General features: G+C 38.3%; 45 protein-coding genes and 2 pseudogenes. 14 read left to right on the top strand and 33 right to left on the bottom strand.

Annotated elements, in window-relative coordinates; translation table 11 throughout:
- Positions 1 to 52 precede the first annotated feature (52 nt).
- The gene (locus LI126_RS13845) at positions 53 to 1,093 is read right to left on the bottom strand and encodes a DUF5692 family protein (RefSeq protein ID WP_020436067.1); all 1,041 of its coding nucleotides are present in this window, start codon (positions 1,091 to 1,093) and stop codon (positions 53 to 55) included.
- 429 nt (positions 1,094 to 1,522) lie between these two features.
- On the opposite strand from LI126_RS13845, the gene LI126_RS13840 reads away from it, so the two are divergent.
- Both LI126_RS13840 and fliB read left to right on the top strand, forming a co-directional pair.
- Positions 1,523 to 2,902: a citrate/2-methylcitrate synthase gene (locus LI126_RS13840; RefSeq protein WP_195937362.1), complete on the top strand. Its 1,380-nt coding sequence runs from the start codon at positions 1,523 to 1,525 to the stop codon at positions 2,900 to 2,902.
- Complete coding sequence (fliB, locus tag LI126_RS13835) at positions 2,880 to 4,103, top strand: flagellin lysine-N-methylase (RefSeq protein ID WP_226901346.1); 1,224 nt, start codon at positions 2,880 to 2,882, stop codon at positions 4,101 to 4,103. The genes LI126_RS13840 and fliB overlap by 23 nt, the downstream gene beginning before the upstream one ends.
- Before the next feature lie 70 nt (positions 4,104 to 4,173).
- On the opposite strand, the gene LI126_RS13830 is transcribed toward fliB, so the two are convergent.
- The 7 genes from LI126_RS13830 to LI126_RS13800 form a co-directional block, all read right to left on the bottom strand.
- On the bottom strand, positions 4,174 to 5,163 hold the full coding sequence (locus tag LI126_RS13830) for a calcium/sodium antiporter (RefSeq protein WP_055173262.1): 990 nt from the start codon (positions 5,161 to 5,163) through the stop codon (positions 4,174 to 4,176).
- A 38-nt stretch (positions 5,164 to 5,201) separates the two neighbouring features.
- A complete protein-coding gene (locus LI126_RS13825) occupies positions 5,202 to 5,783 on the bottom strand; it encodes a manganese efflux pump MntP (RefSeq protein WP_055146723.1) in 582 nt (193 codons plus the stop codon).
- Between the two features lie 462 nt (positions 5,784 to 6,245).
- Positions 6,246 to 8,585: a ferrous iron transport protein B gene (gene feoB, locus LI126_RS13820; RefSeq protein ID WP_227165592.1), complete on the bottom strand. Its 2,340-nt coding sequence runs from the start codon at positions 8,583 to 8,585 to the stop codon at positions 6,246 to 6,248.
- Between the two features lie 172 nt (positions 8,586 to 8,757).
- The gene (locus LI126_RS13815; protein ID WP_020436061.1) at positions 8,758 to 10,140 is read right to left on the bottom strand and encodes an MATE family efflux transporter; all 1,383 of its coding nucleotides are present in this window, start codon (positions 10,138 to 10,140) and stop codon (positions 8,758 to 8,760) included.
- 21 nt (positions 10,141 to 10,161) lie between these two features.
- Positions 10,162 to 10,671, bottom strand: a complete 510-nt coding sequence (locus LI126_RS13810) for an NUDIX hydrolase (protein WP_227165591.1) — start codon at positions 10,669 to 10,671, stop codon at positions 10,162 to 10,164.
- Between the two features lie 139 nt (positions 10,672 to 10,810).
- Complete coding sequence (locus tag LI126_RS13805) at positions 10,811 to 11,344, bottom strand: GNAT family N-acetyltransferase (RefSeq protein ID WP_181989198.1); 534 nt, start codon at positions 11,342 to 11,344, stop codon at positions 10,811 to 10,813.
- 48 nt (positions 11,345 to 11,392) lie between these two features.
- Entirely contained in the window at positions 11,393 to 12,550 is a 1,158-nt protein-coding gene (locus tag LI126_RS13800; protein ID WP_227165590.1) for an aromatic amino acid transport family protein, read from the bottom strand.
- Between the two features lie 243 nt (positions 12,551 to 12,793).
- Here LI126_RS13800 and LI126_RS13795 point away from each other — a divergent pair, with 243 nt between their 5' ends.
- Both LI126_RS13795 and LI126_RS13790 read left to right on the top strand, forming a co-directional pair.
- On the top strand, positions 12,794 to 13,030 hold the full coding sequence (locus LI126_RS13795; protein ID WP_227165589.1) for a purine biosynthesis protein PurH: 237 nt from the start codon (positions 12,794 to 12,796) through the stop codon (positions 13,028 to 13,030).
- 61 nt (positions 13,031 to 13,091) lie between these two features.
- Positions 13,092 to 14,045, top strand: a complete 954-nt coding sequence (locus tag LI126_RS13790) for a DUF4349 domain-containing protein (RefSeq protein WP_227165588.1) — start codon at positions 13,092 to 13,094, stop codon at positions 14,043 to 14,045.
- Positions 14,046 to 14,134: 89 nt separating this feature from the next.
- Here LI126_RS13790 and LI126_RS13785 read toward each other — a convergent pair whose 3' ends face one another.
- On the bottom strand, positions 14,135 to 15,358 hold the full coding sequence (locus LI126_RS13785) for an AI-2E family transporter (protein WP_227165587.1): 1,224 nt from the start codon (positions 15,356 to 15,358) through the stop codon (positions 14,135 to 14,137).
- Positions 15,359 to 15,596: 238 nt separating this feature from the next.
- Here LI126_RS13785 and LI126_RS13780 point away from each other — a divergent pair, with 238 nt between their 5' ends.
- Positions 15,597 to 16,526: a DMT family transporter gene (locus LI126_RS13780; RefSeq protein ID WP_195937353.1), complete on the top strand. Its 930-nt coding sequence runs from the start codon at positions 15,597 to 15,599 to the stop codon at positions 16,524 to 16,526.
- On the opposite strand, the gene LI126_RS13775 is transcribed toward LI126_RS13780, so the two are convergent.
- A complete protein-coding gene (locus LI126_RS13775; RefSeq protein ID WP_020436053.1) occupies positions 16,523 to 17,104 on the bottom strand; it encodes a TetR/AcrR family transcriptional regulator in 582 nt (193 codons plus the stop codon). The genes LI126_RS13780 and LI126_RS13775 overlap by 4 nt on opposite strands.
- A gap of 206 nt (positions 17,105 to 17,310) precedes the next feature.
- On the opposite strand from LI126_RS13775, the gene LI126_RS13770 reads away from it, so the two are divergent.
- Both LI126_RS13770 and LI126_RS13765 read left to right on the top strand, forming a co-directional pair.
- A complete protein-coding gene (locus LI126_RS13770; RefSeq protein ID WP_196020571.1) occupies positions 17,311 to 18,531 on the top strand; it encodes an AsnC family transcriptional regulator in 1,221 nt (406 codons plus the stop codon).
- A gap of 1 nt (position 18,532) precedes the next feature.
- On the top strand, positions 18,533 to 19,942 hold the full coding sequence (locus LI126_RS13765; RefSeq protein WP_227165586.1) for an acetate--CoA ligase family protein: 1,410 nt from the start codon (positions 18,533 to 18,535) through the stop codon (positions 19,940 to 19,942).
- Between the two features lie 167 nt (positions 19,943 to 20,109).
- Here the strand turns inward: LI126_RS13765 and LI126_RS13760 are convergent, their stop codons facing one another.
- From LI126_RS13760 to LI126_RS13750, 3 genes are all read right to left on the bottom strand, one after another.
- Positions 20,110 to 20,955, bottom strand: a complete 846-nt coding sequence (locus tag LI126_RS13760; RefSeq protein WP_227165585.1) for an aldo/keto reductase — start codon at positions 20,953 to 20,955, stop codon at positions 20,110 to 20,112.
- Between the two features lie 39 nt (positions 20,956 to 20,994).
- Positions 20,995 to 21,243: a GMP synthase (glutamine-hydrolyzing) gene (locus LI126_RS13755; RefSeq protein ID WP_227165593.1), complete on the bottom strand. Its 249-nt coding sequence runs from the start codon at positions 21,241 to 21,243 to the stop codon at positions 20,995 to 20,997.
- Positions 21,244 to 21,383: 140 nt separating this feature from the next.
- Positions 21,384 to 22,304: a DUF7916 family protein gene (locus tag LI126_RS13750; RefSeq protein WP_227165584.1), complete on the bottom strand. Its 921-nt coding sequence runs from the start codon at positions 22,302 to 22,304 to the stop codon at positions 21,384 to 21,386.
- A gap of 221 nt (positions 22,305 to 22,525) precedes the next feature.
- Between LI126_RS13750 and LI126_RS13745 the strand changes: the two genes are divergently transcribed.
- Positions 22,526 to 23,311 carry a shikimate kinase gene (locus tag LI126_RS13745; RefSeq protein ID WP_227165583.1) on the top strand — a complete coding sequence of 262 codons (786 nt, stop codon included), beginning with the start codon at positions 22,526 to 22,528 and terminating at the stop codon, positions 23,309 to 23,311.
- 52 nt (positions 23,312 to 23,363) lie between these two features.
- Positions 23,364 to 24,245, top strand: a complete 882-nt coding sequence (aroE, locus tag LI126_RS13740; RefSeq protein WP_015530150.1) for a shikimate dehydrogenase — start codon at positions 23,364 to 23,366, stop codon at positions 24,243 to 24,245.
- A 156-nt stretch (positions 24,246 to 24,401) separates the two neighbouring features.
- Here aroE and LI126_RS13735 read toward each other — a convergent pair whose 3' ends face one another.
- Positions 24,402 to 26,264, bottom strand: coding sequence for a bifunctional metallophosphatase/5'-nucleotidase (locus LI126_RS13735; protein WP_227165582.1), 1,863 nt, complete (start codon positions 26,262 to 26,264; stop codon positions 24,402 to 24,404).
- 286 nt (positions 26,265 to 26,550) lie between these two features.
- Positions 26,551 to 27,324 carry a NifB/NifX family molybdenum-iron cluster-binding protein gene (locus tag LI126_RS13730; protein ID WP_227165581.1) on the bottom strand — a complete coding sequence of 258 codons (774 nt, stop codon included), beginning with the start codon at positions 27,322 to 27,324 and terminating at the stop codon, positions 26,551 to 26,553.
- 139 nt (positions 27,325 to 27,463) lie between these two features.
- On the opposite strand from LI126_RS13730, the gene LI126_RS13725 reads away from it, so the two are divergent.
- Positions 27,464 to 28,123, top strand: coding sequence for a Crp/Fnr family transcriptional regulator (locus LI126_RS13725; protein WP_227165580.1), 660 nt, complete (start codon positions 27,464 to 27,466; stop codon positions 28,121 to 28,123).
- 12 nt (positions 28,124 to 28,135) lie between these two features.
- Here LI126_RS13725 and LI126_RS13720 read toward each other — a convergent pair.
- Positions 28,136 to 29,828 (bottom strand): annotated as a pseudogene (locus LI126_RS13720) (FAD-dependent oxidoreductase).
- A 536-nt stretch (positions 29,829 to 30,364) separates the two neighbouring features.
- Here LI126_RS13720 and LI126_RS13715 point away from each other — a divergent pair.
- The gene (locus tag LI126_RS13715; RefSeq protein WP_227165594.1) at positions 30,365 to 30,817 is read left to right on the top strand and encodes a hypothetical protein; all 453 of its coding nucleotides are present in this window, start codon (positions 30,365 to 30,367) and stop codon (positions 30,815 to 30,817) included.
- On the opposite strand, the pseudogene LI126_RS15945 reads toward LI126_RS13715, so the two are convergent.
- Together LI126_RS15945 and LI126_RS13705 are read right to left on the bottom strand one after the other, a co-directional pair.
- A pseudogene (locus LI126_RS15945) lies at positions 30,750 to 30,911 on the bottom strand (WYL domain-containing protein); the annotation flags it as partial. The gene LI126_RS13715 and the pseudogene LI126_RS15945 sit on opposite strands and share 68 nt — an antisense overlap.
- 203 nt (positions 30,912 to 31,114) lie before the next feature.
- Positions 31,115 to 31,447 (bottom strand): winged helix-turn-helix transcriptional regulator, encoded by a 333-nt coding sequence (locus LI126_RS13705; protein WP_117891109.1) that lies wholly within the window; start codon positions 31,445 to 31,447, stop codon positions 31,115 to 31,117.
- 143 nt (positions 31,448 to 31,590) lie between these two features.
- Between LI126_RS13705 and LI126_RS13700 the strand changes: the two genes are divergently transcribed.
- A complete protein-coding gene (locus tag LI126_RS13700) occupies positions 31,591 to 31,944 on the top strand; it encodes a cupin domain-containing protein (RefSeq protein WP_004614173.1) in 354 nt (117 codons plus the stop codon).
- 107 nt (positions 31,945 to 32,051) lie between these two features.
- Here the strand turns inward: LI126_RS13700 and LI126_RS13695 are convergent, their stop codons facing one another.
- The 13 genes from LI126_RS13695 to LI126_RS13630 form a co-directional block, all read right to left on the bottom strand.
- The gene (locus tag LI126_RS13695; protein WP_004614171.1) at positions 32,052 to 32,669 is read right to left on the bottom strand and encodes a sugar O-acetyltransferase; all 618 of its coding nucleotides are present in this window, start codon (positions 32,667 to 32,669) and stop codon (positions 32,052 to 32,054) included.
- Between the two features lie 171 nt (positions 32,670 to 32,840).
- Entirely contained in the window at positions 32,841 to 33,074 is a 234-nt protein-coding gene (locus tag LI126_RS15940; protein WP_117498791.1) for a transporter substrate-binding domain-containing protein, read from the bottom strand.
- A gap of 22 nt (positions 33,075 to 33,096) precedes the next feature.
- Positions 33,097 to 33,435 carry a DUF6054 family protein gene (locus tag LI126_RS13685; protein ID WP_004614169.1) on the bottom strand — a complete coding sequence of 113 codons (339 nt, stop codon included), beginning with the start codon at positions 33,433 to 33,435 and terminating at the stop codon, positions 33,097 to 33,099.
- Positions 33,436 to 33,670: 235 nt separating this feature from the next.
- Complete coding sequence (locus LI126_RS13680) at positions 33,671 to 35,005, bottom strand: glycoside hydrolase family 32 protein (protein WP_227165579.1); 1,335 nt, start codon at positions 35,003 to 35,005, stop codon at positions 33,671 to 33,673.
- A gap of 45 nt (positions 35,006 to 35,050) precedes the next feature.
- Entirely contained in the window at positions 35,051 to 35,233 is a 183-nt protein-coding gene (locus LI126_RS13675; protein ID WP_227165578.1) for a hypothetical protein, read from the bottom strand.
- Between the two features lie 467 nt (positions 35,234 to 35,700).
- On the bottom strand, positions 35,701 to 35,886 hold the full coding sequence (locus LI126_RS13665) for a hypothetical protein (RefSeq protein ID WP_155205109.1): 186 nt from the start codon (positions 35,884 to 35,886) through the stop codon (positions 35,701 to 35,703).
- A gap of 23 nt (positions 35,887 to 35,909) precedes the next feature.
- Positions 35,910 to 36,815: a YitT family protein gene (locus tag LI126_RS13660; protein WP_227165577.1), complete on the bottom strand. Its 906-nt coding sequence runs from the start codon at positions 36,813 to 36,815 to the stop codon at positions 35,910 to 35,912.
- Complete coding sequence (locus LI126_RS13655) at positions 36,791 to 38,824, bottom strand: beta-galactosidase (RefSeq protein ID WP_004614161.1); 2,034 nt, start codon at positions 38,822 to 38,824, stop codon at positions 36,791 to 36,793. Before LI126_RS13655 ends, LI126_RS13660 begins: the two co-directional genes overlap by 25 nt.
- A 31-nt stretch (positions 38,825 to 38,855) precedes the next feature.
- On the bottom strand, positions 38,856 to 39,665 hold the full coding sequence (locus LI126_RS13650) for a carbohydrate ABC transporter permease (RefSeq protein ID WP_055146622.1): 810 nt from the start codon (positions 39,663 to 39,665) through the stop codon (positions 38,856 to 38,858).
- The gene (locus LI126_RS13645; protein ID WP_044987901.1) at positions 39,658 to 40,551 is read right to left on the bottom strand and encodes a carbohydrate ABC transporter permease; all 894 of its coding nucleotides are present in this window, start codon (positions 40,549 to 40,551) and stop codon (positions 39,658 to 39,660) included. The genes LI126_RS13650 and LI126_RS13645 overlap by 8 nt, the downstream gene beginning before the upstream one ends.
- A gap of 71 nt (positions 40,552 to 40,622) precedes the next feature.
- Entirely contained in the window at positions 40,623 to 41,906 is a 1,284-nt protein-coding gene (locus tag LI126_RS13640) for an ABC transporter substrate-binding protein (protein ID WP_195942953.1), read from the bottom strand.
- A gap of 16 nt (positions 41,907 to 41,922) precedes the next feature.
- Positions 41,923 to 42,774, bottom strand: a complete 852-nt coding sequence (locus LI126_RS13635; protein ID WP_055158196.1) for a PfkB family carbohydrate kinase — start codon at positions 42,772 to 42,774, stop codon at positions 41,923 to 41,925.
- 9 nt (positions 42,775 to 42,783) lie between these two features.
- Positions 42,784 to 43,779 carry an SIS domain-containing protein gene (locus LI126_RS13630; protein WP_195942957.1) on the bottom strand — a complete coding sequence of 332 codons (996 nt, stop codon included), beginning with the start codon at positions 43,777 to 43,779 and terminating at the stop codon, positions 42,784 to 42,786.
- Between the two features lie 315 nt (positions 43,780 to 44,094).
- On the opposite strand from LI126_RS13630, the gene LI126_RS13625 reads away from it, so the two are divergent.
- Both LI126_RS13625 and LI126_RS13620 read left to right on the top strand, forming a co-directional pair.
- Positions 44,095 to 44,805, top strand: coding sequence for a GntR family transcriptional regulator (locus LI126_RS13625; protein ID WP_004614154.1), 711 nt, complete (start codon positions 44,095 to 44,097; stop codon positions 44,803 to 44,805).
- Positions 44,802 to 45,539: a GntR family transcriptional regulator gene (locus LI126_RS13620; RefSeq protein WP_004614153.1), complete on the top strand. Its 738-nt coding sequence runs from the start codon at positions 44,802 to 44,804 to the stop codon at positions 45,537 to 45,539. Before LI126_RS13625 ends, LI126_RS13620 begins: the two co-directional genes overlap by 4 nt.
- 416 nt (positions 45,540 to 45,955) lie before the next feature.
- Here the strand turns inward: LI126_RS13620 and tnpB are convergent, their stop codons facing one another.
- Both tnpB and tnpA read right to left on the bottom strand, forming a co-directional pair.
- Positions 45,956 to 46,318 carry an IS66 family insertion sequence element accessory protein TnpB gene (gene tnpB / locus LI126_RS13615; RefSeq protein WP_227165576.1) on the bottom strand — a complete coding sequence of 121 codons (363 nt, stop codon included), beginning with the start codon at positions 46,316 to 46,318 and terminating at the stop codon, positions 45,956 to 45,958.
- A gap of 126 nt (positions 46,319 to 46,444) precedes the next feature.
- On the bottom strand, positions 46,445 to 46,615 hold the full coding sequence (gene tnpA, locus LI126_RS15935; protein WP_233447195.1) for an IS66 family insertion sequence element accessory protein TnpA: 171 nt from the start codon (positions 46,613 to 46,615) through the stop codon (positions 46,445 to 46,447).
- Between the last annotated feature and the right edge of the window lie 215 nt (positions 46,616 to 46,830).

The raw sequence follows: 46,830 nt of genomic DNA, 5'->3' as shown, positions 1-46,830 counted from the left end.
CCAACAAAAGTTTTTGCTTCATCACTCAGAATTCAAACATCTAAATACAAATTTAAACTTCTGCTCTCGCCATTGCTTCCTTATAATCCTTCTGATCTGTAAAGATCTCATTCTTATAAGGATTCTTCTTCTGCTGTTTTGCTCTCTTAATAATTGCAGCCAGACAAATCACATTCGCTGCAAGTGCAATTACCGCGATCACACCCTGCATGGTTGGATTAGCACTTGTCGGTCTTACTGCTGCATCCATGAATCCGTCAGAATACAGAGCCGGAATTACTGAGAAACGGCTTGCATCCTGGAATAATGGAAATACCTGAGCAAACATACACCACAGTGCCAGTGTATTCGCGCGGTTCTGGATCCAGCCACCCTTGTTCCAGAACATATTTGCAAATGTCGGAGCAAGAAGTAATGCAACACCACAGTAGAATGCATGTGTTGTCAGGTTGTTATATGTGTACTCGAAGTTCCACAGATCATATGCAATGATAAAGCACCATGTCATATCCGGCCAAAGCATATCGTCATGCTTCTTGGATGTGTAGATTCCCCACCATCCTGTCATACAGAAGATGTTCAGGATTCCGGCAATTCCGTTCACCCAGTTCCACCATCCACCATAGAGCCATACATTTTCTGAAGACAGCCACCAGCGGTCACCGAATTCTTTCATTGCCATGAATCCACGGATACCTGATTCAAAATCACTTACTACTGCAATCAGAATATTGATTGCAACGATTGCAAACGGGAATACTTTGAACCATTCTGTCTTACCAATTCCCCATTTGTATTTCAGCATCATAAAACCAATACACCCTGCTGTTGCAGCATACAATTTTGCATAATGGAACCAACTTGTCATATGTACATAAGTATCGTTATTCAGTGCCCATTCTGCACCATTTGCTGCACAGATATAGATTGCGATGAAATACACTGTAAGTATAGCCGGAATAGCTCCAAAACAGATCAGTCCACCGATTTTTGTACGTCTTGCGAATTCATTTGCAAGAACAAGTCCGGCAAACACCAGTACCCACCCTAACAGCTGCCAGCCGGCACCATCGCCATAAATTTGGAATAACATAATTATCCCCCTCCTTCTTTTAATTGGTTATACCAACCTATTGTTATCTTTTTAACATTATACTCTTCTTATTATTATGCGTCAATAAATGCACCTGTTTCTCCTATTTTTCAGCACTTTATAATAAAATATCGCTCCATATTTTTGTATTTTTACAATAGATTTGCGCTTTGGCATCTGGTATGACCACAGCCACATCATTTTCTTTCTGACGATTCAGAAAATTCATTTAAGCATTCTTATTTTTGAGTTATCTAACAATTCAATATTCATTTTATTCTGTTTTATGCGTACTTTTCTTGATTTTTTTCATGTTTTTGCAAGAATACATATATATTTCTTGCAAATTTCATTTCAACTGTTTATAATTACATTAAAATGCATTATCAAGACACTAGAAAACATATATGTATTGTGAGGATGAAAGCTATGAATTCAAATGATATATTAATTGCAAACACTGACGATCTGCGCAGTGATATGGACTATTTAGAGAAAACACTTTTGAAAGGACACCGCATTGATCCGAATCTTTATGAAGAATATGATGTAAAGCGCGGACTTCGTGATTCAACCGGCCGAGGAGTTCTTACCGGACTGACTGAAGTATCCGATGTCTGTGGATTTGATGTTATAAACGGACGTAAAATTCCTGCTGAAGGTGGACTTTACTATCAGGGAATCAATGTCAATGACCTTATCAACGGTCTGAAAGGCAAACGTTTTGGATTTGAGGAGACAACTTTCCTGCTCCTTTTCGGACGTCTTCCAAAAAAAGATGAATTAGAGCATTTTCTGAAAGTTTTATCTGAATTAGAAGATCTAAGCGGACGTTTTGTTCGTGACGTTGTCATGAAGGCCTCAAGCTCTAACATCATGAACGCACTCCAGCGCTGTGTTCTTACTTTATATACATATGATGAGAACCCGGAAGATATTTCTGTTGAAAATGCACTGCGTCAGGCTCTTGAACTTATTGCAAAGCTTCCACTGATCGCAGTATATTCTTATCATGCATACAGACATTTCCGTAAAGATGAGACACTTCTGATCCGTAATCCGGAGAAAGGCCGCTCTCTTGCCGAAAATATTTTGTACATGCTTCGTCCGGATGGACAGTATACAGAACTAGAAGCCAAAGTTCTTGATGTTGCACTGATTCTTCATGCAGAACACGGCGGTGGTAACAACTCCACTTTCACTACACATGTTGTTACTTCTTCAGGAACAGATACATATTCAGCAATTGCTGCTTCCATCGGTTCTCTGAAAGGACCTCGTCATGGTGGTGCAAACCTGAAAGCGCAGGGGATGTTTGATGATATTAAGAAGTCTGTCAAAGACTGGACTAACGAAGATGAGATTCGTGAGTATCTCCGCCTGATTCTTGATAAAAAAGCCTTTGATAAGACGGGACTGATCTATGGAATGGGACACGCAGTCTACACAATCTCCGACCCAAGAGAAAAGATTTTGAAGAGCTATGCACAGAAGCTTGCTTCTGAAAAGGGACTTGACGATGAATTCGCACTTTATGACCGCGTAGAAAGAATCGCCGGTGAAGAGATCATGACACACAGAAAGATGCTGAAACCTGTCTGTGCTAACGTTGACTTCTACAGCGGATTTGTTTATACAATGCTGAATATTCCGGAAGAGCTTTTCACACCACTCTTCGCGATTGCGCGTATCACCGGGTGGAGTGCACATCGTCTGGAAGAACTGTTAAATGCCGGTAAGATCATCCGTCCGGCATACAAATATGTTGGGCAGCATACAGAATTCCATGAACGTGATGACAGAAATTAATTATTTGATACCTGATTATTATTCTAAGTTCACCTGCATCGCCGACCGCTGTCCGATCACCTGCTGCCAGGAATGGAAGATTGGTGTCGATGCAGATACGAACCGTAAATGGAAGAAACTCCAGGCTCCGGAAACCGTACCTGAACAAAAGAAAAACTTAAGCGCTTATACGATTAAAAAAGATGGACAGCGTGTGATAGGCCTGGACAGTGATCATCGCTGTCCATTCCTTAACTCTGAGAAGCTCTGCCGCCTTGTTGTTGCTTATGGCGACAAAGTCCTATCAGAAACGTGCACTACATTTCCACGAGAGGAGCATCGCTTTCCGACACATAACGAGAAAATGCTGATGCCTTGCTGCCCTGCAGTGATTGACCTGTGGAACAAACAGAAGTCCCTGCATTTCCCAAATGTATCAGACACTTTGTCCGATACTGGCGATACAGATACTTCTGTCCTTTTCCTCTTGCGTGAAAAACTACTCAATCTTTTAGATGATTCTTCCAGAACAATCGAAGAAGAACTTTTGGAAAGCTTCTATATTCTTCAGGAATTGTACCAGCATCAGCCATTAACAAAAGAACTGTTAGAAGATTATTTTTCTGATAGCACAGTGAGAGAACTTGGAAATGCGATCTCAGATATAGACCTTCCACCTTTGGATCTGATCAGTGAATGCAACGAACTGCTACAAGATCTTTCCGTAAACTATCAAAAAGAAGGGCTCTATCAGGATACTCTGAATCCAATTCTTGCTTTGGCTGAAGAAATATCGGAATCACTTTCGGACAGTACTGAAAATCCTGATGATACTAAAGCTTACGAATCCACTTTACTGGAACAATGGGAACAATTCACACAATACTTGAGCCCTTACGAACCACTGCTTCGCAATTTCCTGCGCAACGAGATTTTCTCCGATCTCCTGCTTCCTGACAGTGACCTGGAAAATGTACTGGTACAGATGCAATGGATTGCCCTTGAATATGCATCAATCCGCCACAGCATTTTCTTAAGATGGATGCTGGATGGCACAGACGCAAACGTTTCTGAAATTTCTTACGAAACGTTGAGACAATATCTTGTGATCATTACACGAATGACCGGATATGAAACAGCGGATATTTATGAATATCTGGAAAACAGTTTCGAATCCCTCTTATGGGACTGGGGCTACTTTGCATTAATTATAGGAAACTAAAAAAGGATTATGTGATTGGCACAAGTACTTTTTGCCTTTTACATAATCCTTTTTTCAGAGTTATCACAAACTATCTCATGCAAATATACACAACATACACTGCATAAAGAAGTAACATGATAATACCTTCTTTTCTATTAAGTTCTCTTTTCGTCCATGCCATGATCCATCCAATAACACTGAACACGATCAGCACTGCAATATCAATGATATTTTCTGTCAAAAATGCGACCGGTGAAATTGCTGCCGCAATACCAAGCACCATGAGAATATTAAAGATATTGGAACCGATTACATTTCCAAGTGCCATATCCACCTCACCTTTTTTTGCTGCTACAATCGATGTAACCAGCTCCGGAAGGCTTGTTCCAAACGCAACTACAGTAAGACCAATCAGAGTCTGACTGATTCCAATTGCCGCCGCAACTGTACAAGCACCGTCTACTACCCAGTCACTTCCGACCGCAATCGCTACTGCGCCGAGAAGAATGTAAATCACACTCTTTCCCATAGACATTTCCTGAATCTCCTCCGCTTCCAGAAGATACTCTTCCTCTTCCACTCCCGGCTCCACATTTTTCTCACGAGATGTCTGTGCTGAGCGGATCATGTAGAGGATAAACGCCAGGAATAAGATAATAAATACAACTCCATCTATATGTCCCAGTGACATTCCGGCTGCACCAAGAATCAGAAGCAATACCGCACACAGAATAGAGATCGGAAAATCAATCTTTAACGTATTAATCTGAACTGCCACGGAAGTAAAAAGCGTGCAGGCTCCGACTACAACCATGAGATTGAAAATATTAGATCCTACCGCATTACTAACTGCAAGTGCATTGTTTCCCGTAACTGCTGCCGTCACACTGACCGCAGTCTCCGGAAGGCTCGTCCCCATCGCCACAATCGTCATTCCGATGATCAGTGACGGAACATGATACCGTCTTGCGATACTGCTACACCCCTCAACAAATGCATCTGCACCTTTTACAAGAAACACAAATCCAATAATTAAAAGTACCACTGCAAATGGCACACTTTGAAACAAATTACTCATCTTTTATTTCCTTTCTGTTATGTCATATCCAAGCAATTTTATGCTAATCCAGACAGATGCTGGATCAAAATCCTAACACCTAAAAGCACCAGGATGATTCCACCAACCAGTTCTGCCTTATGTTTATATTTCCCACCAAAATAATTTCCAATCACTACACCAACAATAGAAATAATCATTGTCGTAATTCCGATGATCGTAATTGCCTCAAGAATCGGTGTGTCCAGAAATGCAAATGTGATTCCGACTGCCAGCGCATCGATACTCGTCGCAACGGCAAGTACAAACATATTTCTATGATCCAACGGCTGATCTTTTACTTCAACAATATCTTCTTCGTTCCATTCTTTTACTGCCTCCAGAATCATTTTCCCACCGATAAAGCCAAGAAGAATAAATGCGATCCAGTGATCAATACTTGTAATATACTTTTGGAACTGAATTCCAAGAATCCATCCCACAAGCGGCATTAATGCCTGGAACCCTCCAAAATACAATCCGATCACTACCGCCTGTTTCTTATTCAGCTTCTTCATTCCAAGGCCCTTACAGACAGACACTGCGAATGCATCCATCGCAAGCCCGACCCCCATTAACAAAAGCTCGATAAATAGTGCCATGTTTCTCCTCTTTTCTTTTTTCTTCTGTATCTGTTCCGCTACAATTGCAGTGCGCATCCTGAGCGGAGCGTTTTTTATATATTAGGAAAGGACTTTCCTAATATATAAAAACAAAGAGACCCACGTATGTTCTATGATAAGAGAACTGCCTGCTTGTTATAACAAACTTATCCTCTTATTTTTAAAACATACATGAGTCTCATTCTTTAAGATTTGCCAGGTGATCTTTTAAAACTCATTCTCACCGGTATGTTGACAAATCACATTTTCATGCGAACTACTCCCTCACGGAATATATTTAATTTATCTTTCGGCTCGGTTCGTCTCATGAACAACTGCCTCACTGACACATCGTTTCTTACTATAACGAATGAATTCTGTTTTGTCAATAAATTTTATCATTTATTCCCAGACGATTTATTCCGAGACATTTCGTTACTGTCACAGTAACAGCTTTCCCCATTAGAAAAGCAGCATTCCGATTCCTCTCGTGATGATTGCCACAACCCATGCGATCAGACACTGCCAGAATACCATTCCGACAGCCCATTTTGTACCAAGCTCACGCCTTACTGATGCAACTGCTGCAACACACGGTGTGTAGAGCAGACTGAATACAAGCAGGACACCGGCTGACAGAGGAGTCAGTACAGAAGCAATTCCTCCACCAAACAATACCTCAAGTGTAGATACTACACTTTCTTTCGCCATAAATCCACTGATCAGTGCTGTACAGATTCTCCAGTCTCCCAGTCCAAGCGGACGAAGGATTGGAACAAGTGCACCTGCAATCATAGCAAGAATACTATCTGCTGAATTCTCCACAAGGTTCAGATGCAAGTCAAAACTCTGCAAGAACCATACAACAATCGTTGCCATCAGAATAACTGTAAATGCTTTCTGTAAGAAATCTTTCGCTTTCTCCCAAAGAAGCTGCGCCACATTCTTCGCACCTGGCAGACGATAATTCGGAAGTTCCATAACAAATGGTACCGGTTCTCCTTTAAACAGAGTTCCTCGATAAAGGAATGCGATTAAAATTCCAACTACAATTCCAAGCACGTACAGACCCGACATGATCAGTCCGCCCTTACCCGGGAAAAATGTACTTACGAAGAATGCATAAATCGGAAGTTTTGCTGTACAGCTCATAAACGGTGTCAGAAGGACCGTCATCTTACGGTCTCTTTCACTGGTCAATGTTCTTGTTGCCATAACTGCCGGAACTGTACATCCAAATCCGATCAACATCGGCACAATGCTTCGACCGGAAAGACCAATCTTACGAAGCAGTTTATCCATTACAAATGCCACACGCGCGATATATCCACTGTCTTCCATCATAGAGAGGAAGAAGAACAAAGTAACGATAATCGGAAGAAAACTAAGCACGCTTCCTACTCCTGTAAAGATTCCGTCGATCACAAGACTTCGGATTGCATCATTTACATTGAGTGCGATCAGTCCTGTCTCAGCCATTCTTGACAACTGATCAATTCCCATTTCCAGAATTCCTTGCAGAAATGCACCGATTACATTAAATGTCAGATAAAATACAAGCACCATGATCCCGATAAAGCATGGGATCGCTGTATATTTTCCTGTCAAGATTTTGTCTATCTTCTCACTTCTGACACGTTCTTTACTCTCTTTCGGTTTTACAACCGTCTGCTCACAGAGACGTTCAATAAAATCGAATCGCATATCTGCGATTGCCGCACTTCGGTCAACCTCACGTTCCGTCTCCATCTGCTGTACAATATGCTCAAGCATATCCAACTCATTCTGATCAAGCTTTAACTGTTCTAAGATCAGCGGATCCCCCTCGATTGCCTTCGTTGCGGCAAAACGTACCGGAAGCTTTGCTTCTTCTGCATGGTCTTCAATCAGATGAATCACTGCATGGATACATCTGTGGACCGCACCGTCATGATCACTTTTATCACAGAAATCCTGACGCAGCGGACGCTCTTGGTATTTTGCCACATGAAGTGCATGACGTATTACTTCATCCACACCTTCGTTCTTCGCTGCCGAAATCGGAATAACCGGAACTCCAAGCAGTGCTTCCATTGTATTCACATCGATAGATCCATGATTTCCAATCACCTCATCCATCATATTCAAAGCTACTACCATCGGGATATCCATTTCAAGAAGTTGCATTGTCAGATAGAGATTTCGCTCAATATTCGTTGCATCCACAATATTGATGATTGCTTTCGGATGTTCATCCAACACAAAATTTCTTGAAACAATCTCCTCACTGCTGTATGGAGACATTGAATAAATTCCCGGAAGGTCTGTCACATTCGTATTCGGATAACCTTTGATTGTTCCATCCTTACGGTCTACTGTTACTCCTGGGAAGTTTCCTACATGCTGATTTGCTCCTGTGAGCTGATTAAACAACGTTGTCTTTCCACAGTTCTGATTTCCTACCAGGGCATAAGTAAGCACTGTTCCATCCGGTAACGGATTAGCATCTTCTTCAGAATGATACTTTCCTTCTTCTCCAAGTCCCGGATGATCTACCGGTTTCAAACGTTCTCCACGGGAATGGCTGTTTGTTCTCTCGCTGATTTCCTCAACTTCAATCTGTTCTGCCTCTGCAAGACGAAGTGTCAGTTCATATCCATGTACCTGCAATTCCATCGGGTCTCCCATCGGTGCAAACTTTACCACCGTAACTTCCGCACCCGGAATCATACCCATATCCAAAAAATGCTGTCGTAACGCACCGGAAGCCCCAACTGTCCTGATCACAGCACTCTTTCCAATCGCTAATTCTTTTAATGTCATTTTTTTATCATCCTCTTTAGCTTATTGCGATTTTTTATCAATTAGTTATACAAAACTAGCTTATTCCAGGATGTTGGATTTGTCAATAATTATCATTTACAAAATGCTGTAATAAAAAAAGAAATGCTTTATTTCCTCTTATATTTGGGGAAATAAAGCATTTCTTTTTTCATTATATAGCAGCCTCTCGTTTTTTCAGTGGCGCATAAACGATTCTTCTGACAAAAATAAAGCAAATCACCTGCAGAATGATCGTAATGATCCAGGATACCGGATAGGAAATAAACAAAATCTTCAATGATCTGAATCTTGGAAATATTCCAAAGATCCAGACGATTCTCGTTCCGACTGTTCCGATTACGGAAAGTATCATCGGCACAATTGATTTTCCCATTCCACGAAGAGATCCCGGGAACAGATCCATCCATCCGCACAGAAAATAAGTAACTGTTGTATATAGAAGAATCTCCATACCACAGCTGATAACCTGAGGATCATCAGTATAAATCTTCAAAAGCTCCGGTCCAAAGAGATATGCACCTCCACCAAGAATTAATGCAATCGTTGTGGAAAGAATCAGGCAGTCAACTAAGACTCTGTCCATTCGTTTCCATTTTCCGACTCCGTAATTCTGGCTTGTAAAACTCATACATGCCTGTGTCACTGCATTGATCGATGCATATAAAAATCCAAAAATGTTATTCGCTGCCGTATATCCTGCCATCGCCACGGATCCGAAAGAATTGACCGATGACTGCAGAAGTACATTTGAAAAATTGATCACAGTACTCTGAATTCCTGCCGGAATTCCAACCTGAAAGATCTGTCCTAAATATACTTTTTTTATCATTAGCTTCGAGAAGCGAAGCTGATAACTGCTGTCTGATTTATACAGGCAACGCAATACCAATACACACGATACAAACTGTGCTGTTACCGTTGCAATTGCAACGCCCGCTACTCCTAAATGAAAAGCAATTACAAGTAAAAGATTTAAACATGCGTTAATCACACCTGCTACGATCAAAAACAAAAGTGGTCGTTTCGTATCTCCAACCGCTCTTAAGATTGCCGCTCCGTAATTATATAACATAAAAAACGGCATTCCCAGGAAATAGATCTTCATATATAGTGTCGAAAGATTGATCACATTATCCGGTGTTCCCATCAACTCAAGTGCTCCTCTGGAAAAGAACAATCCAACTAATGCCATCACAACTCCGCTTATAATCGCAAATGTAATCGCTGTGTGCACCGTCTCCGACATCTCTTTCTCGCGCCCTGCCGCATAGAACCTGGCTGCAAGCACATTTGCTCCAAGAGATATTCCTATAAATAAGTTCGTAAATACATTGATCAGTGCTGTGGTTGATCCGACTGCTGCCAGTGACTCACTTCCACTGAATCTTCCTACCACAACAATATCCACTGCGTTAAATGCAAGCTGCAGAATTCCAGATATCATCAGCGGAATTGAAAAAGAAATCAGCTTATTCATGATCGAGCCATTGCACATATCAATCTCAAATCTGTTTTTCTTCTTTTCTGAATGCATAACTTTTCCCCATTCTATAAATTATTGTAACTGTTCAAACACTCTCTTAATGCTGTCATAATGAAGGAAGATTCCCTCCTTGGCAAAGTTTTCAATCTCCTCCTTAGTTGCGAACATATATCCATCTGTTTCTTCTGTCTGAAGTTTCAGATCATTCTCATCAATATCAAGCACAAAGCGATATACATCAACAAAATAATTATCACCCTCGCCCGGATTTTCTCGCTTATAAGTAAATACATATCCGCCTTCTGCATTAGAAATATCTAATCCTGTCTCTTCTCTCACTTCACGGCATACTGCTTCCTCAGAAGACTCTCCTGCCTGCGCTGCACCGCCGGATACTTCCCACCAGCCCGGTGCCCACGCTTTTGTCATTACACGTTTCGTGATCAGATATGTTCCATCCGGTCTTGCCACAACTCCAAGCACTGTCAGATGGTATTCCCCCTCCTTTAAGCACCAGTCATTTCGCTTCATTTTTCTTCCTGTCGGCTGTTTTTCTGCGTCATAAATATCCCAATACTCCATGATATTTTCTCCTCGTCTTATCTATCTCACATTTTTCATTTCCCTTTCTTATCATACATTTTTAGAAAAAAGCTGTAAAGTCTTTGGCAAATATTTTCCATTAGACTTTACAGCTTTCACTATCATTCGTTATTTACTTCTATCTCAGATAATATGTCATTTCATGCCATTCTTCTCCACCCCAGACAGAATCTGACATTCCCAGATCTACAAACCCAAATCTTTTATACATCTCTACTTTTTCATCCAGGCAGGTAAGAACAATTTCTTTTCTTCCCTTTTCTTCTTCTCTTTGCAGATAACATCTTACAATCTCTCGTGCCAGACCTTGTCCTCGATACTCCGGTAATACATCTAAGCCAAGGATCATAACTTTCTTTCCTTTTGGATTATTCAAAGATGCATCTGTAAAAAATTCATCTCGGAATTTTTCCTCGTCCGTTGCAATTCCATTCAAAAATCCTGCTAACTTCCCAGTTGTTTTATCTACCGCAACTAAAAACAATTCTGGAGTCACACCAATTCGCTCCTTCATGTGTTTCTCAGAACATGCTTCATTTGGCGGGAAACAAATTTTCTCAATCAAGACTGCCTGATCTGCCTCTTCCTGTCTAATATCCCTGAATTCAAATCTTTCTAAAATCCTACTGTTCCCTTTCATCTGTTCTTGCATTTTCTAATCTCCTTCTTCATCAACTTTTGTAATAACATATTTGTAATTTCACACTGTCACCGTAAGCACTGCTCCTACAGATGCTACCAACGAAGCTGCTACTGCTAATATCTGGAACGGAAAACTACCAAGTCTTCCGCAAATCAGGCTAGTTCCCGCACGTTTTCTGGAACGATTGTATGCAACAATAACTCCTACTCCGGTTAGAACCTGAACCACACTTGCCATTCTTGTGAAACCAACAAAGCTCTGCACACCCACAAGTGCGATCACAAGACAAGGTAATGTAGCTGCAAGCCAGCTAATCTTTTCGCCCCATTTCGTCTGTTCATTCACAATATCTCGAAGATTCAGTGTATTCGCCCAGAAAGATGTTGCAAGAGCCAGCAAGGAAAATACATATCCGATAATGCTGACCCATCCGCCAAGATGACCGGAAAGATCCACCAGTGCTCCATTCTCTGTCACATTAGAACATCCCAGAAGCGTCATAAATGTGATCAAAAGAATCAGTCCCATATTCAATCCCGTGCCGGCTGCAATCGCTCTGCGAATACCTTTTTCGTCTCCTTCTAAACCTTTCACAACCTGTGGCACAGACATAACAGCAGATAATGAAAATGCAATCATGCTATAAAGTGCCAGCATATTGTTATTCGAATAGAACTTTGTCGAAAGCTCTGTTGTCTCTGAAAGCATCGTTGCTACAAAAAGGATCCCGATGACTCCAAACATGGAAAGCACTGCAATTTTCTCACAAATTCCAACCAGTTTCATTCCGATATAGACCACACTTGCTGCCAATACATAAAAGAGCAGCATTCCGACCACTGACGGAAGGTGAAACCATGCAGAAAATACAGCTGACGCACCGGTAATAAATCCACTCACATTCACTACAACCGAAAAGCCAAGCAGCCCAAACGCCAGCCATGTACATGCCATCTTCAGCTTTCCCACAAACAGCTCATTTTCAAAGCATTTGATAAACTGCGCGCCATTGTTATTCAAAGACAGTTCTGCAATCATAAAATGCAGCAGAAGATTCATGCAATAAGCTACTGCTGCAATCCAGATGATATCATGCCAGTTATTTCTGGATGCAAGGAATGGGACCGAAAGAATTCCCGATCCCACGCCGTGTCCTATGATAATACTCGTCGACTCTAAAAAAGTCAGCTTTGATTCACCATGTACTTTCGCCATACCTACGCCTCTCCAGTAATACCAATTTGTTGTTTACCACTTATGATGGCGGAAAACAATCTCAAATCTGATATGATAACTCTTTCTATTGTACCTCATTATAGCTTATAATTAAACCCATTTTTAAAGAGCTTTTTCCCAGGCATTTTATATTCTCCAGAAACTATGCAGTTAATCATATTTTATGTTATACTCTTAATAGAAATAGCTATTAAATCTAAATGAAAAACAGAGGTAACTATCATGGAATTCAAAAGCATTTTAATAAAAGACACAACTATGGAAGAAAGGAAACAGATTGTAAAAGAATCTTTAGGCAACATTTCTGCAGGCTGCGACGGTTGCATGGCAAGACTTTCAGAAATGTACGATGAGTATATCGAAGGTAAAAAAGAGATCCGTGACATTAATATGGAATTTAATGGACACTATTTACGTGGAGACATGGACAAGGGTGAAAGAAGAAGCTGTCCGATGTAAAGTAAATCTACTCCCCTTTTAACCTTCACTCAAGACCTACTGATAGAATGGAGGTGTTTGTATGAAATTTAAGAAAAGAATCGCATTTTTCACAGCAATTATGATGGCACTATTGACTGTCGGATGTGGCAGCAAATCAATGTCAGCATCCGAGGACAGTGCAACCATGGAATCAGTCTACGGTACAGATTATTCAAAAAACGAATACTGCGAAGAACCTGCAGAAACAGCCGATGCAGGAGTCACTTCCGGAAATGGACTGGAAGCTCAGGTAGAAAACGGACGAAAACTGATCCGAACGGTTTCTCTTTCTTTGCAGACAAAAGAATTTGATTCTGTACTCAATAGCCTAAAAACAAAAACTACTGAACTAGGTGGCTATGTCGAGAATTCTTCTATCAGCGGCAATAGTTATTCTTATACAACAACCCGATATGCAAGCTACACCATACGAATTCCGGCAGACAAGTTAAATGAGTTTGTGGATATCGTTGGTGAACTTGGAAATGTAACACAGGAAAATGAATCCGTGGAAGATGTGACACTTCAGTATGTAGATGTCGAAAGTCATAAAAAAGCTTTAGAAACGGAACAGGCACGTTTGATGGAGCTGCTTTCTACAGCAGAAAATATGGAAGACCTCTTAGCCATTGAAAGTAAATTATCCGATATCCGATATGAAATAGAAAGCTACGAAAGTCAACTTAGACTTCTGGACAATCAGATTGATTACAGCACAGTGCATGTGGAGATATTTGAAGTCGAACGTATAACAGACGCGGGTGAGAAAGGCTTCTTTGAAGAAATCAAAGAACGATTCGGAGACAACCTGTATAAAGTAGGTCACGGTTTCAGGAATCTCATCATTGGAATTCTTGGTGCATTACCGATCCTTATCGTATGCGTAGCAGTCATAGCTGTTATCGTAGTTATAGTTAAGAAAAGCATCAAAAAAATAACATTCAAAAAACAGAAAAAAGCAAAAGAAAACGATCATGAAGAAAACTTCAAATAGCGGCTCTCCTTCGTTTCTCTTGTAAAGCAAAGCACTCAAAAGCGGAAAACCTCTGAATCTAATGAGATTTTCCGCTTTTTGTTTTCCTCTTATTCTCTATTCTTTTTTATATTTTTTTCCATTGCAGCAATTTCCTCTGCCGTATATTCTTCCACCACTGTCTTTGTCACTTGTTTTATATTTTTTTCCTTCAGACGAAGATATACAAATTCCCTGAAAATAGTGTACAGAACCGAAACTAATGGAATGAAAATAAGCATTCCTACGATTCCCATGAGATTGCCACCGATCGTAACAGCAGCAAGCACCCAGATTGACGGAAGTCCAACTGATCCACCAACCACATGCGGATAAATCAGATTGCCTTCAATCTGCTGAAGAATCAAAAATACAATAATAAATAAAATTGCTTGCTTAGGATTTACCATAAAAATCAAAAAGCAACCCACTGCACATCCGATAAAAGCTCCAAAGATCGGAATCAATGCAGTAAATGCAATTAAAGTTCCAATCAAAAGTGCATATGGCATTTTTAAAATACTGAGTGTAACGACAAACATACTTCCGAGAATCACAGCTTCTACACACTGCCCCGTAAGGAAATTTGCAAATGTCTGATAGGTCAGAGAACAAATTTTCAGAAATACCTCTGCTTTTTGTTTCGAAATAAATGCGAAAAATACTTTTCTTATCTGTACATGCAATTTTTCTTTCTGAAAAAGAATGTAGCACGCAAAAGAAAACGCAATGAAAAATGTAGCAAATCCACTGACGATAGAGCCCACTGCCGACATTGTCGTATTCATCATATTTCCTGCTCCGCTGCCAAGAATACTGATTCCCCATTTAATTGCCTGATCCGGATTAAACTGTACCTGATTTACTAATTTCATAATATCTTGATTATTATGTGAAAACTCTCGAATCCAGTCCTGCATCTGTGGAATAAAGGTAGCAATACTCATCATCAAACTTCCCATTGTCCGAGTAAGCTGTGGAATCACACCAAACATTACTAGTGCGATCACACCAACCGCCAATATAATTGTGAGAAGAAGACTGATCGGTCTTGCTAACTTTTCTCCCACCTTATTTCCATCTTTTGTCTTGCCGAAAATTTTCTTTTCTAAAAAGCTCATTGGCACATTGATTACAAAAGCAATTGCGCCACCAAGTACAAATGGAAACAGAATTCCCCATATTGTTTTCAGTACATCGATCACTACTTCAAATTTCCACAATGCAACTACAAGCAGCACTGTAAAAATAATCAGTTCTCGAATTTTCTTCATAGATAACTTACTCAAATCCATTATCGTTCTCCTAATTTCTTAAAATCAGCCAACTATACTTTTATGCAACAAGATATTTTTCATCATATACTTAAAATAATATTGATGTCAAGACGCTTTATCAATTCAGCTTGGCATTGTATCCGTCTTATGATAATGTTATTGATGAACGTTATGCAACGAATAAATATCAGATATTGAAAAATAAAACCTGAAAAAATCGAAATAACGAAATTTATACGAAAAGAGAAACAAGAAAATGTCACAAAAACAAAACAAATTGACTCAAACCGGTATTGTAGCACTTCTTGCTTGTGTATGCTGTATCCTGTGGGGAAGTGCAATCCCGGTAATTAAAACAGGGTATCACCTTCTGCAGGTAGATTCTTCAGACACTGCAAGCCAGATTGTATTTGCCGGAATCCGCTTTACTTTAGCTGGGATTCTGGTATTAATTTTTGCATCAATCAGGGAAAAGAAAGTGATGCTTCCTGATAGGACACTCCTCAAATATGCCATTCCTGTGTGTCTTGCCCAGACAGTGGGGCAATACTTCTTTTTTTACATAGGAGTTGCACACACTTCCGGAGTAAAAGGTGGAATCATCACCGGGCTTGGAAATTTTATTGCAATTTTGTTGTCTTGTTTGGTATTTCGAAATGAACGGATGACGAGCCAAAAAATCGCAGGATGTGTATTGGGATTTGCAGGAGTTGTAGTAATCAATCTGATGGGAAATTCCCTGGATATGGGATTTAAACTGATCGGAGAAGGATTTATTCTGATTGCACAATTATCTTATGGAATGTCTACTGTGTTGATCAATCTTTTTTCCAAAAAAGTATCACCAGTAGTGTTAAGCGGAACCCAGTTCACGATGGGCGGAATTGTTCTGACTTTAATTGGAATTGGAATGGGCGGACGCCTGGGAAATATAACTACCGGAGGTCTGTCAATTATATTTTACCTTGCACTGGTTTCAGCAGTGGCATATACACTCTGGTCTATACTGCTTGCATGGAATGATGTTTCCAAAGTTGCGATTTTCGGATTCGTAAATCCACTTTGCAGCGTAATCTTATCGGCACTGATACTCGGAGAGGTAAAACAGGCATTTAATGTTGGCAGCCTGGTTGCATTAGTTTTGGTATGCGCCGGTATTTATATCGTTAATCGCAGAAAAAATTAAGCATTGTTATTTTGAATAATCCCTTCATAACCTGCTTTAAGGAAAAGATCAAAACAAGTATGGAATCTGCACCATTCTTCATCAGATTTTCCTAAATGTTTTCTGCACATTTCCAGACATCCCATTATTTGAACGGTTAGTAAATCAGTTAATGTGGATTCATCTAAACCTGTCTTATCCAGCATAACATCAAGAAAATCCTGTTTAAGTGCAACAACTGTATGTTTTACTGCCGGCAGGAACAATGCTTCTGAAAAAAAGAGGGGCTGATATTTCGGATTTTCCCGTAAAAGCCAACAGAGCCCCTTCCTAACAATTATATTTGAACTTGATCCATTCTCAGATAACAAAGCCATATTTTTAATATCATATAGAGCATCTGAAAAAACTTCTTCAACAACTTGTCCAATGTTACCAAAATGAGTATAAAATGTCCCTCGGCTGACACCTGCATATTTACAAAGATCTGTTATGGTTATTTGCATATAGTCCTTTTTCAGAAGAAGCTGCAGAAATGCATCTTTAATCGAATTATGTATAAAATTGTCTTTAGATAAAATTGCTTTTTCTTCATTCATGTATTTCCAAAAACCTCGCTATATACAAATAATTATAGTATATTTTCACATAAAAATAAAGTTGTTTTTCATGAAAACGAGGCATTTTGAACAATTGTCTCTTCTTTGTTCAAACGTATCTGGAGGGAATTGGTTTCTGGATTTGTTTATGTTATGTTGGGTATATAAGAAGCGTGTATATAAAAATAGAAGGAGGTAGGTATTCTATGGGAGAAACATTATACACAATAGGAACGGATCAGCAACAGGCGTGGATGAAAAAAAATTGTTTCCCACCTAGAGGATATGGTTACTCTGAACCGGGAACATATTCTCTCGATGCTACAGAAGTTGCAGCATACAATGTTGCGAAGTCATTTTATCAAGTCTATCCGGAAGTCTGGAATATCGATTATATCGAGAAGGAAACCGGAATCAAACCCGATGATATCAAGGATCGATTAAAACGAATGTATGATGAACATCTTATCATGTTCGTTATGAATCCAAATGTTGGTGTTTACGGTTGGGGACTTTATTATTGGGTTGTCAAATTAAAAGACGGTACAGATCCAAAGGTAAAAGCTGAATTTGCCAAGTGGTATCAGAATAAAGATGATATTTGTACAGGATATCTCGCAGAGGGCGATTTCGATTTCTTTAACGGAAATCACATGAGAGTTCTGGACAATCTTCTTGCAGATGTTATCCAGCCATGGAAAGACAGACCGGAGGTTGAATATGTACATCTTTGTCCGATCAGAGCAGATGTCAGAGAATCATTGGTGAACCAGTGGGATGTTCCGGAAGACAGATACAGAAAATTTATTTTTGGAGAAGAACAGAAGAAGAAATTCCTTAAAGTTCAGAACAAAATAGATAAAAAAGATTTTGCTATTATCGAAGCTCTTAACAGTACAAAATCAATCGCAGATATGTTTGATTTTGACATACTGGAGAAGTTATCCGGCCTGGATGGCAAGCAGATGAAAAAAGACATTGTAATGTGTGTTGATGAACGAAAATTTATGCTGCCAATGATTTATATTAATTACAGAGCACTTGGAATATCAATGCATATGTATCTGGTTCGTATGTTCCAGAATGTTCCGAGTTACAGGAAAGCAGAAATCGTAGATGAATTCTCACTTATGCCAGAATTCGTAGATATTCTTCAGTTCGGTGACTCTTTCTACGATTGCATGCTGACTGTTTATACCGAAGTAAATGACGTAGAAGCAATCAGAACAATGTTAGAAGGATATGCTGAAATTGAAGAAGTAAAAGTAGCAAATTCAAAGAGACAGTTCAGACGTTGGGTAGCCCGTCTTGATGATGATAACGGATATTGGGAAGAATGCGTTATGACGGATGACTTTTTACAGAACAGACTGGAATCCGGTTCCGTAAAATGTCGTTTCTCAACTGACTCAGAGGAGGTGCAGTAATATGATCGTAAAACATCCAAGAGAATATGTTGTTGATAAACTTCAATATGCATTAAATCCAAAAACGATTGCCGTAGTCGGAGCCAGCCGTTATTCTACAAAAGTCGGCTATAAAGTTGTTGATGGCCTTTTAACATGGGGATATAAAGGAAAGATTTATCCTGTAAATCCAAGAGCAGATAAAGTTGCCGGATTTACAGCTTATAAGACTGTAAAGGATATTCCTGATGAAATCGATCTTGCTTTTCTTGCTGTACCTGCACACATTGTTAAATCTGTTTTGGAAGATTGTGTTGAAAAGAAAGTTAAGATTGTTGTTATTGCCACAAGTGCATTTAAAGAAATCGGACGTGGAACACTGCAGGATGAACTCACTCAATATTGTCGTGATCATGAGCTGCCTCTGATCGGACCAAACCTTGTAGGAATGGGAAGTCCATACCTTAATTTCAACTGCGGATTTATCCCTTATCTTCCAATCAAAGGTCCTGTAGCAATGATTTCTCAATCAGGTGCCAACTTGCTTGCGGCACTTGGAACCTCACAGAAAGATCATTTTGGAATGAGCTTCTTCGTAGGACTTGGAAATAAAGCTGACGTTGATTTCTGTGAGTTTATATCCTACGCTGGAAGAGATGAAAACAGTAAATGTCTTGCAATTTATATTGAAGGACTGGATAGTCCTGATGCATTTATTGAAGCTTGCCGCAGTGTTGATAAACCAATCGTAACAATAAAAGTCGGTGGTTCAAAGATTGGTGAAAAAGCAGCATTTGCACATACTGCTTCTGAAAACAAAGGAACAAATGATGCATTTTATGATGATATTTTTGAAAAGGCTGGAGCTATCCGTGCGACCACATGGCAGGAATTCCTTGATATTTCCATGGCATTAGGAATGCAACCGGCACCAAAGGGTGACAATATCGTTATGATTACCAACGGTGGTGGTTCAGGTCTTCTCAGCTGTGATCACTTTGAACGTCGGGGAATGCCAATGCATGAACTGTCAGAGATTTCTCCTAATCTAGCTGGAAGAATCCGTGCATATATGCCAATGTTTGGTTCACCGCTTAATCCTGTTGATATTTCCGGAACAGCTTCACCTGTTCAGTATAAAGGTGCATTCACACAGGTAATGCGTGACCCGAATGTACATGGAATACTTGGATCCATCTGTCCGACAGCAGTAACAGATGTTCCGGCTGTAACAGATCTGGTTATCGATATTTATGAGACATACAAACATCTTGGAAAACCGTTCATTATGGAATGCCAGGGTGGTGAAGAATGTCAGGAAGCTATCATGAAGTTGAGAGATCATGGAATCCCAGCTTATCCGACTGCTGAACAAGCCGTAAATGCTATGGTTGCTCTCTACAAATATGGACAGATTAAAAATAAGAAATAAATTATGAGCAGACATTGTTACTGTTCACTCCCGTGTGAACAGCAATCAAACATTTAGATTATGATAGAAGTTGTATAAAAGACTACTTCTCTTCTATAAAAAGCTCTTATAAGAAAATGACACCTCTTTTAGGGGGTGTCATTTTCAATAGCTTTATTTTCTTTGAATTAAAATCTTACCCGCTCCCGATCCGGATGTTCTCCCGACCATCCGATCTGCGGTAAAGTCATCAACTGATACATATCATTTTCCTCTATTTCAAATCCGAAAACATCCAGATTCTGATGCATTCTCTCACTGGAAGAGGATTTTGGCAACGGTAACACACCGCACTGCAGAGCAAATCTGATACAGATCTGTGCGACAGATACCTGATATTTTTCTGCAAGTTCCATAAGAAATGGTTCCTTGAGAACTCTGGCTCGACCTATCGGACTCCATGCCTCGATCTGAATACCCATCTGTTTACAGAAATCAACTGCAGCCTTCTGCATATATCCTGGATGGAATTCTAACTGATTCACCATAGGAGTAATGCTTGTCCGCTCTAACAGATTGTTCAAATGATGTGGCAGAAAATTGCTGACACCGATTGCCCGTACCTTTTTCGACTTATAGAGATCCTCCAATGCCTTCCATGTCTCCACATCCAAATCTCTCCACTCTGCATTCAGATCAGAAGGTCTTGGCCAGTGGATCAGATAGAGATCCAAATAGTCTGTACCTAATCTTTTACAGCTGTTTTCGAACTCCTGCAAAGTTGAATCGTATCCAAGCTGATCTTTCCAGACCTTTGATGTCAGGAAAAATTCTTCTCGCGGAATTCCACTCTCGCGCACAGCTTTTCCTACTGCTTCTTCATTGAAATAAAAGGCTGCCGTATCAAGATGGCGATACCCATGTCGGATTGCTTCACTTATAATCGCTTCGTCGGTGTTGTCTGCGGCTTTATAGGTGCCAAACCCCACTGCTGGGATTTCCACTCCATTAGCTAATGTAAATGTATGTCTCATATGATGCTTCTCTTTCTTGTTATATAGATGCTGCGAATATTATTCAAATTCCACTGTTCCTGTCGGCTTTGGTGTGAAATCATAAAGTACACGGTTGATTCCCGGAACTTCATGTGTAATACGTTCTGTAATATGAACCATTAATTCGTGCGGAATCTCAGCAACAGTTGCTGTCATAACGTCAATAGAGCATACTGCGCGAACGATACAAGACCACTCAAAAGCACGTTTTCCATCCTTAATTCCTGTAGATCTGAAATCCGGAACAACAGTAAAATACTGCCAGATCTTTCCTCCTTAGTATCCTCTCAATATCTACAATGATTGTACCGTCTTTATGATTACACGTCAACACATTCTGACATAATTTGATTTATTTATCTTTCAAAAATATTACTGTACTCTTCTCCTTCCGCAATAATTTTTTTCTATCGTAAAAGTGACATGGCCATCCTGCGGTAGGTGTGACGTTTCCCCCTTATCGCCACGCTATAAGCTGTGATATTCTCCGGCAACGCCATCCCCATATATCCACTATCCCCAATATGATGGATATCTGCACCAGCCATCTTACACATGAGAGCAATCTGACGAACTGTAGCTTCATCTGCACCTTCCTGAGATGTTCCAATCGTTGTCATTGCCAACGCACCTTTTTCATGCGCTTTTCTTATAAGATTTCCCGCATATTCCATTGTGATTCCCGGAACTGTTCCCGGAGCCGGTAGCAGGATCACATCCGCGCCTGCATCGACAAACGCCTCCACATCCTTTTCTGTGAGGATCTTTTCTCCTGCTTCAGAAATAATTCCTGATGCATGCATTTTCCCGGCTGTCAAAATCACTCTGTCTCCAACTGCTTCTTTTAATCTGGAAAGGGCCTGTATAATTGCTTCATTATCTACGCCAACTCCCGGATTTCCTGTCAGAACAATCATATCTACGCCCATGTCTGCAGCTTTTCTTGCATTCTCTGCCGTAGCCTGACGGCCGGTTGTCAGATTCCATACGGATTCTTCCTGACCATCTTTTATCACAGCCGGCTCCAGATTAATCGCAACCATTCTTCCGGTAAGACGCTTCACCTCACGAATCGTATCTTCTGGTGATGTCTGCGGCAGTCCCTGAATTATCGGATCGTTTACATCAAAAATATTCAGCATGATCAGATCTGCTCCCAGAGATGCTACAAACTCTGCGTTAGTGATATTTACTAACATCGGAGTTACTGTTCCTATTGTCTCTGCTGCGAGCGTTCTTCCTTCACTGTCTGAAATAGCAGTCAGAAGTTCTGCCTTATTATAGGAAGTTAATTCTCTGGCCGTCGTATCTATCAGTCGTTTTAACATCGTTTTCTCTCCTTTTTGCAGTGTTTTGTTTTCATCAAAAGGTGTATGATTTAAGCTTTTTTCTTTGCATCATAACATTTTGTCAAATATCTGTAAAGGAAAGTATTTGATATCCTAAAAACTTTAGCGATTTAAAGCAGAAAATTGCTAAATTGTATTGTCGTATACAAAAACAGCTGTTATAATATTAAAAATGATAATCAGATAGGAATGGTGATAAAATGAGTCAGTTAGAAATATTAAGAGAGAGTCTTGGCCAGTGTGATGAAATCATCCTGGATGCATTGCTTATGCGTAATCGTATTGTAGAAGATATCATGGCTTATAAGAAGTCCAATGATCTTCCAATCTTACAGCCGGAACAAGAGGCCAAACAGAAAGAATGGCTGGAAAAAAGAATGGAAAAAAAACGTCATAAAGCTGAAGTAGAAGACGTATTTGGAAGCATCACAATGAACAGTAAAAGAATCCAGTCCAGAAAATTGTTTAACTATAATATTGTGCTTATTGGATTCATGGGATCTGGTAAAAGTACCATCTCAGAGTTTTTGAAAAACTCCTTTGCAATGGAAGTAATCGAGATGGATCAGATCATAGCTGAAAGAGAAGGTATGACTATTTCCGATATTTTTGAAGTATATGGCGAACAGTATTTCCGTAACCTGGAAACCAACCTTCTTATTGAAATGCAGTCCAAAACTAATGTCGTGATTTCCTGCGGCGGTGGAACTCCAATGAGAGAATGTAATGTCGTTGAGATGAAGAAAAACGGACGTGTAGTTCTTCTGACTGCCAAACCAGAAACTATTCTGGATCGTGTCAAAGACAGCCATGACCGCCCGCTGATTGAAAATAACAAAACAGTTCCGTTTATTGCCGATCTTATGGAGAAACGAAGAGAAAAATATGAAGCAGCAGCGGATATTATTATTGAAACAGACGGAAAAGATGAATTGCAGATCTGCGAAGAACTAATTCTCAGACTACGTCAGATGGATAATAAATAAAAACAGCTTATGAAATCGCATCTAAGATTCAGACCCAGAACAGGAGGAAAAAATGGAACAGAGAATTAAAGGAACAACAGGTTTATTAGCATTGATTGGAAGTCCAGTAGGACATTCAGGATCTCCTGATATGTATAACTTCTGCTTCCGTTATCACAATTTGGACTACAGCTACATGGCTTTTGACATCAAGGAAGATCAGGTACCGGCAGCATTGGATGCGATGCGTCTGTTCAAAATGAGAGGGTGCAATGTAACTATGCCATGTAAAACAGCAGCAGCCCAGAACATGGATGAGTTATCACCTGCTGCAAGAATTATCGGTGCAGTGAATACAATTGTTAATGAGAACGGAAAACTGATCGGACACATGACAGATGGTATCGGTTTTGTGGAAAATCTAAGAGACCATGGCGTAGATGTAAAAGGAAAGAAACTGGTGATTTTAGGTGCAGGAGGAGCTGCAACAGCCATCCAGGTACAGTGTGCACTTGATGGAGCAACATCCATTTCTATCTTCAATCCAGACGATCCATTTCTTGATCGTGCAAAAGGCACAGCTGCTAAACTGAAAAACGAAGTACCAGATTGTAATGTTCAGGTATTCTGTCTGGATGATCCGGGAAAACTGAAAGAAGAAATTGAAAAAGCAGATATTCTGGTAAATGGAACACTGGTAGGTATGAAACCTCATGAAGATCGTTCTCCAATCACAGACAAATCTGTATTTCGTTCCGATCTGATTGTATGTGATGTTGTATATAATCCGGAAGAAACAAAACTTCTTCGGGAAGCAAAAGAAGCCGGTTGTGCAAAAACGATCGGTGGAAAAGGTATGCTTCTGTGGCAGGGCGTTGCGGCTTATAAATTATATACCGGCTTGGATATGCCTGTAGAAGAATACAAGAAATATCAGGCAGAAAACCAAAAATAAAACTGCTCCCAGTTAAGCAAACAATAAAAATATCATAGAAACATTTATAAACAAAAGCAGCGGAAGTCCTTGATTTTTAAGGGCTTCCGCACTTTTTGACCAGTTCTTAAAAGCAGATGTAATGTATTTCCTGCTTTTCTGGTGCTTCATCTTAAATTATCTTTTATTTCCCTGAACCAGGCAGATACTTCCTGCTCCGCCACTGAGCAACAGTAGTATCATCCAGCAGAACAGTTCATTACTATCCGCTGTTTTCGGACTTTTTACTGAAGTTTTTGTTCCACTTGCCTGTTCTTTTTTCACCTCTGTTTTCACAGCTTCCGGCTGTTCCTTCGATGGTTGCTCCGGTACAGACGGTGTAACAGGCACAGATGGCTGTTCCGGTTCTTCTGTCTCTTTGGTTGTCTGGATCATATTCTGCTTTGCTGCACTTGCAGTAACTGCATCGGAACCCTGTTCAAAGAATTGAATCAACAGCTCTTCGCAACAGGAATATTCTCCGACCTCCGCTGCATCGGCAAGCTGTGGATAGCTGTCAGAGCCGGCAAGATAATTATTAACTGCTACAGTATACTCTTTTGTATCATCCAGCTCCTGCCCATCTTTTTGCACAGAAAGCACACGCTCCCCCGCCGGCTGTGCCGGATCGAAGCGGACGGTAATTCCACCAACCTGCAGATAACTTCCGCTGTCATTTGGCCACGCATCCCATTCACCACTGTCATTTGCAACAATACAGTTTTTCTGAATAGTAAGACTAGTCTCCAACATTTCCTTTATCTGTGTACCGGTCAATTTCTTTGTCACCACATAGTTTCCATAAGGACTGACATTGATAACATCTCCATACGTTACCGTTCCAGCAGCGATAGAAGCACGGATTCCACCAGCATTTTCAAAGGCTATATCAGCCCCTGTGGCAAGCAGGTACGCATCAGTTATGACATTTCCAAGATTTGTCTGTCCGATACGGATATGTTCCCAGACACCGTCCAATTCCACCGGTGAAGTACCGATAACACGATTCAGTTCTGTCTCGTTTTCCGCTTTGATTGTATCCAATACAGCTGTTACGGAAGCATCCTTCGGATAGTTCTGTGCTTCTTCATAATCGACAGTTGTTTTCTCATAATCCACATGCACACTTCCATCCTCATCCATAGTACAGTTCAGATCGATCAGCCCCACACTATTTAAATAATGTCCACTTTCCGATACATAGGTTTTTGAACCGTCCGGTGTCGTCACAGATTCACTGAGTTCAATATGCTCATGTCCACACAGCCACAAATCGACACCGTCCACCTGTGCAGCCACATTCTTTGGATCAAGCGTATGGGACAATGCGATCACCACATCACACCCTTCTGCCTTTAAAGTAGCAGCTTCCCTTTTTGCATAAGCTACTGCATCCTGAAAGTCCAATCCCTCCACATTAGATGGTGTTGTCTTATTTTTCATCTCCGGATCACTTACACCAAACACACCGATCTTCAGTGTTTTTCCATTTTTTGTAATCTCTTTTACAAGTTCATCCGTATCAAAAAAGGATGTCCCATCTGCATTTTTGATGTTACCGGATAAAATTTTGACATTAGCAATTCCACCAAGCTCTTTTAAACGCTCTTTTCCATAACTCCAGTCATGGTTTCCTGTGGTCATCGCATCATATCCACAAGCTTTCATCAGTTTTGCCACCGATTCTCCCTTTACTATTGTCGCAATCGGTTGTCCATGAAAGGTATCTCCGGAATCCAGCATCAGCGAACCGTCCGCTCCTTCCGTAAATGTCTGTGCAATTCCACTCAGTCGATCCATTCCAATCACCTGATTGTAATCGTCTTCCTCTACCCGCGCATGAATATCATTGGTATGTACGATTTTCACATCAAAAATTGTACTTCCAGATGCATTTCCATCCTGCGCCTGTACCGGCATTGCCCCAAATAATCCGAAAACTATCCCAAATGTCAGCAAAAGTACCGTTACCTTATTCCATTGTTTTTTTAATTTCTTCATCTTACTCCTTCCTTTAATGAAACGGACATTCGTAATCCACATTCACTACTTGTTCATGAAAACAGCCCATTATATGGTTTGTTTTCATATTGTTTCCTTTCCTTTTATTATATGTAAAAAGCTGTAAAATTCAATACCTGACATACAACATCCACGAACTTTAACTATTGTCCTAAAAGTACAAATTATCTTTCTGGAAAATAACACAGAAAGGATGCACTACGGTAACGTCTCCATTACCTTGGCACATCCTTTTGTATTATTTATTATTTTTTTGCTATTCTTCTTAATGACAGCTATGGCTTCCACATCCATGCTCGCCACATGTGTGTCCTTCCCCGTGGCTGTGCTCATGGTGAGAGCAATTCACATCCGGGTTGTAATCCAGTGTTTCATTAATGAAGGCTTCTACTGCTTTATCCGCATCTCCTGAAACTCCGCCGAAAAGCTTAATACCAGCTGCCGCTAACGCTGTCTGTGCACCGCCTCCGATTCCGCCACAGATCAGAACATCTGCATTCAATGCATTAAGAACTCCCGCCAATGCACCATGTCCGCTTCCATTCGTATCTACTACTTCTGAATGTACTACTTTTCCTTCCTCTACATCGTAAATCTTAAATGTCTCTGTGTGTCCAAAGTGCTGGAAAATCTGTCCATTTTCATATGTTACTGCTATTCTCATGATACCTTCTCCTTTTTCCACTGCATATTTTTTGTAAATTTCCTGTTTGTAACATCCTCCAAAGCTGCAGTTGCTGCTCTGACCGTCACAGATTCTGAAATCCCCACCCTCGATTCTAAGCGGATGTCCATCAATAAGTGCATCTGCTATCTTCTTCCTGGCAATCTCATAAATTCTTTGAACAGTTGTTCTTGCGACTTGCATAGATGCTGCGCACTGCTCCTGACTATAACCTTTTTGGTCCAAAAGACGGATTGTCTCGTACTCATCTACCGTCAGAACAATAGGTGTTTTTTTCTCAGTATTATCTGCCGGAAGGAATTCTAAAATATTGGGGAAATGGCAGACTTTTCTACATTTTACTGGTCTCGGCATAAACTGCTCCTTTCTCGCTTTTCTTATATAATAGCCCTATAAAAGGCATATGTCAATAATATTTATGACATATGTCAATTATATGATTGACGCATCTTAAAAAAGCAAGTATACTATGTTCGTAAAGGAGATAACTGTTATGAACTTCGAAAATTATTTTCCACTATGGAATGACTTAAATACAGCACAGAAAAAACTAATTTCAGACAATTTAATCACACAGGATGTAAAAAAAGGAACGATCATTCACAATGGAAACCTGGACTGTACTGGATTATTACTGGTTAAATCCGGGCAACTTCGAACCTACATACTTTCAGATGAAGGACGAGAGGTTACACTTTACCGTCTGTTCGATATGGATATGTGTCTTTTATCCGCCTCATGTATCATACGCTCCATTCAATTTGAAGTAACCATTGAAGCAGAAAAAGATACTGATCTTTGGATCATCCCTGCTGAAATCTATAAGAGCATCATGAAGGAATCTGCTCCCGTCGCAAACTATACCAATGAGTTAATGGCTACCCGTTTTTCTGATGTCATGTGGCTGATTGAACAAATCATGTGGAAGAGTTTGGATAAGCGTGTTGCTTCATTTCTTTTAGAAGAGACCTCTATTGAAGGAACAAACGAGCTGAAAATCACTCATGAGACAATTGCTAATCATCTTGGTTCCCACAGGGAAGTTATTACTCGAATGCTCCGATACTTTCAAGGCGAAGGACTCGTCAAACTCTCCCGCGGGAAAATCACAATCCTTGATTCGAAAAGACTAGAAACACTACAAAGATCATAAAACTGTTTGTTTTTAATAATCCATACCACATGCATATGACCTTTCGATCAGCGCACGGTCATTAATCACAGCATCATAGAAACGGAAGCCACCGGAAAAGTTGAATGTTTCATATCCATTTCCTTCCAGAATACGACTGGCAATATAACTTCGCAGCCCACTCTGGCATATCAGATATACAGGCTTTCCTTTCTCAACTTCATTGATACGTTCCCTCAGTTCATCTACAGGAATGTTTTTTAAATCCATTAATATGACCCTTGCTAAATTCATCTACCGTTCTCACATCCAGCAACACAGCACTTTTATCTTTGGAAATCTTATCCAGATCTTCCAAATGCCATTGTTTTAAAATACCTTTTGCTATATTGTCTATCATGAATCCGGCCATATTTACAGGATCCTTGGCAGAGGAATAAGGAGGTGCATATGCGAGATCCAAATCTTTCAGCTGGGTTGCCTTCAGCCCTGCATGGATTGCTGTTGCCAGCACATCGATACGTTTATCAACTCCTTCGTATCCAATAATCTGAGCACCAAGCAAACGATAAGTCTCTTTTTCAAAAACCACCTTCATGGTCATCACTTTTCCACCAGGATAGTAACCGGCATGACTCATAGGAGAAAGAATTACGGTATCTACATCTAACCCTGACTTTTTGGCATTAGTTTCATTAATACCTGTAGTGGCTGCTGTCATATCAAACACTTTGATAACGGAGCTTCCCTGACTACCCAAATAACGACTATCACCGCCACAAATATTATCAGCAATGATTCTTCCCTGTTTATTGGCAGGTCCAGCTAAAGAGATTAATGTATCATTGCCAGTAACATAATGTTTTACCTGAACTGCATCACCTGCAGCATAAATGTCTGGCACAGAAGTTTCCATTCTGTCATTCACTACAATACTTTCCTTGATGCCAAGTTCCAGACCAGCTTCTTTTGCTAATGCTGTGTCTGGTGTAACGCCGATTGCCAATACTACCATATCAGCATGAAGAGATAGATTATCTTTCAATAGAACCTCTACTCCATTGTCTTTTTCTTTAAATCCTTCTACTGTATAGCCCAATACCAGTTTTATTCCATGTTTTCTCATTTCATTATGGATCATGGATGCCATATCTGGATCAAAAGGATTCATCAGTTGCTCAGGTCGCTGGACAATTGTAACATCCATGCCAAGCTCCTTCAAATTTTCTGCCAGTTCCAGACCAATAAAGCCACCACCTGCCAATACAGCCGATTTTGGATGATTCTCATTAATATATTCCTTTATCCGAAAAGTATCTTCTACTGTACGAAGTGTAAAAAGCTTATCAATACCTACTCCAGGAAGTCTCGGCTGTGTTGGCTTTGCACCTGGAGAGAGGATCAGCTTATCATAGTTTTCTTCAAATATCTCACCATTCTCCAAATTTTTCACTGAAACAGTTTTACGATCCGGATGTATGGAGATAACTTCATGATGAATTTTCATATTGATATGAAAACGTTTTAAAAAACTCTCTGGTGTCTGTAATGTAAGTTCCTCCGGATCTGTGATCACGTCTCCAATATAATATGGAAGCCCACAATTCGCATAGGATATGTATCCAGATCTTTCAAACACAATAATTTCTGCATCTTCATTCAGTCTTCGTATTCTTGCTGCAGCTGTAGCTCCTCCGGCTACACCGCCTACGATTATTACCTTCATCTTATTTTTCCACCTTTCCTGAATAAGCAGCAATGCCACCGATCTTATTTCCTTGTCTTTTTTTTTATGACATTATTATAATCCAAAATTCATATGTTTTCTGTGATATCATCACATTCTGTACTGGCAGATACAAATTCAGAGAGCCTTTTCTAAATACAGGCAACAAAAAACGGGTAATCAAAGTTTGGTGCTAGAATATCCACAATAATCAATTTGTATGCAAGAGTATAATTGAAAATGGCTACAAATCCCATGTTTTACTGGGTTTGTAGCCATTTCCCTTTCTACTCACATAATCAGAACCGGCTTTATTACTGTTCCCTTCCTCATTGCCTCCATGGCACTGTTCACCTTCTCGAAGGGATAAAACCGAATCAGATTTTCCACTGGAAATTTTCCCTTTTTATACCACCTGATCATCTCCGGAATCATCTCCTGAGGAATAGAAAATCCTTCATCTGTACATTTCCATCCAAATCCGTCTATGGATCCGCCACCTACTCCGCAGGCGGTAGCATCCGGTTTTAAGACTTTTGACAGAACAGCTCAAAGAGTTATTTTACATACAGGAGCTCATAGTTAATGGATTTCCGGCTGAACAAAGTGAGATTGATTCTTTAGGCAAGAAAAAAGATGAGCTTACAACACAAATTAAAAAAGTAGTTTTAAGAGCCTCTTTAGATGAGATCGGCGGCGTGTATGATGATCTATTAAATGATCTGGAGGAGGAGCTTAGGGAGGTACAGCAAAAGTTAGCACAGATAACCTACAGAGAGGAGGCTATACAAGCAGATCACAGAGCCTTTACCAGCTATCTGGAGTATCTCAAGAGCTTTGATATAGAGAACCAGCGTAGAGGGCTTGTATTTGATTATCAGTTTATGAAAATGAGTTACTTTGAATTGATAGAAAAGGCTGATAATATTTTCCATCATGCCGCAATTCCATCTCTTTTTTTACATTCCACTGAAAATATTGAAATTTAATTTTCTTATTCTCTGCGATTGATGTATGAATTGCATCGACATTATAGTAAATACTTTCGTTCATTGTCTTAATTCTATCTGATACCCTTATTTGCTCCATTCTGCTTGTCAGCTCCTGTGTTTGAACCGGAACCGTTATTCTTGTCTGATCTTGTGTTGCTTCCACTTCTTAACCAGTGCATTTGCTGTTTTTAGGACTTATAGGAATATATATTGAATAATAAAGAAAAAAGCTGCTAACCTATTTTTTATAGACTAACTGCTCGTATTGTTCGAGCTTTTCAAATACTAGCCTACTTATTTCTGTTCAATAATTGATTTATAGTAATTACCAAAGTCAGCAAGTGAATTAACAATTGGAAGCATTTCTTTTCCAAGTTCCGTTAATCCATATTCTACTTTTGGCGGCATCTCCTGATAATCATGCCGATAAGCAAGACCGTCATCCATCATTTGTCTTAAACTATCTGTCAAAACCTTTTGTGAAATACCATCTATACTTCGTTGTAGCTCATTGAATCTCCATGGACGCTCTTTCAAGTTACGCAAAATCAGCAGTTTCCATTTTCCTCCGATGAGAGATACTGCTGTTGCAACTGGGCATTCCGGTAATTCTTCTTTTGCTCGCATAATTCTCACCTCCAAGTCTATTGTAATACATTCAATTTTGAATGTACAGTTACAAAAAGGTGCGTACTTGTTTTTGCATATGTCTCACACTATACTAATACCACGCAACCCTGAAACTACAAATTAACTATGGAGGTATTATTATGGCAAATTACACAAAAACAACTATTGGAAAGGAAAACCGAATTGAGCTGCATGAAAAGTTGTCTTTAACAGGTGCAGAAATCAGTTTAAATGAACTACCTGCAGGAGCAAATGTCCCATTTGTTCATTCTCATAAAGAAAATGAAGAAATCTATGGAATTCTTTCAGGTAACGGCAAAGCCATAATTGATGGAGAAGAAATCAGCCTTTCAACTGGAGACTGGCTAAAAATCGCGCCTGCTGCAAAGCGTCAGTTTTTTGCATCCGATATTTCCGGAATTACTTATATCTGCATTCAGGTAAAAGAAAATTCTCTGGAACATTTTACAGCAGAGGATGCCGTAATCGGCTAAATTAAAAGTATTTATTTACAGAAATGCACAGCTCCCGATAAGCTAAGAACTGTGCATTTCTTCTTTCTTCAATTTTACGATTTCTCAATTTTTCAAACTTGAAGTTTTCAATTCTTTTCAATTCCATCTGGCATATGATCTTTCTCAGTTATCTTACGAATAACCCGGCATGGATTTCCAGCTGCCAGACTATAAGGTGGAATATCTCTTGTTACAACACTTCCTGCACCAATTACACACCCTTCTCCTATGGTGACACCACCGCAAACAACTACATTAGATGCCAGCCAACAATTATCTTTTATAGTTATTGGTTTCGCATATTCAAGATTATAAAAACTACCATCTTCTCTCTTTCGGATATTGCGTTCTTCAGGTAATAATGGATGCATAGGAGTTGCCAATGTAACATTTGGACCAATCATCACATTATCGCCTATATGTATTTCACATACATCTAAACATGTAAAATTAAAATTAGCAGAACTGAATTTTCCAAAGAAAGTATTGCATCCGTAATCAAAATAAACAGGTGCCTGCAAATACGGAAGCTCCTCTGTTGTTGGCAGTAATTCTTGCAATATCTGTGCTTGCTCTTCTGGCTGATCTTCATCTGTCAAATTGTATTTTCTTGCTAATTTACGCGCATTCAGGCGTAGTTGCTCCAATTCTTTATCTGTTGGATCGTATATCTCTCCACTTAGCATTTTTTCTCTTTCAGTCATTTCCAATAGCCTCCAAATTTTGATTTGTTACTCGCATGATATCGTGTTTTTTCTTCAATTACAGCACTTTTTAACGTAAAAAGCGTTTTTATATGATGCAGCCAACGACAAGGAGTCTTAGTAAGTGAAATATCACAACACTTCTCTATGATCCTATGTCTATAACTAAAACTAATCTTGTTGTCTTATGATTTCTGATATTATCGACAGCAACTTATCAACCTGGATTGGCTTTGCGATATGACCATTTTCAATCTTATCAAAACAGTTAGACCAGTCACATTTCACATATTCAAATTTCCATCCGGTATAGCCCGCCAGAGCCTGCATGAGTTCGTAACCATATCCTCGTCTTACACCGTTTTTATCAGCATAATTGAAGGTATCCTCAAATAAACAGCTTATCGCCCCTACAAATGTAAAGTTATCAATTAGCGAAATCCAACAACTCGATTAACTTATCGAGAAATGCCTCTTCCCCCCATGTATTAATTTTGAAAAATACAGCTTGGCTTCCTCCCGCTGTAATTGCGGAAAGTTGAACTGGATCTTTGTCATTTTGAAAAAGTGTAATGTTAAGACTCACTCTGTTTCCTCCGGCATAGCTGTAACGCTCAAAAACACGAACGCTACAACGCGCAGTTCCACTTTGAAAGTCACTGGCATCTTCTAACGTTGCTGACATACTGCCATTTATTATTCCGTTCTCAATTTTGGAAAGTAACTGTTCAAAATCTTCATTTATATATCTTTCTATTTTTGCCATACCCAACACCTTCCTCTCAACTATCTACACTGAAATCTAGAGCACTATTTACTTACCTGTTTTTATTTCATTTTAACTTAGCAAATGTTATAAGTCAATTTTTAGGTTATTTTGAATTTTCTAAAATTCTTTTCTCTCACCCTGTATTTTACCCTTTCATCTTTTGTATATGTAAGAGGGTTTGTAGATTAGGATACAAACAACTTTAGATGAATGTTTTTATAAACAATTTCCTTCAAATCAGGTCCCCGTCCAACGGGTGGTTCATTATTTCATCCATCTCATAAATTATACTTTTTTCAATTACCAAATCTCCTCCTGTTGCAAATAATTTAACTTTATAAAAATCTTCCGGAAAAAGTAAGTTTGACATAACAACCTCTCCGTTATTAATAAATAATTCACTCTGAGAAACATCCATTAGAAGTTTTATCGTTAAAAACTCCTGTGTAAAATCTACAGGTGCTTTATATTTTCCTGTTGAAATTTTAATTCCAAACGTTTGCGCATGAATCTTTTCAATCGGATAAGATATATCTAGTTCTAGTACTTCTTTCTTATCGCACAGCGTCCACTCTTCATCCGCTCCCATCTTTATGTTCTTCATTTCATGCTTATTTGTTCTTAAACACTCCATTTCTTTAACAGGTAATTGCTTTAAAATATATTTTTTCTCTTTTTGCACTAATTTCAATTCACGGACACAAGACATCTGACCCTTGAACGGACTTGTTGGAAGATAATCTCTGTATTGCCAATTATCAGCCCATGCAATCATCAATCTTCTGTCTTTAGGTACATGATTCCACGTAACTCCAGCATAAAAATCTTTTCCATAATCTATCCAAAGACCTTTCTCTTGGTTTGAATCTGCTATAAATTTTTGACCGTCGAATTCTCCCACAAAATACTGCATTCCTGTTCCACCTGCTGGAGATCCATCATTAACACTTACTGTTAAAACCCATTTCTTTTCTTCTGTTGTCTCAACTATCATTGGGAAAAGATCTGGACATTCCCATACCCCCGTATGACTTTCTTGATTTCCTTTGAAAGAAGATATTTGATTCCAATGAATTAAATCCTTTGATTCATACAAAAGTACACAATCTCCACCTGAAAGAATCATAACCCACTTTTCTTCATAGCGAAATACTTTTGGATCTCGAAAATCTTCTCTTGAATCTGTTAAAATCGGATTTCCAGAATATTTTTCCCATGTACGCCCTTTATCATAACTAAACGCTACTCCCTGACTTTGCCTTTTGGTTTCATGTTCACTATAAGTAAAAAATGCTACCATTCGCTGATTTTCTTCATCCACAACCGCACTACCAGACCAGATTTGTCCAATTTTATCTGGTGCAATAGCTTTAGGTAGTCTCTTCCAACGCACTAAATCTTTACTTACTGCATGTCCCCAATAAATCTGCTCGTTAATATTATACTGATGAAAAAGATGATATTCACCCTTATAATATACCAATCCATTCGGATCATTTATAATATAATCTTCTGCTGAAAAATGTATTTTCGGTCTGTATTTTTCCATTTTAACACCTTTAGGCATTCATCCAGCTCCGATGAATGCCTGTCTTTCTATCACTTCTTAAATTTATTTTTTTAATTCAACAAAATCTGCTTTCAACTGATCTACCATCTGATCAAATGTATATTCTCCACTGAAATATCCTTGGAAATCTGCTGCAGCTTTTGATTCATACCCTGAAGGAAATCCTCCCATTACCCATGGAAGTGTCTTCCCTTCATCAATATATCTTTTTACTTCTTTTGACAACGTATCTGTGATTTCAACATCAGTCTCTGTTTCAGCAGAGGTCCTGTACCTTTCGGTGATATCATTATTGCTTCGCTCTTCCCGTAGGAGTCTTCGCCTGCACGAGCCGGATTATCTCCGGTAAGCATGTTCCTCAAGATGTATCAGCTCCCTCAATTGTCAAGGTGCAATCGGAAGAACTGTCTGAACCTCTTTTACGTTTGTGATTTTTGGAAATCAGAGGATTTTCAATTTTCCTTCCTTGTACTCTGTCTGTATTGGGAGCCACAAAATCGGACATGATTTTAGAACTTTTTTGAAATTATTTTTTGAAGTGTAAAAAGACAGAAAAAAAGATGCCAGGATTTCTCCTGACACCGTAGTGACTGTGCCAACTTCGTGCCCAGTGGGCACAAGGTTGGTTGTATTATTCTTCATTTCCTAATGATATTGGTTCTTTCTTTGTTTTCTTGTTTTTAGATATCATCTTATGACCTGTATAAATAGTACTGGAAATCTGGAATATCCTTCTTTTTAATATTTTTCTGAGGATAAAAAAGTAATTCCACCTCTTTTGGTGGCATCATCTGGAGTTCTTCAATCGGAATTCCTCCCACGTGATAACGTTCCATAATCAAAGATAATGTTCCGGATCCAATCTTATACCGATCCATGCTAGAACTTCTTAATTTTTATATTATATTGGCTTGAATCCTTTTCCACGCACTTCATTCGATTCCATTATAACAAGAAACGCTGATGAATCTACTTTCTTTACAGCTTCTTGAATCGTATACATTTCTTTATTGTTACATGCACACATTAATACTTCTTTTTCACGTCCTGTATAACTTCCTTCTGCCTTAATCAAAGTTGCCCCTCGTTGTGATAGCTCATCAATTTTTGCCGCAATTTGTGGTCCCTTTTCTGTTACAATCAAAGCAAGTTTTCCAGCATCAACGCCATACATTAGCTTATCTACGACAAATGATAGAATATACGTTCCAATTAATCCATAAATAATCTTATCAATGTTTCCATGCATCAGAATTCCACCAATAATTACAATAATAAAATCCATAACAATGATAATTTTTCCTATAGAAATATGTGGCTTTGCCTTGTGTATTGCCATCAAAACAAAATCTGCTCCACCTGTAGAGGTATCTCTCATATAAATTATTGCATATCCGATTCCTGAGAATACACTCATACAAATACAAGATAACATCATATCACCTTGGTAAATTGGAAACAATGGAACAACCCAGTCCATCAGTATATTAGAAATTAACATTGTCTTTATTGATCTTAAAAAAAATTGTTTTCCCAACAACTTGTAACAAATTAAAATAATTGGAATATTCAAAATTGTCGTCATTGTACCAATTGGAATTTTCCAAAAATAATAAAACACGATTGCAATACCTGATATACCTGCTACCGGAAATCCAGATGCCACTGCAAAATTATAGACTCCAATCGCAATGAAAAAACCACCTACAATATCAAGTAAAATATCAATTAAAAATGTCTTTACCTTTGATTTCAATGTGAGTTCCTCCCTATTACGGAATCTTATTTCTTTTGCATCACAATACATTGATATGTTTGCAGTATTATTGAACCTGTAAGGATTTCATCAGTAATCAAATTTGTATAACATTCATTCAAAACCATCTTCACAGGATGTCTGTTAAAATTCTGAAGAAAATATACATCATCTTTCTGTTCTTTTCCACTTCTTTTTGAAACAGTAACTCCATAAGGTAATGTTTCCGTCAAATTTGCTTCCACATTTGCTTCCTCAATTACATCGCCCAAAAATTCTTTCAAAAATTCCAGATCTGGTTGAACAGCAACATAGTAAGCTTTTCCTTTGCCATACGCATTTTCTGTAATTGCTGGAGTATTTACATTGTAATCTTGCAAGTATGTTCCCAACGGCTTTGCAGTTTGAAGTGTCACAACTTCTCTTAACACACCGGCTTTATATACACCGTCTTTATAGGAGAAAGTATTTGGAAAATATTCATTCCCCACATCAATCTCATCAACTGATAATCCTAGCAATCTCTCATGTGGTCTCTCTCCAATAAAACATAAATCTGTTTCATTTACTACTCCACTCCAATAAGTTGTTACATATATTCCCCCTGCTTCCACGTATGCTTCTACTTTATGAATATACTCTTTTTTATGCAAGTATAAGGTCGGAGCAACCACAAGCTGATAATCTAACAACTCTCGATCCATGGAAATTATATCAACTTCAATTCCTTTTTCCCAAAAAACCCGATAATATTTTAAAAGTTCTTCCGTATAATCAAATTTTCTCGATATTGCTTGTGCGTCAGAAAGAGCCCACCAATTTTCCCAATCCATAATAATAGCTACCTTCGCCCTATTACATGTACTTAGTATTTGACTGCTTAGCTTTTCTAGATCTTTGCCAATCCAAGCAACTTCTTGAAAAACTCTATTCTTTTCTGACGCATCATGACCAACAACCGCTCCATGAAACTTTTCACTCGATCCTCTGCTTTTTCTCCATTGAAAATAAAGAACACTATTCGAACCTAACGCAATTGCCTGCATTGAAGATAAGTAATTCATCCCCGGTCTTTTTACATTATTTTCCTCATCCCAATTCACAAGTGATGGTGTTGATTCCATCATCAAAAATGGCTTCTTCTGAAATCCTCTCATCTGGTTATGCATAAAGGCTGCCCACACAGCAATCGGTACTTCATCTTCTTTTGTATGCCAACTCGGATAAGAGTCCCAAGAAATCACATCCAACTCCTCTGCCCATTTATCATAATTCAATGGTGAAAAATACATCATCATGTTTGTTGTAACTGGAAGATCCGAATATGTTTTAACAGCTCGAATCTCTTCTCTACAAAAGTCCTGTAACTGTTCGCTCACAAATCTTTTCCAGTCCAATTTCAAACCGTGTAATTCATCCTCTCCCCTCGGAGAAGGTGAATGAATCTGTTCCCAATCGGTATAAGTATGACTCCAAAACGCACTCCACCATGCATGATTCAATGCATCCAATGTTTTGTATTTTTTTTTCAACCATTTCCGAAATGCTTTTTGACATTCTTCGCAATGACAAGAAGCATCCCTAAAATTTCCTCCGTATTCGTTTGATATATGCCAAAGAATTACTCCTGGATGTTTTCCAAAGCGTTCTGATAATTTCAAATCCAACTTTCTAGTTTTTTCTCTCATAACAGCAGACGTGTAACAAAAATTATGCCTTTTTCCTGGTAAATTCTGTATCCCGTTTTCATCTGTCTGCATTACTTCAGGATATTTTTGAGTCATCCAATTTGGCATTGCACCTGTTGGTGTAGCTAGATTTGTATAGATGCCATTGTCATATAAACGGTTAATAATTTCTTCTAAATAGTCAAACTGATATTTTCCTTCTTCTGGCTCTAAAAATGCCCACGAAAATATTCCTAGTGAAACATTATTTACATGCGCTAATTTCATTAACCGGATATCCTCTTCAAGAATATCCGGTCTATCTAACCATTGTTCAGGATTATAATCTCCACCATGCAGAAGACCTGGCATATTTATTTTTTTATATTCCATTTCTAATCCCTTTCTTTATAGATATCATTTATTATTTTACAGCTCCAGTAATACCTTCTGCAAAACTCTTCTGTAAAATAAAGAATACTAAGGCGGTAGGCAATGTACATATTAAGACTGCCAACATAAGCATTCCATAGTCTGTTACATATCCCTCTGTCAGATTTGCTACAACCATTGGCATTGTCATGCTCTTGGATTCTGTCATGATTACTTTCGGCCACATATAACTATTCCAAGCATTCATAAATGTAATAGTCATAGCCGCTGCATATGTTGATTTCATTGTAGGAATAAACATCTGAAAGAAGATTCTAATTTCCGAAAGTCCATCTAATCTGGCAGCTTCAATAATATCAAGAGGAAATGATCTTGCACTCTGCCGAAACATCATGATTAAAAATGGAGTTGATACCGTTGGTAAAATGAATCCCAACGCACTATTTAACATTTTCATTTTTGCAACCATCTGAAACAATGGGACCAATGTCGTAATAAATGGAACCATCATTGCAAGAAGAATCACATCCATCACGGCATCTTTTGCTTTATCATGATAAATTTCAAATCCATATCCTGCCAAGGAACATATCACCATCGAAACTATTGTAAGTAATATTGCATATTTAAATGAATTGACCAATGCAGCCCCTACATCTTGATTTGCCAGCAGATTTTTGAAGTTTTCTCCCAAATGAGAGCCAAACGATAATACACCTTTTGATACATCCACACTTTTGTTTGTGGATGCACTTACCATCCAGTACAAAGGAAATACTGAAATAAAAGTAACCAAAATCAAGAATGCATACATTCCTATATTTTTCATTTTTTTAATCACGTTTATCACCCACCCTCATTTGTATAAATGCTAATACTGCAACCAACAGTAATATGAAGAAGGACATCGCTGCTGCATATCCAAAATTCGGCACATACTTAAAACATAAATTATATATGTAATGTGACATAGAGATTGAAGCATTCGCAGGACCTCCATCGGTCAAGTTAACTGATTCATCAAATAACTGTAATGTTCCATTTGTTGACATTATTGCTGTTAACAAGATAGTTGGTTTTAATAATGGAACAGTAATCTTAAAAAATGTCTGTATTGCTGATGCTCCATCAATTTTTGCAGCTTCGTATACTGAATATTCAATGTTTTGCAATCCAGAAAGGAAAAATACCATATTATATCCTGTCCATCTCCACAAAAGACCCAATAAGATAACCATTTTTGCCGCAAATGGTTGTGTCAAAAAATTATATGGTTTATCCAAAATTCCAATATTCACTAGAACATAATTTACTAATCCATTATTTGCAAACAAAGACCGAAAAATAATTGAATACGCAACCAATGAAGTTGTACACGGCACAAAAATCATTGTTCGGAAAAATCCTTTAAACCGTAAGTCTTTTTTATTTAGAATACAAGCTAACACCAACGCTACTACAAGCATAATGGGCACTTGAAGAATGAAATAAAAAAATGTGTTTTTTATTGACTGAATAAATACATCATCTTGAAACATTCTGATGTAATTTGTAAATCCAGCCATCTGCATATTTCTACCTTTCCCCGTCTGAAAAGATAAAACTAACGCTTTGATCATTGGCCAAAAACTAAACACCGCAATCAAAAATGTTGCTGGTGCCAAAAAAGCCCATCCTGTTAAATTATGCTTTTTTTCCAACGTCATTTTTCTTAGTTTGTTAGACACAAAAACTCCTCCTCTCTATCCATAAGGGTGATGGTTCTACATTCCATCCCCTTGTATGATAGGAATCTCTTTTACTGTCCCATATTAAAATTAACAGTATCTTCCGTTTTTTTAAGCTCTTTCTCTAAATCTGCACCATTTGTAATATTTGTTGTCGCAACAGAGATTGCGTCTCTTGCTTCATTGAAATATGGCCCCGTAATAATAGAAGGAACTTTTGTTGAATAGTCAACTATTTTTTCAAACACTGCATCACCAGAGAAAAATTCATTCGGTACTGCATATGCATCAGAATCTCCTGCTGGTGTCCATGTAGAAATTGCTCCACAAGAGAGAATATTATCATATAACTCTGTACTTCCAGCAAATGTAGACGCAAGAAAATCTTCTGCTAACTCTACGTTTCCACAATTCCCTGAGATTGCCCAGGAAGAACCTCCATTATTTGAATAGTTTGTGGCACCCTTTACATTTGTAAGTTTTGGAATATTTGTAATAGCCCATTTTCCTGACTGATCCTCAGCTGTCTGAATTGTTCCCATAATCCAACACCCATTAATCACACCTGCAACTTCACTGTTCACCATTGAGCCAGTGTATTCATCCCAGTTATTTACTTCCTGTAACACACCTGAATCTTTCATTTTACAATATGTATCAATTACCTTCTTTAAAGTGTCATTTTTTGCAATATTCGCTGTTCCATCTTCATTAAACAAAGATGCTCCTGCAGACTGTAACATCATCGTAAGCAAATCACATTCGCCTGCTGTCGTTGTCAATAATGGTTTTCCTGTTTTTTCCAGTACTACTTTGCCTTTTTCAATCCACTCATCCCAAGTAATATCTGTAAAATCTTCTAAAGTCATTCCAGCTTCTTGCAAAATATCTGTACGATAACAAGCAATTGCTACTCCGTTGTCAAAAGGCACTCCATAGTGTTTTCCATCTACAACAGAAAAATCTGTTTTACCAGGAGCAAATTCTGAAAAATCAATTTTCTTTTCAGAAATTTCTGTAAATATATCTGGATAAGATATTACATTTTTTTGGAATGACTGGTCAGACATCAAAAAAACATCTGGCAATGTGCTTAGATCTCCTGATATACCAGCCGTAGTAAGTCTAGACTGTACATCTACATCTCCAACTTCGACAATATCAATTTTCACATCTTGATGATCTTCTTGATAAATTTTTGCAGCTTCTTCCATTGCAAAAATATTAAATGTTTTGTCCCAACACCATACTGTAATTGTATTATCGTCTTTATTGCTTTCACTTTGATTTCCGCATGCTGTAATACCAATTGCCATCGTAGCTGCCAATAAAATTGCCACTATTTTTTTTCTCATTTGTTATATTCTCCTTCTACCATGCCCCTTTATACCCTATTGTTACCGCACTATTCTGAGCTCCTGCTTCCATCGAATCTTGAACATTCAATCCATTCAAAATCCCATATAAAAATCCGGCAATAAAACTGTCGCCTGCACCCATTGTATCAACAACTTTACACTCTATGATTCCAAATCGATACCAAGAATTCCCATCATACCCAATGCTTCCATTTTTCCCCAATGTTGCAATAATGACTTTAGGTCCTTTTTGTTGCATTGCTTTCATGAATTCCTTTAATTGTTCCGTACAATTTTCTTTTTCTTTTAAGCCCATGCTATGATATTTCTGTCTAAACTCATTGCGTGATTCCTCGTCAAAAGAGAAGAATGCATATGTCACATATGGAATCGCTTTCTCAACAATTGGATTTGCAAATTTATTGGCAAAATCAAATGCAACTGGAATTTCTTTCGAAATAAGTGGAAGCTCATCTTCAATCATTCCCCAAATTCCTGTAACCGCTAAATCATGTTTCTTTATAAAGGAAATGTCTTGTTCTCTTAGCTTAAAGTCTGCCAAAACACCTTCTTCATATTTTCCAAACACTCTATCTCCATCTACAATGTCAACATGTGTAACTGCGGTTTTTCCATCCAGCACTTGAATATGAGAAGTATCGACTCCTTTATTTTGAATTGCACTTATCATGATTTTTCCGAATGAATCAGTTCCAACAGCACCTGTATAAGAACTTTCTCCACCTAATCGTTTTATGTATACAGCAACATTCACTGGGTTTCCCCCTGGATATGATTCATTCAATGAATCATAATAATCAATACAATTATCTCCTATTGCTGCTACTCTTATCTTTCTGTCCATTTTGCCACCTTAATAGTCCAGACATCTGTAATATCTTCTGATTTCCATAGGATGACAATTGACTTTTTCCATATGTACATCAATTCTCTGTGTTACCGCATGCATCACTAAATGTGATATATATCCTCTGTACTCTGGACTAATTCCTTTTAATTCAAATTTCTTGGTATCAATAATATTGTATTTTCCACAAATGCGTGGCAAGAAGTTTGCAACGCGCTCGCTCAATGATCTCTGAGAATCTTCCCCAATAAATACTGTAACTGGTGTATCTTTGTCAATTATTTCTAACATTCCATGGAAAAATTCTGCACTGTGGATAGATTTTGTACGAATCCAATGCTGTTCTTCCCAATAACACATTGCATAAGAATATGTGGCACCATACTGATTCCCAGCCCCAATAAAATAATGAATTTTGTCGTCCTTATGACGATTTGCAAATTCTTCTCCGAAAGCATCTGCTTCCTTTTCAACTTCCACAAGTGCAGTTGCCAAATACTGATCCAACTCCTTGTATAAATCCTCATATTCTGGAAATTCTCCTGCATTGTACATAAATCTATCTGCTACCATATAAAATTTCAATTGTTCATTGGCAGGATATGTAATCACATAGTCTACAAGTTTTGCAAGTTCTGCAGTAGCAACATCAATAAAACCAATCACCCTTGCTCCACTCTTCTGTGCTTTTTTTACTCCATCTACGATTTCAGAAGTTGTTCCTGTAACAGACGAAATAATTACAATAGTTCCTTCTCCAACTTTTTTATTTCCAGTTGTCAAATACTCTGCTGCGTTTTCAACAAAAAATGAAAGTTTTGATTTTTCTTTCATATGAACCTCTGCCTGGAGGCAAGATGCATATGTTCCACCGATACCGAGCCAACAAATATTCTTGTATCCTTCTTTACAAATCCCATCAATCAATTCATTAATTTGATTTCTCAGAGCAAGCGCTCCATTCACACTTTCAATCTGTTTCTGTTCATTAAATTTCAACATAGTGTTTTCCCTTTCCCTTCTTTTATATTGGTGACTATTTTTAAATTTAATATACCACTTTTTTCATTTTTTTCAATATTTCACGCAAAGAATATTAAATATTGTTGTATTTTTATAAATATAAATGCTTTTTTTTATACACAATGCATATATTTCTTTTATTCTGGTATGAAACGCATTTCAAGTTTACTATACCAGTTTTTATATTTATTTTTTATTTATTCATTTCTTTTTTCCTTTCCATTTGCTTTTTAAGAACTGACAACGTATAATTTGATTATAATTTACAAGTAAATTATAATATTAGGAGTTCTTATGAAAAAAAATTTATTAACTTTAGATGTTGCATTATCAAAAGAAATCAAATACATGCTAAAGGAAGAACACTATCTTCCAGGTGACAAACTGCCTTCGGAACGAAAGCTGGCAGAGCTGTTTCATGTACAACGCTTAACTGTTCGTGGAGCCTTGGATCTGTTACTTCAAGATAAAACAATTATCTCAAAACCACGAAGTGGTTATTACGTAGCACCTAAACGCATTTTACAATCCATTCGTAATTTTTCCTTACATTCAGAGGAAGATAGCGGACAATTAACTTACGAATTATATGATTTCAAAAAAATAGAAGCAGATAACTATCTTGCAAGCGAAATGTTACTTCCTGAAAAATCGAAAATATACAAAATTGTTTGGCTTTATTCAGATGATACTCAACTAATTTGTATCAATACAACTTATATTCCTGAATATATCTATCCAGATCTCACCCAACAAATTGCTGCTTCTGCTCCTGCAATTGATTTGATTACAAACAATTGTCAAATAACCTTGGCAAAATCGAATCAAAAAGTCACCTTACTTTACGCAGACACAAAGACTGCTCAAATTTTAAATATTCCTGTTGATAGCCCTTTAATGAAATACAAAGGGCTCATGTATGATAAACAAGGACATCTTGCAGTCTTTTTTGAAAATAATATGCTAATTGATCGTTTTGGTTTTATCAGGGAGGTAGTTTTATGAGCAATGATGATGTATTAGCCGCACAAATAAAATCTAGTATCATTACAAAAATTAAAACACAGGAATATCTTCCTGGGGAGTTGCTTCCTAGCGAACGGGATTTTGCAACAATGTATAGTGTAAGTCGGTATTTGATTCATGACATCTTTGACGAATTAATTAGCCAACATTACTTAATTCGCGTTCAAGGAAAGGGAACTTTTGTCCGCAAACCCGAACAAAATCGAGTTGCTTTAGGAGTACTAAATGAATCAAAAAATGCCAGCTTTACCTCTTTAGTTCGTAACTTTGGTATTGAAATTTCCAATAAATGCTTAGGCACAGGTATAATCAAAAACAAAAAATACTTTGCAGATAAACTTGGACTTTCTGAAGAAGATGAAATATATGGTATTCATCGAATTCGTCTTGGAAACAAGGAACCTCTTGCAATTGAGTTTACCTATGTTCCTATTCATTTTTTTTCAGATATCGATAATTACAATTTTGAGCACATATCGCTTTATGATTATATGAAATCCAAAAATCATTTGCCTGTAAAATTTAATGAGACAATGATGATGGTAGAAGCTGGCGAAAAACTTCAAAAGCACCTTCATCTTCCAAGTGCCACCTCTATCGTCAACTATATTGAATTCATAGGATACGATGAAAATGGTAATTTAGTTGAATATACAGAAAGTTATTCACGCCCTGATAAACTTGAAGTGCGCTTTGTCACAAATGATATCTAAATTAACTTTAATTTTACCATTTAGTATATGTATGCACCATAAACAAAACAAGATAGAATATACACAAAATAATCTTTTGTTAGGGGCGGGGAAAATTGACCACCTAAAGCCGCTTAGAATTAACCATTTTTAGTCAGATAGAAAAGTCATTGTATTTTTCTCTTCGTGTTCTAAAATGATGTATGCCAATGCATCAGTAGAAATCACAATGGAAGAAAAACACAATGACTTAACTGAAATAATAGTCTGATAAATGACATTCACTGGCTCCTGCACGTTCATATCACTGTCGAGACTTTCTCCCTTTGACAGCTTGCATCAAATGTATCTTTAATAACAAGAATCGTTTCCATAAGATTCTGGTTGTGAATAACTATTTTTTAAAATAAAATATTTTTTCTACGAATTGCACAATACTACATGGTTTTAGGTGGATCCTTCAGTTCTTTGATCGGATATTTTGCAACAATGGACAATCCTTGCATTAACATTTGAAACTGCTCTGGTGTAATTTCCATAGCTTCTTCTTTTGTACGCGGCCAGCTAAAGCCACCGATGTTCAATCTTTTATAAAGAAGCAAGAATCCATCGCCTTCCCAAACGAGCCCTTTGATTCGATCGGTGCGTTTTCCGCAGAACAAGAATAAGATATGCTTTTGAAAAGGATCCAAGTCAAACTGAAATTTAATAGTAGATGCCAAACCATCAATCCCACGCCGTAAGTCTGTATACCCTGTAGCAATAAAATTTTTTTCAAATCCAACAGCATCATTAAGCATGGAGAAGACCTCCAACCTTGTTTAGAAGTTCTTCCGTAGCTGTATTTGATATTTCAATTGAAACAGCGCCTCTTCGGATAACAACATCCGGTTTAAAAGGACTGGTAGATGAACTTGCTTGATCAGTCATTTTGATTTCAATAAAATCTGTAGTTGTTGGAGTTGGATTCTCTTGACAGCAGGCGTTAAGGTGCTCTCTAATGTAGTAAGGTATGCTTCTTCTCGGAGAATTCGTTGCCAGTAAAAAAAGGATTTGTCCGAAATGCCATGTTCTCGACACCAGGTCGTTTTAGGCATTCCACTAGCAAGACATTCTTTGATGATACTTGTCCATTGTTCACACCGGACTTTATAAGTTATTTTATCCATGAGATTATCCTCCCTCTAAAAAACCTTAGATTTTTTAAAGTAATTATCTCATGAAAACTAGCAAAAATCGTGGTACCTACTATTTACCGGTTCTTTCCATTGTTAGTTGAATTCACAGCGAAAGTGCTCGTGTAAAAGCACTT

Origin of the sequence: Mediterraneibacter sp. 210702-DFI.5.30, assembly GCF_020560115.1 — a bacterium.
In the GTDB taxonomy this organism is placed as follows: Bacteria; Bacillota; Clostridia; order Lachnospirales; family Lachnospiraceae; genus Mediterraneibacter; species Mediterraneibacter faecis.
This window is presented reverse-complemented; position numbering and strand designations above follow the sequence as displayed.

Bases quoted from the DNA above. Each gene is read 5' to 3' on its own strand.
- LI126_RS13785 (WP_227165587.1), bottom strand. From the start codon at position 15,358: ATGGATTTGAGTAAGTTATCTATGAAGAAAATTCGAGAACTGATTATT.
- LI126_RS13795 (WP_227165589.1), top strand. From the start codon at position 12,794: ATGGAATTCAAAAGCATTTTAATAAAAGACACAACTATGGAAGAAAGG.
- LI126_RS13655 (WP_004614161.1), bottom strand. From the start codon at position 38,824: ATGGAATATAAAAAAATAAATATGCCAGGTCTTCTGCATGGTGGAGAT.
- LI126_RS13685 (WP_004614169.1), bottom strand. From the start codon at position 33,435: ATGGCAAAAATAGAAAGATATATAAATGAAGATTTTGAACAGTTACTT.
- tnpB (WP_227165576.1), bottom strand. From the start codon at position 46,318: ATGCTTAATGATGCTGTTGGATTTGAAAAAAATTTTATTGCTACAGGG.
- LI126_RS13815 (WP_020436061.1), bottom strand. From the start codon at position 10,140: ATGCATTCAGAAAAGAAGAAAAACAGATTTGAGATTGATATGTGCAAT.
- LI126_RS13620 (WP_004614153.1), top strand. From the start codon at position 44,802: ATGAGCAATGATGATGTATTAGCCGCACAAATAAAATCTAGTATCATT.
- LI126_RS13700 (WP_004614173.1), top strand. From the start codon at position 31,591: ATGGCAAATTACACAAAAACAACTATTGGAAAGGAAAACCGAATTGAG.
- LI126_RS13630 (WP_195942957.1), bottom strand. From the start codon at position 43,779: ATGTTGAAATTTAATGAACAGAAACAGATTGAAAGTGTGAATGGAGCG.
- LI126_RS13770 (WP_196020571.1), top strand. From the start codon at position 17,311: ATGGGAGAAACATTATACACAATAGGAACGGATCAGCAACAGGCGTGG.
- LI126_RS13810 (WP_227165591.1), bottom strand. From the start codon at position 10,671: ATGGAGTATTGGGATATTTATGACGCAGAAAAACAGCCGACAGGAAGA.
- LI126_RS13805 (WP_181989198.1), bottom strand. From the start codon at position 11,344: ATGCAAGAACAGATGAAAGGGAACAGTAGGATTTTAGAAAGATTTGAA.
- LI126_RS13625 (WP_004614154.1), top strand. From the start codon at position 44,095: ATGAAAAAAAATTTATTAACTTTAGATGTTGCATTATCAAAAGAAATC.
- LI126_RS13730 (WP_227165581.1), bottom strand. From the start codon at position 27,324: ATGCCGAGACCAGTAAAATGTAGAAAAGTCTGCCATTTCCCCAATATT.
- feoB (WP_227165592.1), bottom strand. From the start codon at position 8,585: ATGACATTAAAAGAATTAGCGATTGGAAAGAGTGCTGTGATCAGGACA.
- LI126_RS13635 (WP_055158196.1), bottom strand. From the start codon at position 42,774: ATGGACAGAAAGATAAGAGTAGCAGCAATAGGAGATAATTGTATTGAT.
- LI126_RS13825 (WP_055146723.1), bottom strand. From the start codon at position 5,783: ATGGCACTATTTATCGAGCTTTTGTTAATGGGGGTCGGGCTTGCGATG.
- aroE (WP_015530150.1), top strand. From the start codon at position 23,364: ATGGAACAGAGAATTAAAGGAACAACAGGTTTATTAGCATTGATTGGA.
- LI126_RS13695 (WP_004614171.1), bottom strand. From the start codon at position 32,669: ATGACTGAAAGAGAAAAAATGCTAAGTGGAGAGATATACGATCCAACA.
- LI126_RS13680 (WP_227165579.1), bottom strand. From the start codon at position 35,005: ATGCCTAAAGGTGTTAAAATGGAAAAATACAGACCGAAAATACATTTT.
- LI126_RS13660 (WP_227165577.1), bottom strand. From the start codon at position 36,815: ATGTATTGTGATGCAAAAGAAATAAGATTCCGTAATAGGGAGGAACTC.
- LI126_RS13775 (WP_020436053.1), bottom strand. From the start codon at position 17,104: ATGAATGAAGAAAAAGCAATTTTATCTAAAGACAATTTTATACATAAT.
- LI126_RS13800 (WP_227165590.1), bottom strand. From the start codon at position 12,550: ATGGCGAAAGTACATGGTGAATCAAAGCTGACTTTTTTAGAGTCGACG.
- LI126_RS13760 (WP_227165585.1), bottom strand. From the start codon at position 20,955: ATGAGACATACATTTACATTAGCTAATGGAGTGGAAATCCCAGCAGTG.
- LI126_RS13840 (WP_195937362.1), top strand. From the start codon at position 1,523: ATGAATTCAAATGATATATTAATTGCAAACACTGACGATCTGCGCAGT.
- LI126_RS13705 (WP_117891109.1), bottom strand. From the start codon at position 31,447: ATGCGAGCAAAAGAAGAATTACCGGAATGCCCAGTTGCAACAGCAGTA.
- fliB (WP_226901346.1), top strand. From the start codon at position 2,880: ATGAACGTGATGACAGAAATTAATTATTTGATACCTGATTATTATTCT.
- LI126_RS13750 (WP_227165584.1), bottom strand. From the start codon at position 22,304: ATGTTAAAACGACTGATAGATACGACGGCCAGAGAATTAACTTCCTAT.
- LI126_RS13735 (WP_227165582.1), bottom strand. From the start codon at position 26,264: ATGAAGAAATTAAAAAAACAATGGAATAAGGTAACGGTACTTTTGCTG.
- LI126_RS13745 (WP_227165583.1), top strand. From the start codon at position 22,526: ATGAGTCAGTTAGAAATATTAAGAGAGAGTCTTGGCCAGTGTGATGAA.
- LI126_RS13640 (WP_195942953.1), bottom strand. From the start codon at position 41,906: ATGAGAAAAAAAATAGTGGCAATTTTATTGGCAGCTACGATGGCAATT.
- LI126_RS13845 (WP_020436067.1), bottom strand. From the start codon at position 1,093: ATGTTATTCCAAATTTATGGCGATGGTGCCGGCTGGCAGCTGTTAGGG.
- LI126_RS13665 (WP_155205109.1), bottom strand. From the start codon at position 35,886: ATGGATCGGTATAAGATTGGATCCGGAACATTATCTTTGATTATGGAA.
- LI126_RS13780 (WP_195937353.1), top strand. From the start codon at position 15,597: ATGTCACAAAAACAAAACAAATTGACTCAAACCGGTATTGTAGCACTT.
- LI126_RS13830 (WP_055173262.1), bottom strand. From the start codon at position 5,163: ATGAGTAATTTGTTTCAAAGTGTGCCATTTGCAGTGGTACTTTTAATT.
- tnpA (WP_233447195.1), bottom strand. From the start codon at position 46,615: ATGCCTAAAACGACCTGGTGTCGAGAACATGGCATTTCGGACAAATCC.
- LI126_RS13725 (WP_227165580.1), top strand. From the start codon at position 27,464: ATGAACTTCGAAAATTATTTTCCACTATGGAATGACTTAAATACAGCA.
- LI126_RS13790 (WP_227165588.1), top strand. From the start codon at position 13,092: ATGAAATTTAAGAAAAGAATCGCATTTTTCACAGCAATTATGATGGCA.
- LI126_RS13765 (WP_227165586.1), top strand. From the start codon at position 18,533: ATGATCGTAAAACATCCAAGAGAATATGTTGTTGATAAACTTCAATAT.